This is a genomic window from Pseudomonas sp. A-B-19, assembly GCF_019947515.1.
GTDB lineage: Bacteria > Pseudomonadota > Gammaproteobacteria > Pseudomonadales > Pseudomonadaceae > Aquipseudomonas.
In genome coordinates this window covers 1-56,691 of the sequence record NZ_JAGYGN010000002.1, presented here as the reverse complement: position 1 = coordinate 56,691, position 56,691 = coordinate 1, and the positions used below count along the sequence as shown (strand labels likewise).

The 56,691-nt window shown below is 61.2% G+C and carries 52 protein-coding genes (1 of these 52 only partly in view); 29 read left to right on the top strand and 23 right to left on the bottom strand.

The window, feature by feature from the left end; all coding sequences use genetic code 11:
* The 10 genes from rlmH to KGA81_RS02360 all read left to right on the top strand — a co-directional run.
* A protein-coding gene (rlmH, locus tag KGA81_RS02405; RefSeq protein WP_003185785.1) for a 23S rRNA (pseudouridine(1915)-N(3))-methyltransferase RlmH crosses the window boundary here: on the top strand, window positions 1-180 show its final stretch. The gene continues 288 nt to the left of window position 1, outside the view; 180 of the gene's 468 nt are visible here — the last part of the coding sequence; its start codon lies off the left edge, out of view; the stop codon is at window positions 178-180.
* A 10-nt stretch (window positions 181-190) separates the two neighbouring features.
* Entirely contained in the window at window positions 191-2,086 is a 1,896-nt protein-coding gene (gene mrdA / locus KGA81_RS02400) for a penicillin-binding protein 2 (protein ID WP_223544413.1), read from the top strand.
* A 31-nt stretch (window positions 2,087-2,117) separates the two neighbouring features.
* Entirely contained in the window at window positions 2,118-3,221 is a 1,104-nt protein-coding gene (gene rodA / locus KGA81_RS02395) for a rod shape-determining protein RodA (RefSeq protein ID WP_223544637.1), read from the top strand.
* A 17-nt stretch (window positions 3,222-3,238) separates the two neighbouring features.
* A complete protein-coding gene (gene mltB, locus KGA81_RS02390; protein ID WP_223544412.1) occupies window positions 3,239-4,249 on the top strand; it encodes a lytic murein transglycosylase B in 1,011 nt (336 codons plus the stop codon).
* Window positions 4,249-5,259, top strand: a complete 1,011-nt coding sequence (locus tag KGA81_RS02385; RefSeq protein WP_223544411.1) for a septal ring lytic transglycosylase RlpA family protein — start codon at window positions 4,249-4,251, stop codon at window positions 5,257-5,259. The genes mltB and KGA81_RS02385 overlap by 1 nt, the downstream gene beginning before the upstream one ends.
* Window positions 5,260-5,445: 186 nt before the next feature.
* Window positions 5,446-6,603 (top strand): D-alanyl-D-alanine carboxypeptidase family protein, encoded by a 1,158-nt coding sequence (locus KGA81_RS02380; protein ID WP_007990613.1) that lies wholly within the window; start codon window positions 5,446-5,448, stop codon window positions 6,601-6,603.
* Window positions 6,604-6,690: 87 nt separating this feature from the next.
* A complete protein-coding gene (locus KGA81_RS02375) occupies window positions 6,691-6,966 on the top strand; it encodes a DUF493 domain-containing protein (RefSeq protein ID WP_223544410.1) in 276 nt (91 codons plus the stop codon).
* Window positions 6,966-7,613 (top strand): lipoyl(octanoyl) transferase LipB, encoded by a 648-nt coding sequence (lipB, locus tag KGA81_RS02370; RefSeq protein ID WP_223544409.1) that lies wholly within the window; start codon window positions 6,966-6,968, stop codon window positions 7,611-7,613. Before KGA81_RS02375 ends, lipB begins: the two co-directional genes overlap by 1 nt.
* Before the next feature lie 25 nt (window positions 7,614-7,638).
* A complete protein-coding gene (gene lipA / locus KGA81_RS02365) occupies window positions 7,639-8,637 on the top strand; it encodes a lipoyl synthase (RefSeq protein WP_162276382.1) in 999 nt (332 codons plus the stop codon).
* Window positions 8,638-8,809: 172 nt separating this feature from the next.
* Complete coding sequence (locus KGA81_RS02360; protein ID WP_223544408.1) at window positions 8,810-9,760, top strand: LD-carboxypeptidase; 951 nt, start codon at window positions 8,810-8,812, stop codon at window positions 9,758-9,760.
* A 150-nt stretch (window positions 9,761-9,910) separates the two neighbouring features.
* On the opposite strand, the gene KGA81_RS02355 is transcribed toward KGA81_RS02360, so the two are convergent.
* The 5 genes from KGA81_RS02355 to leuS form a co-directional block, all read right to left on the bottom strand.
* On the bottom strand, window positions 9,911-11,233 hold the full coding sequence (locus KGA81_RS02355) for a lytic murein transglycosylase (RefSeq protein WP_223544407.1): 1,323 nt from the start codon (window positions 11,231-11,233) through the stop codon (window positions 9,911-9,913).
* A 62-nt stretch (window positions 11,234-11,295) separates the two neighbouring features.
* Window positions 11,296-11,460: an alternative ribosome rescue factor ArfA gene (gene arfA / locus KGA81_RS02350; protein ID WP_223544406.1), complete on the bottom strand. Its 165-nt coding sequence runs from the start codon at window positions 11,458-11,460 to the stop codon at window positions 11,296-11,298.
* 186 nt (window positions 11,461-11,646) lie between these two features.
* On the bottom strand, window positions 11,647-12,684 hold the full coding sequence (gene holA / locus KGA81_RS02345) for a DNA polymerase III subunit delta (protein ID WP_223544405.1): 1,038 nt from the start codon (window positions 12,682-12,684) through the stop codon (window positions 11,647-11,649).
* Window positions 12,685-12,723: 39 nt separating this feature from the next.
* Entirely contained in the window at window positions 12,724-13,329 is a 606-nt protein-coding gene (gene lptE, locus KGA81_RS02340; RefSeq protein WP_223544404.1) for an LPS assembly lipoprotein LptE, read from the bottom strand.
* Between the two features lie 87 nt (window positions 13,330-13,416).
* Entirely contained in the window at window positions 13,417-16,023 is a 2,607-nt protein-coding gene (gene leuS / locus KGA81_RS02335; RefSeq protein ID WP_223544403.1) for a leucine--tRNA ligase, read from the bottom strand.
* Window positions 16,024-16,304: 281 nt separating this feature from the next.
* Here leuS and KGA81_RS02330 point away from each other — a divergent pair, with 281 nt between their 5' ends.
* Entirely contained in the window at window positions 16,305-16,625 is a 321-nt protein-coding gene (locus KGA81_RS02330; protein WP_223544402.1) for a hypothetical protein, read from the top strand.
* A 104-nt stretch (window positions 16,626-16,729) separates the two neighbouring features.
* Complete coding sequence (locus KGA81_RS02325; protein ID WP_223544401.1) at window positions 16,730-17,491, top strand: YdcF family protein; 762 nt, start codon at window positions 16,730-16,732, stop codon at window positions 17,489-17,491.
* A 111-nt stretch (window positions 17,492-17,602) separates the two neighbouring features.
* On the opposite strand, the gene lnt is transcribed toward KGA81_RS02325, so the two are convergent.
* The 5 genes from lnt to miaB form a co-directional block, all read right to left on the bottom strand.
* Window positions 17,603-19,126, bottom strand: coding sequence for an apolipoprotein N-acyltransferase (gene lnt / locus KGA81_RS02320; RefSeq protein ID WP_223544400.1), 1,524 nt, complete (start codon window positions 19,124-19,126; stop codon window positions 17,603-17,605).
* Between the two features lie 8 nt (window positions 19,127-19,134).
* A complete protein-coding gene (locus KGA81_RS02315; RefSeq protein WP_108216352.1) occupies window positions 19,135-19,974 on the bottom strand; it encodes an HlyC/CorC family transporter in 840 nt (279 codons plus the stop codon).
* A gap of 5 nt (window positions 19,975-19,979) precedes the next feature.
* A complete protein-coding gene (gene ybeY / locus KGA81_RS02310) occupies window positions 19,980-20,474 on the bottom strand; it encodes an rRNA maturation RNase YbeY (protein WP_223544399.1) in 495 nt (164 codons plus the stop codon).
* Window positions 20,467-21,474 (bottom strand): PhoH family protein, encoded by a 1,008-nt coding sequence (locus KGA81_RS02305; protein WP_223544398.1) that lies wholly within the window; start codon window positions 21,472-21,474, stop codon window positions 20,467-20,469. The genes ybeY and KGA81_RS02305 overlap by 8 nt, the downstream gene beginning before the upstream one ends.
* A 225-nt stretch (window positions 21,475-21,699) precedes the next feature.
* Window positions 21,700-23,028, bottom strand: a complete 1,329-nt coding sequence (gene miaB, locus KGA81_RS02300) for a tRNA (N6-isopentenyl adenosine(37)-C2)-methylthiotransferase MiaB (RefSeq protein ID WP_223544397.1) — start codon at window positions 23,026-23,028, stop codon at window positions 21,700-21,702.
* Window positions 23,029-23,161: 133 nt separating this feature from the next.
* Here miaB and KGA81_RS02295 point away from each other — a divergent pair, with 133 nt between their 5' ends.
* Complete coding sequence (locus tag KGA81_RS02295) at window positions 23,162-23,491, top strand: DUF1820 family protein (protein WP_008052403.1); 330 nt, start codon at window positions 23,162-23,164, stop codon at window positions 23,489-23,491.
* A 193-nt stretch (window positions 23,492-23,684) separates the two neighbouring features.
* Here the strand turns inward: KGA81_RS02295 and KGA81_RS02290 are convergent, their stop codons facing one another.
* From KGA81_RS02290 to KGA81_RS02275, 4 genes are all read right to left on the bottom strand, one after another.
* Window positions 23,685-24,239 (bottom strand): tetratricopeptide repeat protein, encoded by a 555-nt coding sequence (locus KGA81_RS02290; protein ID WP_103396533.1) that lies wholly within the window; start codon window positions 24,237-24,239, stop codon window positions 23,685-23,687.
* A gap of 223 nt (window positions 24,240-24,462) precedes the next feature.
* Window positions 24,463-25,746 carry a glutamate-1-semialdehyde 2,1-aminomutase gene (gene hemL / locus KGA81_RS02285; RefSeq protein WP_223544396.1) on the bottom strand — a complete coding sequence of 428 codons (1,284 nt, stop codon included), beginning with the start codon at window positions 25,744-25,746 and terminating at the stop codon, window positions 24,463-24,465.
* A 22-nt stretch (window positions 25,747-25,768) separates the two neighbouring features.
* On the bottom strand, window positions 25,769-26,401 hold the full coding sequence (thiE, locus tag KGA81_RS02280) for a thiamine phosphate synthase (protein WP_223544395.1): 633 nt from the start codon (window positions 26,399-26,401) through the stop codon (window positions 25,769-25,771).
* Between the two features lie 31 nt (window positions 26,402-26,432).
* Window positions 26,433-27,230: a hydroxymethylpyrimidine/phosphomethylpyrimidine kinase gene (locus KGA81_RS02275; protein ID WP_223544394.1), complete on the bottom strand. Its 798-nt coding sequence runs from the start codon at window positions 27,228-27,230 to the stop codon at window positions 26,433-26,435.
* A gap of 397 nt (window positions 27,231-27,627) precedes the next feature.
* On the opposite strand from KGA81_RS02275, the gene KGA81_RS02270 reads away from it, so the two are divergent.
* The 4 genes from KGA81_RS02270 (at window position 27,628) to KGA81_RS02255 (ending at window position 34,115) form a co-directional block, all read left to right on the top strand.
* Entirely contained in the window at window positions 27,628-30,012 is a 2,385-nt protein-coding gene (locus KGA81_RS02270; protein ID WP_223544393.1) for a hybrid sensor histidine kinase/response regulator, read from the top strand.
* Window positions 30,013-30,086: 74 nt separating this feature from the next.
* Window positions 30,087-31,736, top strand: a complete 1,650-nt coding sequence (locus tag KGA81_RS02265; protein WP_223544392.1) for an acyl-CoA dehydrogenase family protein — start codon at window positions 30,087-30,089, stop codon at window positions 31,734-31,736.
* Window positions 31,737-31,910: 174 nt separating this feature from the next.
* Window positions 31,911-33,410 (top strand): AMP nucleosidase, encoded by a 1,500-nt coding sequence (gene amn, locus KGA81_RS02260; RefSeq protein ID WP_223544391.1) that lies wholly within the window; start codon window positions 31,911-31,913, stop codon window positions 33,408-33,410.
* A 69-nt stretch (window positions 33,411-33,479) separates the two neighbouring features.
* Entirely contained in the window at window positions 33,480-34,115 is a 636-nt protein-coding gene (locus KGA81_RS02255; RefSeq protein ID WP_223544390.1) for a pseudouridine synthase, read from the top strand.
* Here the strand turns inward: KGA81_RS02255 and KGA81_RS02250 are convergent.
* Entirely contained in the window at window positions 34,110-34,319 is a 210-nt protein-coding gene (locus KGA81_RS02250) for a DUF2788 domain-containing protein (RefSeq protein ID WP_003185724.1), read from the bottom strand. The two genes, KGA81_RS02255 and KGA81_RS02250, sit on opposite strands and share 6 nt — an antisense overlap.
* Before the next feature lie 212 nt (window positions 34,320-34,531).
* Window positions 34,532-35,011 carry an Lrp/AsnC family transcriptional regulator gene (locus tag KGA81_RS02245; RefSeq protein WP_007937367.1) on the bottom strand — a complete coding sequence of 160 codons (480 nt, stop codon included), beginning with the start codon at window positions 35,009-35,011 and terminating at the stop codon, window positions 34,532-34,534.
* A gap of 450 nt (window positions 35,012-35,461) precedes the next feature.
* Between KGA81_RS02245 and KGA81_RS02240 the strand changes: the two genes are divergently transcribed.
* Complete coding sequence (locus KGA81_RS02240; RefSeq protein WP_223544389.1) at window positions 35,462-36,499, top strand: DUF6515 family protein; 1,038 nt, start codon at window positions 35,462-35,464, stop codon at window positions 36,497-36,499.
* Here KGA81_RS02240 and KGA81_RS02235 read toward each other — a convergent pair.
* Together KGA81_RS02235 and KGA81_RS02230 are read right to left on the bottom strand one after the other, a co-directional pair.
* Complete coding sequence (locus KGA81_RS02235) at window positions 36,493-37,389, bottom strand: cation diffusion facilitator family transporter (protein ID WP_223544388.1); 897 nt, start codon at window positions 37,387-37,389, stop codon at window positions 36,493-36,495. The genes KGA81_RS02240 and KGA81_RS02235 overlap by 7 nt on opposite strands.
* Window positions 37,390-37,430: 41 nt before the next feature.
* On the bottom strand, window positions 37,431-37,850 hold the full coding sequence (locus tag KGA81_RS02230; RefSeq protein WP_008022979.1) for a hypothetical protein: 420 nt from the start codon (window positions 37,848-37,850) through the stop codon (window positions 37,431-37,433).
* Window positions 37,851-37,950: 100 nt separating this feature from the next.
* On the opposite strand from KGA81_RS02230, the gene hrpB reads away from it, so the two are divergent.
* A complete protein-coding gene (gene hrpB / locus KGA81_RS02225; protein ID WP_223544387.1) occupies window positions 37,951-40,467 on the top strand; it encodes an ATP-dependent helicase HrpB in 2,517 nt (838 codons plus the stop codon).
* A 112-nt stretch (window positions 40,468-40,579) separates the two neighbouring features.
* Here the strand turns inward: hrpB and KGA81_RS02220 are convergent, their stop codons facing one another.
* Window positions 40,580-41,509 carry a LysR family transcriptional regulator gene (locus KGA81_RS02220; RefSeq protein ID WP_223544386.1) on the bottom strand — a complete coding sequence of 310 codons (930 nt, stop codon included), beginning with the start codon at window positions 41,507-41,509 and terminating at the stop codon, window positions 40,580-40,582.
* A gap of 226 nt (window positions 41,510-41,735) precedes the next feature.
* On the opposite strand from KGA81_RS02220, the gene KGA81_RS02215 reads away from it, so the two are divergent.
* The 5 genes from KGA81_RS02215 (at window position 41,736) to KGA81_RS02195 (ending at window position 47,632) form a co-directional block, all read left to right on the top strand.
* The gene (locus tag KGA81_RS02215) at window positions 41,736-43,226 is read left to right on the top strand and encodes an aldehyde dehydrogenase (protein WP_223544385.1); all 1,491 of its coding nucleotides are present in this window, start codon (window positions 41,736-41,738) and stop codon (window positions 43,224-43,226) included.
* A gap of 21 nt (window positions 43,227-43,247) precedes the next feature.
* Window positions 43,248-44,618, top strand: coding sequence for an aspartate aminotransferase family protein (locus KGA81_RS02210; protein ID WP_223544384.1), 1,371 nt, complete (start codon window positions 43,248-43,250; stop codon window positions 44,616-44,618).
* Between the two features lie 394 nt (window positions 44,619-45,012).
* Window positions 45,013-45,999, top strand: a complete 987-nt coding sequence (locus KGA81_RS02205) for an ABC transporter substrate-binding protein (RefSeq protein ID WP_223544383.1) — start codon at window positions 45,013-45,015, stop codon at window positions 45,997-45,999.
* An 8-nt stretch (window positions 46,000-46,007) separates the two neighbouring features.
* Entirely contained in the window at window positions 46,008-46,811 is an 804-nt protein-coding gene (locus tag KGA81_RS02200) for an ABC transporter permease (RefSeq protein ID WP_007990681.1), read from the top strand.
* A complete protein-coding gene (locus tag KGA81_RS02195) occupies window positions 46,799-47,632 on the top strand; it encodes an ABC transporter ATP-binding protein (protein WP_223544382.1) in 834 nt (277 codons plus the stop codon). Before KGA81_RS02200 ends, KGA81_RS02195 begins: the two co-directional genes overlap by 13 nt.
* A gap of 130 nt (window positions 47,633-47,762) precedes the next feature.
* Here the strand turns inward: KGA81_RS02195 and KGA81_RS02190 are convergent, their stop codons facing one another.
* Both KGA81_RS02190 and KGA81_RS02185 read right to left on the bottom strand, forming a co-directional pair.
* The gene (locus KGA81_RS02190; protein ID WP_223544381.1) at window positions 47,763-48,842 is read right to left on the bottom strand and encodes an endonuclease/exonuclease/phosphatase family protein; all 1,080 of its coding nucleotides are present in this window, start codon (window positions 48,840-48,842) and stop codon (window positions 47,763-47,765) included.
* 66 nt (window positions 48,843-48,908) lie between these two features.
* Entirely contained in the window at window positions 48,909-49,583 is a 675-nt protein-coding gene (locus KGA81_RS02185; RefSeq protein WP_223544380.1) for a YciC family protein, read from the bottom strand.
* 178 nt (window positions 49,584-49,761) lie between these two features.
* On the opposite strand from KGA81_RS02185, the gene KGA81_RS02180 reads away from it, so the two are divergent.
* The 3 genes from KGA81_RS02180 to KGA81_RS02170 all read left to right on the top strand — a co-directional run bounded on the left by KGA81_RS02180 (window position 49,762) and on the right by KGA81_RS02170 (window position 51,852).
* Window positions 49,762-50,544, top strand: coding sequence for a DUF2076 domain-containing protein (locus tag KGA81_RS02180; protein ID WP_223544379.1), 783 nt, complete (start codon window positions 49,762-49,764; stop codon window positions 50,542-50,544).
* Window positions 50,545-50,738: 194 nt separating this feature from the next.
* Complete coding sequence (locus KGA81_RS02175) at window positions 50,739-51,218, top strand: NYN domain-containing protein (protein ID WP_007990686.1); 480 nt, start codon at window positions 50,739-50,741, stop codon at window positions 51,216-51,218.
* A 22-nt stretch (window positions 51,219-51,240) separates the two neighbouring features.
* Window positions 51,241-51,852: a PolC-type DNA polymerase III gene (locus KGA81_RS02170; RefSeq protein WP_223544378.1), complete on the top strand. Its 612-nt coding sequence runs from the start codon at window positions 51,241-51,243 to the stop codon at window positions 51,850-51,852.
* A 113-nt stretch (window positions 51,853-51,965) separates the two neighbouring features.
* Here the strand turns inward: KGA81_RS02170 and KGA81_RS02165 are convergent, their stop codons facing one another.
* Window positions 51,966-52,418, bottom strand: a complete 453-nt coding sequence (locus tag KGA81_RS02165; RefSeq protein ID WP_007990688.1) for an Lrp/AsnC family transcriptional regulator — start codon at window positions 52,416-52,418, stop codon at window positions 51,966-51,968.
* 165 nt (window positions 52,419-52,583) lie between these two features.
* Between KGA81_RS02165 and yedA the strand changes: the two genes are divergently transcribed.
* Window positions 52,584-53,516 (top strand): drug/metabolite exporter YedA, encoded by a 933-nt coding sequence (yedA, locus tag KGA81_RS02160; RefSeq protein ID WP_223544377.1) that lies wholly within the window; start codon window positions 52,584-52,586, stop codon window positions 53,514-53,516.
* Window positions 53,517-53,594: 78 nt separating this feature from the next.
* The gene (locus KGA81_RS02155; protein WP_223544376.1) at window positions 53,595-54,935 is read left to right on the top strand and encodes a DEAD/DEAH box helicase; all 1,341 of its coding nucleotides are present in this window, start codon (window positions 53,595-53,597) and stop codon (window positions 54,933-54,935) included.
* Between the two features lie 147 nt (window positions 54,936-55,082).
* Here the strand turns inward: KGA81_RS02155 and KGA81_RS02150 are convergent, their stop codons facing one another.
* The gene (locus tag KGA81_RS02150; RefSeq protein WP_223544375.1) at window positions 55,083-56,324 is read right to left on the bottom strand and encodes a TIGR03862 family flavoprotein; all 1,242 of its coding nucleotides are present in this window, start codon (window positions 56,322-56,324) and stop codon (window positions 55,083-55,085) included.
* Between the last annotated feature and the right edge of the window lie 367 nt (window positions 56,325-56,691).

Genomic DNA, 56,691 nt, shown 5'->3' with positions numbered 1-56,691 from the left:
CGTACGGTCAACTTCATGGTCGGCGGCCCTGAAGGGCTGGCGCCGGAAGTCTGTGCCCGGGCTGACCAGCGCTGGTCGTTGTCGCCGCTGACCTTGCCGCACCCGCTGGTGCGGATCCTGATCGGCGAACAGTTGTACCGTGCCTGGACCGTGCTGTCCGGTCACCCTTACCACAAGTAGCTCTGCCCTCATGTCCCAGCCGATCCGCATCAAGGACCACGAAAAAGACGCCCGTCTGGTGCGTGGCCGCGTCGTGTTCGGGGCCATTGCAGTGGTGACGCTGATTGGCGTGCTGATCGCGCGCCTGTATTTCCTGCAGGTGATCCAGTACGAGTACCACTCGACCCTGTCGGAAAACAACCGTGTCCATGTGCAGCCGATTCCGCCGCCCCGTGGTTTGATTTTCGACCGCAATGGCGTGGTGATCGCCGATAACCGGCCGAGTTTCAGTCTGAGCATGACCCGCGAGCGTTCCGGCGACTGGCAGCAGGTGCTCGACGTGATTGTCGAAGTGCTGCAACTGACGCCCGAGGATCGGGTGATCTTCGAGAAGCGTATGCGTCAGGGCCGCCGGCCGTTCGAGCCGGTGCCGATTCTGTTTGAACTGACCGAAGAGCAGATTGCGCGCATCGCCGTGAACCAGTTCCGCTTGCCGGGTGTGGAAGTGGTCGCGCAATTGGTTCGTCACTACCCGCAGGGTGCGCATTTTGCGCACTCGGTGGGCTACATGGGGCGGATCAACGAGAAAGAGCTGAAGACCCTGGATCCGGTGAGTTACAGCGGCACCCATCAAATTGGCAAAACCGGCATCGAGCGTTTCTACGAGCCTGAATTGCACGGCCAGGTGGGTTACGAGGAAGTCGAGACCAACGCCCGGGGCCGCGTATTGCGCGTGCTCAAGCGTACCGATCCGATTCCCGGCAAGGACATCGTCCTGAGCCTGGACATCAAATTGCAGGAAGCCGCCGAAGCTGCGCTCGGTGGTCGTCGTGGTGCGGTGGTAGCGCTGGACCCGAAAACCGGTGAAGTGCTGGCGATGGTCAGCCAGCCGAGTTTCGACCCGAACCTGTTCGTCACCGGCATCAGCTCCAAGGCCTATTCCGAGCTGCGTGATTCCATCGACCGGCCGTTGTTCAACCGCGTGCTGCGTGGCCTGTACCCGCCAGGCTCGACCATCAAGCCGGCAGTGGCGATTGCCGGCCTGGATTCCGGGGTGGTGACCGCTTCGACCCGAGTGTTCGACCCCGGTTACTACATGCTGCCCAACTACGACCACAAATACCGTAACTGGAACCGTACCGGCGACGGTTTTGTCGACCTCGATACGGCGATCATGCGCTCCAACGACACCTACTTCTATGACCTGGCCCACAAGCTGGGGATCGATCGGTTGTCGTCGTACCTGTCCAAGTTCGGTATCGGTCAGAAGGTTTCCCTGGACATGTTCGAGGAGTCGCCGGGTCTGATGCCGACCCGCGAATGGAAGCGCGCGACCCGCCGCCAGGCATGGTTCCCGGGCGAAACGCTGATTCTGGGGATCGGTCAGGGCTACATGCAATCGACCCCGTTGCAACTGGCCCAGGCCACCGCACTGGTGGCCAACAAAGGCATCTGGAATCGTCCGCACCTGGCCAGGACCATCGAAGGCGAGAAGCCGGTGGACCCTAACCCGATGCCGGACATTATCCTGCGCGACCCGTCGGACTGGACCAAGGTCAACCACGGCATGCAGCAGGTTATGCATGGTGCCCGGGGTACGGCGCGCAAAGCCTCGATCGGCGCGCAATACCGAATCGCCGGCAAGTCGGGTACGGCCCAGGTGGTCGCGATCAAGCAGGGTGAAAAGTACGACCGCTCCAAGGTTCAGGAGCGTCACCGTGACCACGCCTTGTTTGTCGGCTTCGCGCCGGCTGACGACCCGAAAATCGTGGTGTCGGTGATGGTCGAGAACGGCGAGTCCGGCTCAGGCGTCGCCGCGCCCGTGGTGCGTCAAGTCATGGACGCCTGGCTCCTGGACCAGGACGGTCGGTTGAAGCCCGAATACGCCAGCCCTATCAGTGCAGAGGCTACCGCCCGTGATGAATAACTTCGATCGCATGCTCTCAAGCGAAGATGTGATGCGTCGCCGCGCGACGCTACTGCAACGCCTGCACATCGACGGCCCGTTGTTGATCCTGCTGCTGACTCTCGCCGCCGGCAGCCTGTTCGTGCTGTATTCGGCCAGTGGCAAAAGCTGGGATCTGCTGGGCAAGCAAGCCACTTCGTTCGGCATCGGCCTGGTGTCGATGATCGTCATCGCCCAGTTCGAGCCACGCTTCATGGCGCGCTGGGTGCCACTGGGCTACGTGGTCGGGGTAATGCTGTTGCTGGTGGTGGACATCATGGGCCACAACGCCATGGGCGCCACCCGCTGGATCAATATCCCCGGGGTGATCCGCTTCCAGCCCTCGGAATTCATGAAAATCCTGATGCCGGCGACGATCGCCTGGTACTTGTCCAAGCGCACCTTGCCGCCCCAGATCAAGCATGTGGGTGTCAGCCTGATGCTGATCGGCGTGCCGTTTATTCTGATCGTGCGTCAACCGGACCTCGGCACTTCGCTGCTGATCCTGGCCGGCGGCGCTTTCGTGTTGTTCATGGGTGGCTTGCGCTGGCGCTGGATCCTCAGCGTACTGGCCGCCGCCGTGCCCGTGGCGGTTGCCATGTGGTTCTTCATCATGCACGACTACCAGAAGCAGCGAATCCTGACGTTTCTCGACCCGGAGAGCGATCCGCTCGGTACGGGCTGGAACATCATCCAGTCCAAGGCCGCCATCGGTTCCGGCGGTGTGTTCGGCAAGGGCTGGTTGCTGGGCACCCAGTCGCACCTGGACTTCCTGCCGGAAAGCCACACCGACTTCATCATTGCAGTAATGGGTGAAGAGTTCGGCCTGGTGGGGATCTGCGCGCTGTTGCTGATCTACCTGCTGTTGATCGGCCGCGGACTGGTGATTACCGCCCAGGCGCAGACATTGTTCGGCAAGTTGCTCGCGGGCAGCCTGACCATGACGTTTTTTGTTTATGTTTTCGTCAACATCGGTATGGTCAGTGGCCTGTTGCCGGTGGTGGGGGTGCCGTTGCCGTTCATTAGCTACGGAGGAACTTCGCTGGTGACGCTGCTGTCAGCGTTTGGGGTTTTGATGTCGATCCATACCCATCGCAAGTGGATCGCGCAGGTTTGAATAAGGTGAAACTTTCAATGCAAGTAATGCGTGGCTGGGTGACTCGGTATGCGCCATGGGTCGGCCTGGTAAGCATCCTTGGCACCGTGCATGAAGCGTTGGCCGGCGACTACGAAGGCTCACCCCAGGTGGCCGAATTCGTCGGTGAAATGACCCGCGACTATGGTTTCGCCGGTGAACAATTGATGGGCGTGTTCCGCGAAGCCGAGCGCAAGCAGTCGATTCTGGACGCCATCTCGAAACCCGCCGAACGGGTCAAGCAGTGGAGCGAATATCGCCCGATGTTCATCACCGATGCGCGCATAGCCCGGGGTGTGGATTTCTGGCGTCAGCACGAAGCGGTGTTGGCCCGTGCCGAGCAGGAATACGGCGTTCCGGCCCAGGTGATAGTCTCGATCATCGGCGTTGAAACCTTTTTCGGCCGTAATACCGGAAATTTCCGGGTGATCGATGCCTTGTCGACCCTGGGTTTCGACTATCCTCCCCGTGCCGAGTTTTTCCGCAAGGAGTTGCGTGAGTTCCTGCTGCTGGCCCGCGAAGAGCAGGTCGATCCGTTGACGCTCAAAGGCTCTTACGCCGGCGCAATGGGGTTGCCGCAATTCATGCCGAGCAGTTTCCGCGCCTATGCGGTGGATTTCGACGGTGATGGCCATATCAACATCTGGACCAACCCCGACGATGCCATTGGTAGTGTCGCCAGTTACTTCAAGCGTCATGGCTGGGGCGCCGGCGAACCGGTGGTCAGCCGTGCCGATGTCCGTGGCGATCAGGTCGACGAGGGTTTGACCGCAGGAATCGAACCGACGAAAACCGTCGGGGAGTTGCGAGCCTTGGGGTGGTCAAGTCATGATGCGCTGCGCGATGATATGCCGGTTACCGCTTTCCGCCTGGAAGGCGACAATGGCTCCGAGTACTGGATGGGCCTGAAGAATTTTTACGCGATCACGCGTTATAACCGCAGCGTGATGTACGCCATGGCCGTACATCAACTGTCTGAACAGCTGGTCCAAGCACGGGGCGTCAAGTAATGCGGGCATTGCCTATCAATAAACCCCTGAAGTTGATGGCGTTCGCCGCGTTGGCTGTGCTGGTCGCCAGCTGTTCGACCAGCCGCGCGCCGGCTCAGAAGTCCACCGCCGCCGTGCGCTCGACGCCGGGGCTGGACATCAACCGTGCCCACAAGGATGGCGCGCCATGGTGGGATGTCGATGTTTCGCGCATCCCGGACGCCACGCCGACCCTGCATACCGGCCCGTACAAGGCCAGCCCGTACTCAGTACTGGGCAAAACCTATTTTCCGTTGCAAGAATCCAAGACGTACGTGCAGTCGGGTACGGCGTCCTGGTATGGCACCAAGTTCCATGGTCAGAACACCGCCAACGGCGAAGTCTATGATCTGTATGGCATGAGTGCCGCACACAAGACATTGCCACTGCCGAGTTACGTTCGGGTGACCAACCTGGACAACAACAAGAGCGTGATCCTGCGCGTCAACGATCGTGGGCCGTTCTACTCGGACCGGATCATCGACCTGTCATATGCGGCCGCCAAGAAACTCGGTTATGCCGAGACCGGTACCGCGCGGGTCAAGGTCGAGGGCATCGATCCACAACAGTGGTGGGCCGCCAAGGGCCGTCCGGCGCCTTTAATGCTCAACGAGCCGCAAGTCGCGCAGAATAGCGCCCCGGTGATCACCGCGTCGGCAGGCACCGTCGAGCAATGGACGCCGCCGCCGCAGCAACACGCCGCAGCCGTTGTGCCCGTACAACTTGCTGACGCAAAAAAAAACGCTTCTGCACCAGCCTCTGGCCAGTATCTGCAGGTGGGCGCGTTCGCCAACCCGGACGCTGCAGAACTCCTGAGATCGAAGCTCAGCTCGATGGTGAGCGCTCCGGTGTTCATCAGCTCGATCGTGCGCAATCAGCAGACCCTGCATCGGGTTCGCCTGGGCCCGATCGGATCGCCGGGTGAAATCCAGCAGGTGCAGAACAGTGTGCGCCTGGCCAATCTCGGTTCGCCAAGTGTTGTGACTGAGTAAAACGTAGAACTTGATTGACGGTTCATCTGCAGTTTTGGGGGATGAACCGGGTTGTTGGCTCGTCGAAGAACAAAAGCCCGGCAAAGGGTGGCTGGAGTGAGCAACTGAACACGCGATGACTCGTTAGAAAGTCATCTGATTAAATTTTGCCTTCGGGCAGTTTCCATTAGCGATTTCGAGAGACGGATGAACATCACCACCTTTGCCAAACGCCTGTTCCTGTTAGTCCCGCTGCTCCTCTCACCTGCCGCGTTCGCGGTCGAGATGATGCCGTCGCCACCGCAACTGGCTGCCAAGGCCTACGTGCTCATGGATGCCAGCAGCGGCAACGTGCTGGTCGAGAACAATGGTGACCAGCGTCTGCCGCCGGCCAGCCTGACCAAGCTGATGACCGCGTACATCGCGACTCTGGAAATCCGTCGCGGCCAGATCGGCGAAAACGATCCGGTGACCGTCAGCGAGAACGCCTGGCGCACCGGCGGTTCGCGGATGTTCATCAAGGTAGGCTCGCAGGTCACCGTCAGCGACCTGCTGCACGGCATCATCATCCAGTCCGGCAACGACGCCAGCGTCGCGCTGTCCGAGCACATCGCCGGCAGCGAAGACGCCTTCGCCGACCTGATGAACAAGACCGTCGCCGACTTGGGCATGACCAACACCCACTTCATGAACCCGACCGGCCTGCCGAACCCTGAGCACTATTCGTCGGCTCACGACATGGCTGTGCTGGCCCGCGCGATCATCCACGAAGACCCGGCTCACTACGCGATCTACTCGCAGAAAGAGTTCTTCTGGAACGGCATCAAGCAACCGAACCGTAACCTGCTGCTGTGGCGCGACAAGACCGTCGACGGCCTGAAAACCGGCCACACCGACGAAGCCGGCTACTGCATGGTGTCTTCGGCTGTACGTGATGGCATGCGCCTGATCGCCGTGGTGTTCGGCACCAACAGCGAAGTGGCTCGTGCCGCTGAAACCCAGAAGCTGCTGACTTACGGTTTCCGCTTCTTCGAAACCCAGACCTTCTATCAGAAGGGCGCTGAACTGGCCCAGGCGCCGGTCTGGAAGGGTTCCACGAACCAGGTCAAGGCTGGCCTGGCTGAAGACCTGACCATGACTCTGCCCAAAGGCCAGCTGAAAAAGCTCGCTGCCAGCATGACCATGAACCCGCAACTGGTCGCACCAATCGCCAAGGGCGACGTGATCGGTAAAGTCGAAGTGAAGCTGGACGACAAGGTGGTGCACAGCGCTGATCTGATCGCTCTGGACGCTGTCGAGGAAGGTGGTATCTTCCGCCGCATGTGGGATAGCATCCGTCTATTCTTCTACGGCTTGTTCAACTGAATTTAGTGTGCACCTGCATGGCTCCGCGCTGAACTGGCACGCAGCCATGCCCGTCGCCACGGCTTACGCTTACGAGGCCGTTACGCCATGACCGATACCGAAGTAAAGGCGCCAAAGATCGAATTCCCTGCCAATGATTATCCGGTTAAGGTGATCAGCGACACGGGCGTGGGCAACAAGGACAGGATCATCGATATCGTCAAGAAGCATGCGACGATCAACGATGAGCGTGTTGATGAGCGCCAGAGCAGCAACGGCAAATACACCACCATCCAGTTGCACATCGTCGCGACCGACCAGGACCAGCTGTACAACATCAACAGCGAACTGCGGGCCACCGGTTTCGTGCACATGGTGTTGTGATGTCTGGCACGTTGGGCTTTCGCGAGCTCGGTCAGATGGCTTACGAGCCGGTCTGGCATGCCATGCAACGCTTCACCAACGAACGCGGTAGCGATGCCGCCGACGAGATCTGGCTGGTAGAGCATCCACCGGTGTTCACCCAGGGCCAGGCTGGCAAGGCTGAACATCTGCTGCTTCCCGGTGATATTCCGGTGGTGCAGGTCGACCGTGGTGGTCAGGTGACTTACCACGGACCTGGCCAACTGGTGGCTTATCTGCTGCTGGATGTGCGCAAGCTGGGCTTTGGCGTGCGCGATCTGGTCACCCGGATGGAGCATTGCCTGATCGAGCTGCTGGCCAGTTACGGCGTCACCGCCGTGGCCAAGCCCGATGCACCGGGTGTCTACGTCGACGGGGCGAAAATCGCCTCGCTGGGTCTGCGGATCCGCCATGGCTGCTCCTTTCATGGCCTGGCCCTGAACGTGGACATGAACCTGGAACCGTTTCGACGGATTAATCCCTGCGGCTACGCCGGGCTGGCGATGACCCAGCTGAGCGATCACGCAGGATCGATTGAATTTGCCGAGGTAAGTGCCCGGCTGCGCGCGCAGCTCGTCAAACACCTCGACTATGCTGAGCAGACGACCCTGACGGGCGGAATCGACTGATATGACTACTGATGCAGTGCAAACCATGATCCCGACGCTCGATGTCACCGAGCGCCCGGCCCCGCGTCCCAAGGTAGAAGCCGGCGTCAAGCTGCGCGGCGCCGAAAAGGTTGCACGCATCCCGGTGAAGATCATTCCGACTACGGAATTGCCGAAAAAGCCGGACTGGATTCGTGTCCGCATCCCGGTTTCGCCGGAAGTCGACCGCATCAAGGCCCTGCTGCGCAAACACAAGCTGCACAGCGTGTGCGAAGAGGCGTCCTGCCCGAACCTGGGCGAGTGCTTCTCCGGCGGCACTGCGACCTTCATGATCATGGGTGACATCTGCACCCGTCGTTGCCCGTTCTGCGACGTGGGCCACGGGCGTCCGAAGCCGCTGGACGTCAATGAGCCGGAAAGCCTGGCCATCGCCATCGCCGACCTGAAACTCAAGTACGTGGTGATCACCTCGGTGGACCGCGATGACCTGCGTGACGGCGGTGCCCAGCACTTTGCCGACTGCATCCGCGAAATCCGCAAACTGTCGCCGAATGTGCAGCTCGAGACCCTGGTCCCGGACTACCGTGGCCGCATGGACATCGCCCTGGAAATCACCGCTGCCGAGCCACCGGATGTGTTCAACCACAACCTGGAAACCGTGCCGCGCCTGTACAAGGCTGCGCGTCCGGGCTCGGACTATCAGTGGTCGCTGACCCTGCTGCAACGTTTCAAGCAGATGATGCCGCACATTCCGACCAAGTCCGGTTTGATGCTGGGCCTGGGCGAGACCGACGAAGAAGTCATCGAAGTCATGAAGCGCATGCGCGAACACGACATCGACATGCTGACCCTCGGCCAGTACCTGCAACCGTCCCGCAGCCACTTGCCGGTGCAGCGCTTCGTGCACCCGGACACCTTCGCCTGGTTCGCCGAGGAAGGTTACAAGATGGGCTTCAAGAACGTGGCGTCCGGTCCGTTGGTACGCTCTTCGTATCACGCTGACGAGCAGGCCAAGCTGGTCAAGGCCGAGCTGATGTCGTCCTGATTCTGCGCTGTGAAAAGTGCCCGCAAGGTTTAATCGGCCTTGCGGGCTTTTTTTGTCTGTCTGACAGTGATTTCGGCCCTTTCCTGCGAACGACGGGACGATTGATCCCCTTCTGTTTGTCGCCGTTCCTGACTAATGTGTGTTTGACGCTTCTATGCCGGGAGATCCATGGATGACCGCAAGACCTGACCCCACGCTCATGCCTCACACGCCTGTACCGGCGTTGCCGATGCAAGGGTTGATCGCCGTGATCGCGCCTGCCGGCCCCGCAGCGCTGGATACCGACAAGGCCATCGCCTGGATGCGCGCGCGTGGTTACTCGCTGCGGATATTTCCGGGGGTGTTCGAGAAGGATGGCTACCTCGCCGGCAGCGACGATGTACGACTCAATGACCTGCACGCCGCGTTCACCGACCCGCAGGTCGATGCCATCATTTGCCTGCGCGGTGGATACGGCACGCCTCGGTTGCTTGATCGCATCGATTTCCAGTTGCTGCGCCACCACGCCAAGCCATTCATCGGCTACAGCGACATCACCGCGCTGCATTTGGCGATCAGCCGTCATGCGGGTTTTGTGACCTTCCATGGCCCGCTGCTCAACGCCGATCTGCTGGGTGAGCGGCTGCCACCTACCGAATCCTCTTTTTTCAATATGCTCAGTGGGCAATGCAGGGCCGGTAGCGTGCTCAAGCATCCGATTGGCCGCCCATTGACGACGATCGTACCGGGTGTCGCCCATGGGCGCCTGCTCGGTGGCAACCTGTCGATGATTGCCGCGACGATGGGCACGCCCTACCAGATCGATGCCGAGGGCGTCATTCTGTTCATCGAAGATATCAACGAGCCGCTGTATCGCATCGACCGGTTGCTGACACATCTGCGTCTTGCGGGGACCCTGCACAAGCTGCGAGGGGTGCTGGTGGGGGACATCGCGGGAGTCGAGGTGGTCGCGCTGGAGCGCTTGCTCAAGCAGACGTTCGAGCCATTGCTGATACCGGTGCTGTCCGGCTGGCGCAGCGGGCATTGCAACCCGAACCTGACGTTGCCGATGGGTGCGTTAGTGCGGCTGGATGCCGGGAGCAAGGAGTTGGTGTTGGAACAGGATGTAGTGGTCAGGCGCTAGATCCACTCCGCCTGACCGGCCGCCTTCGTCGGATCGCCGCCCGGGGCAAGCCCGCTCCTGCAAAGTTTGAGGTGTACGCAAATGACGTGATCACCTTTGAACCTGTGGGAGCGAGCTTGCTCGCGATGGCGGTATTCGCCATACGACAATCTATCGGTTACGCAACCCTTCCAGCAACTTGTGCGTCGGATACCCGTCCGCCGGCCAGCCAAACGACTGTTGGGCGCTACGGATCGCCTTGCGCGTGTTGGCGCCAATGATCCCGTCGGCGGTGCCGGCATCGTAGTTTTGTGTGCTCAGCAGGTTTTGCAGCTCGATCCGCTCGGTGCGGCTCAGTGGCAGGTCATCCTTTGGCCACGTGCCGCTGATCAGTCCCGCGCCATTGAAGCGTTCGGACAACAGGCTCACCCCCAGGGCGTAGGATGACGAGTTGTTGTACTTGAGGATCGCCCGGAAGTTATCGAGCACCAGGAACGCCGGGCCACGGTAACCGGCCGGCAGCAGCAGGGCCGCGGACAATTGCTCGGAGCCGGCCGGGACCTGGCTACCGTTGGGCAGGGTAATTCCCAGTTGCCGCCATTCGGCGACGCTCTTGCGAGTCGTGCCGTCGGCCAGCACGTAGTCGAACCCGCCTGGCAACTGCACCTCGAAGCCCCACGGCTGGCCTCTCTGCCAGCCTGAGCTTTGCAGGTAATGCGCAGTCGAGGCCAGGGCATCGGCCGAACTGCCCCAGATATCGCGGCGCCCATCACCATCGAAGTCGACGGCATGGGTGTTGTAGGTGGTCGGGATGAACTGGGTCTGGCCCATGGCACCGGCCCAGGATCCGAGCATCTTCTCGGGTTCGATATCGCCTTGCTGCAGGATTTGCAGGGCGGCAATCAATTGTGCGTGGGCGAAACCGGGGCGACGGCCTTCGTAGGCCAGGGTCGCCAGCGAGTTGATCACCGACTTGCTGCCCTGGAACTGGCCAAAGTTGCTTTCCATGCCCCACACGGCCACCAGCGCCTGACGATCAACGCCGTAACGCTGCTCGATGCTTTGCAGGATGTCAGCGTACTGGTTGACCAGCGACTGGCCTTTGCGTACCCGCAGCGGCGACAAGGCGCCATCGAGATATTCCCACACCGGTTTTGCGAATTCCGGCTGGCTGCGATCGGCACGAATCACACTGGGGTCGAAGCTGACATCGGCGAAAGCGCGATCAAACAGATCGGCGCGGATTCCGGCGGCCAAGGCATCCTTGCGGAAACCCGCCTGCCATTCGGCGAAGGTCTGGGTGGGTTGGATGTCGAGGTTGTCACCGCTGGGAACCACAGGCGGAACAATCGCCGGGGCGGTGGCGACAGGGAGGGTCTGAAGCGGCTGGGCGTCGGCTGCGGTGGGTTTTTCCGCACAGGCGACTAGCAAAACGAGGCTGGAGGCAGCGATCAATTGGCGCAAGTGCCAACGACGGGAAAGACAAAAGGGCATGCACGGGTCCAGGGAATACGGATCAGGTGCAGACCTTAACATGTTGAGCGGATGCTTGCCTTTCAGGCCGCCAGAAAGCAAGAAGCCTCCCAGCTGTCAGACTGGAAGGCTTCGCGGCGGTAACTGCCTTTGCCCTTGGCGGGGCGTTCCTGGCGGCTGCGGAACAATGGCTGGGCGATGATGGATTTGGCTTTGTTGGGGCCATGCGTTGATGGCTTTTTGCTCATGGTGATGCCTCGCAAGTGAGTGGTTTTTGCGGGGCAAATCATCGGCCGAAGTGAGGGTTCTGTCTATAGGGGCGATGGATGTGGATTTTGTAGGAAGAAAGATCAAGAGATCGTAGCCTTCGGCAGCTCCTACATAAGATCGCGTTTCAATCCGTAGGAGCTGCCGAAGGCTACGATCTCTTGATCTCACTCGGCAGGCAACGCCAATTTTTGGCCCGCCATCAACAACGTCAACCGGCTCAGACTCATCCACGGCGAACCAGCCGCCTGGCCTTTGATCTGCGCGTCGATACGCTGGGCTTCGAGCAAAAGTTGCGCCCAGCGTTGTGCCGAGTAGCGTTGCAGGGCTTTGCTCATCAGCGGTTTGCGTTTGTCCCAGACTGGCGGTTTAGCCTGGCTGAAGGCCTTGTCCAGTGGTGTACCCTGGCTGTATTGCAGGGAAATATTGGCCAGCAGGCGCAACTCCCGGGCCAGGGCCCAGAGAATCACCGGCGGCTCGACGCCTTCACCGCGCAAGCCTTCGAGCATGCGCAACGCATGGGCCGCTTCACCATTGAGCACCGCATCAGTCAGGCCAAAGACGTCGAAGCGCGCACTGTCGGCCACCGCCGCCTGTACGGTTTCAACGGTGATCTGACCCCCTTCGGCCATCAGCTTGAGCTTTTCGATTTCCTGGGCGGCGGCCAGCAAATTGCCCTCGACCCGCGCCGCGATCAGCTCAACGGCGTCCTGGCTGGCGGAAAGCCCGGCCTGGGACAAACGTTGGCGGATCCAGCTTGGCAACTGGGCGACATCGACTGGCCAGATCTGCACGAACTGGGTCTGCTGTCCTTCGATCAGCGCTTTGCCCCACTTGGTTTTCTGGGCACTGCCATCGAGTTTCGGCAGGCTGATCAGCAGTACGGTGTCGTCAGCCGGACGTGAGCAGTACTCGATCAGCGCTGCGGCACCTTTGTCGCCGGGTTTGCCGGAAGGCAAGCGCAGTTCCAGCAGGCGCTTTTCGGCGAACAGCGACATGCTGGCACCGGCTTGCAGCAGCGTCCCCCAGTCGAAACTGGCGTCGGCGGCAAACACCTGGCGTTCATCGAATCCCTGCTGACGGGCGGCGGCGCGAACAGCGTCGGCCGCCTCCTGGCACAACAACGGGTCATCGCCGCTGATGATGTAGACCGGCGCAAGGGCGCCTTGCAGGTGTTTGGCGAGTTGGGCGGGGGCGAGCTTCATAAGAGAGGGCGAACGGGGTACCTGAACACCCCGTAAGTCTTACTGCTGCGGCAGTTCGACAGGCGACTGACGCGGGGTGTCCGCTTCGGCCTTCTTTGCCGATTCCAGTGCTGCGGCATCAGCCTTGGCCCTGGCTTCGGCAGTCTGCTGCAACTGATCCAGCTGGCCAGGGGTCAGTTGTTGCAGGCGCAGCATCATGCGTTGAACCAGTTCGCGGCGGGCTTCTGTCCGGGCCATTGCGGCTTCCTGGTCGGAGCCCGCCAGGTTGTTGCCGTCGTGCATGTAGATTTTCTGCACTTCAATCTTGTCGCTCACCAGTGGCAGGTCACCGCGACCACGAATGTCATAGTTCAGCACGGTGGTCACCTGGTATTCGCCAGCACGACCGGCACCGGCGTAGCTGAGGATGCGTTGGCTTTCCTGCTCATCGGTCAGCACCAGTTTGTAAGGTGCGCCGTTATAGACCTTGACGCCGCTGCCTTCCAGTACCTGACGCAACTGGGTCACGGTTGGGCCGTAGGCGTTACGGGCGCTCAGGTCGAGTTCCTTGATCGCCAGTTCGTCGGTGCCGGTGCCGCGCAGCTGGAAACCGCAGGCGCTCAGCAAAACCGCGAGGCCCATCACCAGCAGATTGCGTTTGATCATCTTGTTGCTCCCCTTGAAACCATGTGGACCGATCAAGCGGCCCGAAAGGTTTTACTCGGCGCCAGGCTCACCTGGCGCCCGATCCAATTAACTGGCGACGATATTGACCAGTTTCCCGGGCACTACGATCACTTTACGGATGGTCAGACCGTCGACGAAGCGCAGGACGTTGTCGTTGGCGCGGGCGGCGGCTTCGACTTCTTCGCGGCTGGCACTGGCGGGCATTTCGATCTGGCCACGCAGCTTGCCGTTGACCTGGATGACGAGCGTCAGGCTGTCCTGCACCAGTGCGCTGTCGTCCTGCACTGGCCAACTGGCGTCGATCACAGGATCAGCGTGACCCAGTTGATTCCACAGTTCGTGGCTGATGTGCGGCGTGATCGGAGCCAGCAGCAGAGTCACGGTTTCCAGGCCCTCGTGAATCAGTGCGCGATCCTGCTCGGTGCCTTGCGCGGCTTTTTCCAGCACGTTCATCAGCGTCATCACCTGGGCGATGGCGGTGTTGAATTTGTGGTTCTGGCCGACGTCCTGACTGGCCTGCTTGATGGCCAGGTGGATCGAGCGACGAACGGCTTTCTGCTCGTCATTCAGGCTGGCGACGTCCAGTTTGCCCGGCAGGCCCTGGGTGACGTGCGCTTGAGCCAGACGCCAGACACGCTTGAGGAAACGGTGCGAGCCTTCCACGCCGGAGTCAGACCATTCCGCGCTCATGTCAGGTGGCGAGGCGAACATCATGAACAGGCGGCAGGTGTCTGCACCGAACTGGTCGATCATCGACTGTGGGTCGACACCGTTGTTCTTCGATTTGGCCATCTTCTCGGTGCCGCCGATTTCCACCGGCAAGCCGTCAGCTTTCAATTTGGCGCTGATAACCTTGGCCTTGCTGTCACGCTCAAGCTCGACGTCCGCCGGGTTGAACCAGGTGTAAGCGCCATTGGCTTCGCGACGATAGTAAGTCTCGGCGATCACCATGCCCTGGGTCAGCAGGTTCTTGAACGGCTCGTTGGAGCTCACCAGGCCTTCGTCACGCATCAATTTGTGGAAGAAGCGCGCGTAGAGCAGGTGCAGGATCGCGTGTTCGATACCGCCAATGTACTGATCCACCGGCAGCCAGTGGTCGGCTGCGGATTTTTCCACGAGGCCACCTTCAAAGTGCGGCGAGGCGTAGCGGGCGTAGTACCACGACGACTCGACGAAGGTGTCCATGGTGTCGGTTTCACGCTTGGCAGGCTGGCCACATTTGGGGCAACTGCACTCGTAGAACTCAGGCATGCGCGCCAGTGGCGAGCCAGCACCGTCCGGCACCACGTCTTCCGGCAGTACGACCGGCAATTGATCTTCCGGTACCGGCACATCACCGCAGGTGTTGCAGTGGATGATCGGGATCGGGCAGCCCCAGTAGCGTTGACGGCTGATGCCCCAGTCGCGCAGGCGGAACTGGGTGCGCGAGGCGCCCAGTTCTTTCTTGATCAGCGCCACTTCGATGGCGTCGAAGGCACCCGCGAAGTCGAGGCCGTCGAACTCGCCGGAATTGATCAGCGTGCCGTACTCGCCGTAGGCGTCTTGCCATGGCGCCGGGTTGCTGTCACCGGAACTGGTGCGCACGACCGATTTGACCGGCAGGTTGTACTTGTGGGCGAACTCGAAATCGCGCTCGTCGTGAGCCGGGACTGCCATCACCGCGCCATCGCCGTAGTGCATCAGCACATAGTTGGCGACCCAGACCGGCAGTTTTTCACCGGTCAGCGGGTGCTCGACGAACAGGCCGGTCGGCAGGCCTTTTTTCTCCTGGGTGGCGACGTCGGCTTCAGCCACGCTGCCGCCCTTGCATTCAGCAATGAACGCTTGCAGCTCAGGATTGTTCTGTGCGGCGAGGGTGGCCAGGTGGTGTTCGGCGGCCACAGCGACGTAGGTCGCGCCCATGAGAGTATCCGGACGGGTGGTGAAGACTTTCAGCACGCCCACTTCGCCGATGGAGTCGACGTTGTACGGGAACTGTACTTCCATGCCGCGGGATTTGCCGATCCAGTTGCGCTGCATGGTCTTGACCTGTTCAGGCCAGCCCGGCAGGTCGTCGAGGCTCTCCAGCAGCTCATCCGCGTAGGCGGTGATCTTGAAGTAGTACATCGGGATTTCGCGCTTTTCGATCAGCGCGCCGGAACGCCAGCCGCGACCGTCGATCACTTGCTCGTTGGCCAGGACGGTCTGGTCGATCGGGTCCCAGTTCACGGTGCCGCTTTTTTTGTAAATCACGCCTTTTTCGAACAGGCGGGTGAACAGCCATTGTTCCCAGCGGTAGTAATCGGGCTTGCAGGTGGTCACTTCGCGCGACCAGTCCACCGCCAGGCCCAGGCTGCGCAGCTGGGTCTTCATGTAGGCGATGTTTTCGTAGGTCCACTTGGCGGGCGCTACGTTGTTCTTCATCGCGGCGTTTTCCGCCGGCATGCCGAAGGCGTCCCAACCCATGGGTTGCAGAACGTTCTTGCCTTGCATGCGCTGGTAGCGGGAGATCACGTCGCCGATGGTGTAGTTGCGCACGTGCCCCATGTGTAGCTTGCCGCTGGGGTAAGGGAACATCGACAGGCAGTAGTACGTCTCCTTGCCTGGCTGTTCACTGACTTCAAAGGACTTTTGCTCGTCCCAGAACGACTGGGCGGCGGCTTCGATTTCACGGGGCTGATATTGTTCGTGCATGGCTACTTTTGAACTGAATAGGGGTGGCCTAATCCTCTTCAATGCAACGCTGGACGCTGATCTCGCCACATTGGCGTTTTCGAGGCCCAGCCGAGCTGGAAGTGGAGTTACAGGAAGCGCCGTAGCATACATGACCGTGCTCTACCGAGGGAAACCCTGATTGCTGCCGCACGTCCTGCAAAAACCGCTGCGAGGGCCGTTGGTCGCGGCGTTCAGCCGGTTTGTTCATGGAAGCTAAGCTCTAACTGGGGAGTAGGTCTTATCTTCCAATGAGGTGAGGGATGGTTGAGTCTCAGCAAAAAGCTACAAAACCGGAGCTGTACGAAAGGCTGATCGATCGTTTGGCCTTGGCCCTGGATGCGGCAAGGACCGCTGGCCGGTTGCGCGACGAACACCCTCTGGAACTGGAACTGCGTGGTTTGAGCTCCGCAGAGTTTGCACTGGTCAAGGCGTATCTGGATCGCAGTGAGCGTGAAACGCACGGATGCTTGTCAGAGGCGGTAAAGCAACTCGAGGTACCGCGTTCGGCCAAGATTATCTGGCTCAAGGACAAGGTTCCCGGCAGAGACGCGGTAAAGGTCCGGTCTTTCCAGTTCAAATAGGGCACAGAACCTTGCTCCACGCATTTTTGAAATATAGTCCTTACGTAATGATTGTCGCATTACGCCAACCCACTTAGGCTTCGGGCATCTCCGGGAGATGCTCAATGCCTTTTCGTTATTTCGTAAAACAACTTCTTTTGCCACCCGGCATTCTATTGCTGCTGCTTTTGCTTGCCTGGTGGTTGCGCCGGTCCAGGCCAAGGCTTGCCGGTGTGTGCTTTGCGCTGGGTCTGGGGGGCTTTTGGCTGATGAGCCTGCCGGTGGTGGTGCAGTGGAGTGCCGGCCTGCTCGAGCGGGAACCACCGCTGGCCCGCGATGAATGGGCAGGTCTGGGGCAACGCGCGGATGCGATCGTGGTCCTCGGCTCGGGGCGCGAACGCGGTGACGTGGCCTGGGGCGCCGACCAGCCCACGGGTGTCGGCCTGGAGCGCCAGCGCTTTGCCGCGCGGCTGGCCAAGGCTTCCGGCTTGCCGGTACTGACCAGCGGCGGCTTGCATTACGGCACGCCGCCAAGCGAGGCGCAGATGATGGCTGACTCCTTGCGCGACGATTTTGGCGTGAACGTGCGTTGGCAGGAAGGGCGCAGCCGCACGACCTGGGAAAATGCGCAGTTCAGCGCCGAAGTGCTGCTGCCACAGGGCGTCAAGCGTGTGGTGCTCGTTACTCATGCCGGGCATATGCCACGAGCGGTCTGGAGTTTCCGCAAGGCCGGGTTTGAGGTGGTGCCGGCGCCGGTCGGGTTTCTGAGCGGCGACAACGCGCGGCCACTGGGTGGCTGGATGCCGGAATTCAAGGCAATCTGGCAAAACGGGCAATTGATGAACGAGGCGGTGGGGCAGATCGGTTATTCGTTGTTTTACCGATAACCGAACGGTTACCCACGCCCTGTAGGAGCTGGCTTGCCAGCGAAAGCTATGGTCGCCGTGACATCGCTTTCGCTGGCAAGCCAGCTCCTACAGGTTTGATGCAGTGTCAGTTCAGACGGTCTTGGCCATCCGGCTCGCAATCAATGCCCAACCGAACAACAACACGCAGACAATGAGCAATGGCCACGAACGCCATTCCAGGTATGGCGTGAGATTGTGCATTGGCACCACTTCGCCATACAGGGTGCCGCGTTCGAACTGCGGGATCTGATCGGTAATCTGACCAAACGGGTTGATCAGACCGGATACGCCGTTGTTGGTGGCGCGGATCATCCAGCGCCCGGCCTCCAGTGCACGCATCTGCGCCATCTGCAGGTGTTGCAGGGGGCCGATGGAGGTGCCGAACCAGGTGTCGTTGCTGATGGTCAGCAGCAGGTCGCTGCGGGCGGCAAGGCTGGCGGCGAACTCCGGATAAACCACTTCATAGCAGATGAACGGCGCGATCTGATAACCCTTGGCTTGCAGCAGTGGCTGGTCGGCCGGGCCGCGAGCGAAGTCCGACATTGGCAGGTCGAAGAATGCGATCAGCCCACGCAGCATGTCCTGCAAGGGGACATATTCACCAAACGGCACCAGTTTTTGCTTCAGGTAAGTGCCGTCGCCTTCACCGGTAGCGGTGATGCCATTGAAGAAACGCTTTTCGTGGCGTACTTCCATGCGCACCGGGACGCCGGTAATGAACGCCGATTTACGTTCGGCCGCGAAGCTGCCCATCATGTTCAGGTAGCCCTCGGCGGACTCCTTGAGCACCGGGATCGCCGTTTCCGGCCAAATGAGAAGGTCCGCTCGCCTGGAGCTGAAACTCATGTCGCGGTACAACTCCAGTTGCGCGTTGAGCTGCGCCGGGTCCCACTTCATGCTTTGTTCGACGTTGCCCTGAATGGCGGCGACGCTCAGTGGCGGGCCCGACGGGCTGGTCCAGGCATGATGTTTGAGGGCCATACCGACCAGCCATGGCCCGACCAGCAACAATGCACCGGCAGCGATGAAGCCTTTACGGCCTGTGCGAACCAGGCGCAAGCCGTTGTAGATCAGCGCAGCTGTCAGGGCCAGGGTAAAGGAAATCAGCCACATCCCGCCGATGGGAGCAAGCCCGGCCAGCGGGCCATCGAGCTGGCTGTAACCGGAATACAGCCACGGGAAACCGGTCAGGAACCAGCCACGGAAAGCTTCCTGGCCAACCCACAGCGCTGCGAAGGCCAGCGCGTCGGCCAGCGGTGCCTCATTGCGACGCAGCCAGCGCGCCCAAATCCAGGCGGGCAGGGCAAAGAACCAGGCAATCGCCGCTGTGAAGATCAGCATCAGGAAGCCGGCCAGCAGCATCGACGCGCCGCCGAAGTGGTGGATGCTGTAGTAGATCCAGCTGGTGCCGGCACCGAACAGGCCGAAACCGAAACACCAGCCGCGCCCCAGCGCCTGGCGTGGACTCAGTTCGCGCAAGCCGGCATAGAACAGGCCGACGGCGAGCAGCGCCAGTGGCCAGATATCGAACGGCGCCAGGGCCAGGGTGGTGATTGCACCGGCCGCCACGGCCAGCAGGTTACCGGGCCAGCCGGGGCGGGTTGTCCAGCGCATTTCAATCCTTAGCGAGCAATGGGCGTCAGGCGAAGCAAGTGAATCCGACGGCTGTCGGCGTTCAGGATGCGGAAGCGGTACGGGCCGATTTCGGTGATTTCGTTACGTTTTGGCAAATGCCCGAACGCGCTCATCACCAGGCCGCCAACGGTGTCGAACTCATCGTCGGAGAACTCGCTGTCGAAAAAATCGTTGAAGTTCTCGATCGGTGTCAGGGCCTTGATCAGGAAATCACCGCTGGGCAGCGGCTTGATGTAGCTGTCTTCTTCGACGTCGTGTTCGTCTTCGATGTCGCCGACGATTTGCTCCAGCACGTCTTCGATGGTCACCAGGCCTGCCACGCCGCCGTACTCGTCGATGACGATGGCCATGTGGTTGTGATTGGCGCGAAATTCACGCAACAGCACGTTAAGGCGCTTGGATTCCGGCACGAAAGTGGCCGGGCGCAGCAGGTCCTTGATGTTGAAATTGTCGCCGTTCTCCTTGAGGATCAACGGCAACAAGTCCTTGGCCAGCAACACGCCCATCACGTCATCGTGGCTTTCGCCGATCACCGGGTAACGGGAGTGGGCGGAGTCGACCACGGCAGGCAGGAACTCGCGGGGTGTCTGGGTCGCCTTGATGCTGACCATTTGCGAGCGCGGGACCATGATGTCCCGAACCTGCAAGTCAGCCACCTGGATGGCGCCTTCGACGATGGCCAGCGCTTCGCTGTCCAGCAGTTTGTTCTGGTGTGCATCGCGCAGCAGCTCCAGCAGCTCCTGGCGGTTTTTCGGCTCGTGGGCAAAAGCCTGGGTGAGCTTACCCAGCCATGACTTCTGCCCATTGCTCGATCGATCTTCGCTCATAGCGATTACTCTGAATCCTTTGTTGTTTCGGTGGGGGATAAATCGGTTTCGTCGTCCGCGTACGGATCGGGAAAGCCCAGTTCTGCAAGCAACGTTCGTTCCAGTGCTTCCATCTCTTCGGCTTCTTCGTCATCAATATGGTCGTAACCGAGCAGATGCAGGCAGCCGTGAATCACCAAGTGTGCCCAATGGGCCTTGAGCTCCTTGGCTTGCTCGGCGGCTTCGCGCTCGACCACGGCCACGCAGATCACCAGATCGCCCAGCAGCGGGATGTCGAGGAACTCATCCGGCACATCGGCCGGGAATGACAAGACGTTAGTTGCGTAATCCTTTTGCCGCCAGGTGTGGTTCAGCTCGCGGCCTTCGGCTTCGTCGACCAGACGAATGGTCATCTCCGAGTCGGCGGTGCGCTGGCGCAAAGCCAGCTCGCACCACTGGCGGAATTCGGCTTCGCTGGGGGCGGGGGCTTGGGTGGCGATTTGCAGGTCAAGCTCAAGCATCGCGGCGGCTATCCTTGGCGGCTGCATCATCGGCCGCTTTGATTTCGAAGCGCTCATAGGCTTCGACAATCCGTTGCACCAGTGGGTGGCGCACGACGTCCTTGGGCTGGAAATGGGTGAAGCTGATTCCCGGCACTTCCTTGAGCACTTCTATCACGTGGTGCAGGCCGGACTTGGTACCGCGTGGCAGGTCGACCTGGGTGATGTCCCCGGTGATGACGGCTGTGGAGCCGAAGCCGATCCGGGTCAGGAACATCTTCATCTGCTCGACCGTGGTGTTCTGGCTTTCGTCGAGAATGATGAAGCTGTTGTTCAACGTACGGCCACGCATGTAGGCCAGCGGCGCGACTTCGATCACCTGGCGTTCGATCAGCTTGGCGACGTATTCGAAGCCGAGCATTTCGTAGAGCGCGTCGTAGAGCGGGCGCAGGTACGGGTCGATTTTCTGTGCGAGGTCGCCGGGCAGAAAGCCGAGTTTTTCACCCGCTTCGACTGCCGGACGCACCAGCAGGATGCGGCGGATCTGCTCGCGCTCCAGTGCATCCACAGCGCAAGCCACGGCCAGATAGGTCTTGCCGGTACCGGCCGGACCGATGCCGAAGTTGATGTCGTTACCGAGAATTTCCTTCACGTAGCGCACTTGATTCAAACCGCGGGGGCGAATCATGCCTTTCTTGGTGCGCAGGGCCACGGAAGGTTCGGCGGGGGAGTGATTGTCCAGCTGTTCGACGGCCGATTCCTGCAGGAACAGGTGGACCATGTCCGGCGACAGCTCGGTACCCTTGGTTTCCCGGTACAGGCGGCGCAGGAGGTTTTCCGCGGAGGAGGTGTGTTTGGGTTCGCCGATCAGCTCGAACTGGTTTCCGCGATTGCGGATCTCGATGGTCAGGCGCTGTTCGATCAAGCGCAAATGCTCGTCGAATTGCCCGCACAGATTGGCGAAGCGACGAGCTTCAAAAGGCTCGAGGATGAAACGATGTGGTTCTATGGGTGCGTTCAAGGTCGTATTTAGCCGCCCTGGGGCAATTGGGATGAATCAAGGATAGCGCCAGTGGCGTGGGCGCGAAAGCTCTTAAATAATCCAATCCGATATCCGCAGTTGGCGCGGACCTTGTAGGAGCGAGCTTGCTCGCGAAGGGCTTAAGGGCTCCGCGTTCAGTCAGGATGTACGCACCATCGTTGACGAACATCGCGAGCAAGCTCGCTCCTACAAGGGGATGCGGTGTTATTGGACCAGCGAACCCCGCAGAGAATGCGGTTGCGCGGCATCGATGTGCACGTCCGCGAACTGGCCGATCAGGGTCGGATTGTCGCAGCGGAAGTTGACGATCCGGTTATTCTCGGTCCGGCCTTGCAGCTCGCCCGGGTCTTTTTTCGAATAATCGGTTACCAGGATCCGCTGGATCGAACCGACCATTTGTCGGCTGATCTCGAAACCTTGCTGGTTCAAGCGATGTTGCAGGGCATTCAGGCGTTCTTTTTTCAGCTCTTGCGACGTGTCGTCCGCCAGGTCGGCGGCCGGTGTGCCGGGACGCTGGCTGTAGACGAACGAGTAGGAAAAGTCGAAGCCGACGTCGGCAACCAGTTTCATGGTTTGTTCGAAATCTTTCTCGGTCTCGCCCGGGAAACCGACGATGAAGTCTGAGCTGATGCAGATCCCCGGCACGGCGGCGCGCAGTTTGCGCAGTTTGGATTTGTATTCCAGTGCGGTGTGGTTGCGCTTCATCGCGGCGAGGATGCGGTCCGAGCCCGACTGCACTGGCAAGTGCAGGTGCTTGACCAGTTCCGGCACGTCGGCGTGGGCCTGGATCAGGCTGTCGGAGAACTCCAGCGGATGCGACGTGGTGTAACGGATGCGGTCGATGCCGTCGACCGCGGCGACCACGCGGATCAGTTCGGCCAGATCCGCCAGACGCCCGTCATGGGTGAGGCCGCGATAGCCGTTGACGTTCTGCCCCAGCAGCGTCACTTCGCGCACGCCGTTTTCGGCCAGGTGGATGATCTCGGCAATCACGTCGTCGAACGGCCGGCTGACTTCTTCACCGCGGGTGTAGGGCACCACGCAGAACGTGCAGTATTTGCTGCAACCTTCCATCACCGACACGTAAGCGCTCGGGCCGTCGATGCGTGGTTCGGGCAGATGGTCGAATTTTTCGATTTCCGGGAACGAGACGTCCACTTGCGGCAGCTTGCTGATGCGCGCGGCGTCGATCATTTCCGGCAGACGGTGCAGGGTCTGCGGGCCGAAGACCACGTCGACGTACGGCGCGCGATCACGGATGGCTGCGCCTTCCTGGCTGGCCACGCAACCGCCGACGGCGATCACCATGTCCGGGTTGGCCAGTTTCAGCTCGCGCCAGCGGCCGAGCTGGGAGTAGACGCGATCCTGGGCACGTTCGCGGATCGAGCAGGTGTTGAGCAGGATCACGTCGGCGTCTTCAGCGCGGGCGGTGACTTCCAGGGCCTGATGTTCGCCCAGCAGATCGACCATGCGCGAGCTGTCGTACTCGTTCATCTGGCAACCGTGGGTTTCGATGTAAAGCTTCTTGGCCATGGAAAGAGTCATCACCTGATTCAAAGAACCGCGCATTATAGGTGACATGTCCCGTGGTTCCTACCGCTGCGCGTCCGATGGCTATGCTATAGTTCGCGCCCTCATTTTTATCCCCCGATGTGTTTCGCCAGCCATGACCAAACGTGAAGCTCCAATCTACAAGGTGATTTTCCTCAACCAGGGCCAGGTGTTCGAAATGTACGCCAAGCAGATCTATCAAAGTGATCTGTGGGGCTTTCTGGAAGTGGAAGAGTTCGTCTTTGGCGAGCGCACGCAAGTGGTCGTCGATCCGAGCGAAGAAAAACTCAAGGCTCAGTTCGAAGGCGTAGTGCGTAGTTTTGTACCGATGCATTCGATCGTGCGTATCGACGAAGTCGAGCGTATGGGAACACCGAAAATCAGCGAAGCCCGTGGCGCGGTCGGCAATGTCATGCCGTTTCCGATGCCAATGCCTGAGAAGTAAGTAGCAGCGGCTAGAGAGGCTTGTTGTGGCGAGGGAGCTTGTCGGATCGCCGCACCGTCCCGCTCGGCTGCGAAGCAGCCGCCGAAACGCGCGGTGTGTCAGGCAGGGTGCGATTGCAGGGTTTAGGGCCGCTTCGCGCCCCAGCGGGAGCAAGCTCCCTCGCCACAACAAGCCACCTCGAAGCCTGCAGTATTCAGGGAAGAGGTGCGAAAGGCGTACGCCCGTCAGCGCTCTGCAACTCCATCAAATATTTACGGAAAATTTGCCCGAGTACCTGGGTGGCGACTTCGAGTTCTTCGCGGGGCATTTTTTCGGTGACTTCGTCGGCGGTGTCCAGGGCATCTTCGGCGCCGTTGACCGCCGCCATCTTCAGCAGGATGTACGCCTGAACGTTATTGGCCGGCACGCCTTCGCCGTGGAAGAACATGGTGCCGAGCTTGAATTGCGCCTGGGCGTGGCCTTGCAGCGAGGCTTTTTCGAAATAGCTCAGGGCTTGATTGAGGTCGCGCGGCGCGTTTTTGCCTTCGTAGTAGAACTCACCCAACTCGTATTGCGCTTGTGCATCCCCTTCGTCCGACGCTTTCTGGCAGGCGGCGAGCGCCTGTTCCAGGTCTTGCGGCTGGGTATTGAGGGTGCAGCGACCCATCGCTGGGATTAACAACGAGTTGCCGCCTGCTTGTGCGTGCGCGAGCAGGGGCTGAAGAAGCAACAGGCAGCCCAGTGCAAGGGTGCGGCCGGTGCGGTTCATGGGAATCGACTTACCTCTGAAGGGCGCGCGGACCCATCGAGGGATCCAATAAGCGCGCATTATGAAATAAGCAGGGGCAACCTTACAAAGTCTTTACTCGTTTTTCTGCTGCGCGGGAAATATATCACCCGATTTGCGAGGGGTTTTTGCTGAAACTGCAGGCGTGCAGGCGGCGTGTAGGTGAAAGCTGACGCCGGCAATGGCCAACGTCAGCGCCACAGCGTTATTTCAAGGCAGCGAAGGCGCGCTCGGCGGCGTCCAGGGTCAGTTTCAGCTCGGCGTCGCCATGAGCGATCGAAGTGAAACCTGCTTCGAAGGCGCTCGGTGCCAGGTAGACGCCTCCCTCCAGCATCAGATGGAAGAAGCGACCGAACAGGGCCGCATCGCTGGCCATGACGTCATCGAAGGTGACGATGTCGTCGGCGCCACTGAAATACAGGCCGAACATGCCGCCGGCCTGGGTAGTCACGAACGGAATGCCGGCCGCATCGGCGCGTTGTTGCAGGCCGTCGAGCAGGCGAGTGGTGTAGTCGGTCAGCTCGGCATGGAAGCCCGGGCGGCTGATCAGGCGCAGGGTGGTCAGGCCAGCGGCCATCGCCAGGGGGTTACCGGACAGCGTGCCGGCCTGGTAGACCGGGCCCAGCGGAGCGATGCGCTGCATGATTTCACGCTTGCCGCCGAAACAGCCGACTGGCATGCCGCCACCGATGATCTTGCCGAAGGTGGTCAGGTCCGGTGTCACGCCGTAGTACGCCTGGGCACCGCCGAGGGCGACACGGAAGCCGGTCATCACTTCGTCGAAAATCAGCACCACGCCGTGCTTGTCGCACAGGGTCCGCAGGCCTTCGAGGAAACCCGGTGCCGGCGGCACGCAGTTCATATTGCCAGCCACTGGCTCGACGATGATACAGGCCACTTCCTGGCCGACTTCGGCGAGCATGCTTTCAACGGCGTCGATGTCGTTGAACGGCAGGGTCAGGGTGTGTTTGGCGAACGCTGCCGGTACACCGGCCGAGCTCGGTACGCCCTGGGTCAGTGCGCCGGAGCCGGCCTTGACCAACAGGCTGTCGGAGTGACCGTGGTAGCAGCCTTCGAATTTGATGATGCTGTCGCGGCCGGTGAAGCCACGGGCCAGGCGAATGGCACTCATGGTCGCTTCGGTGCCGGAGCTGACCATGCGCACCATTTCCATCGACGGTACCAGCGAGCAGACCAGGTCGGCCATCTGCGTTTCCATCTCGGTCGGGGCGCCGTAGGACAAACCGTGCTCAAGCTGTTTGCGCACGGCGTCCAGCACGTCCGGATGGCTGTGGCCGAGGATCATCGGGCCCCAGGAGCCGACGTAGTCCACATAGCGCTTGTTGTCTTCGTCGGTGACGTAGGCGCCTTCGGCGTGCTTGAAGAACAACGGCGTGCCGCCGACGCTCTTGAACGCGCGAACCGGCGAGTTCACGCCGCCGGGAATGTGTTTTTGGGCATTGGCAAACAGCGTTTCGGAACGAGACATGATCGGGCTCTCAAATCAGATTTTAAGCGACTTTAATAGAAAGCAATTCGTTGAAGGCGCGGGCGCGACGGGTCACCTCGGCCGTGCTCTCGGCGCCAAACAGGCCATGCACCACCGCCAGCAGATCGACGCCGTGGGCCACCAGCGGGGCAGCGTTTTCCAGGGTGATGCCGCCGATCGCGCAGATCGGCAAGTGCAACTGCTTGCGGGCCTGGTCGAGCAATTCGAGGCTGCAGGTCGGCGCGCCGGGCTTGGTGTTCGAATTGAAGAAGCGGCCGAAGGCGACGTAGCTGGCACCCTCTTTGGCAGCCTGTTCGGCCAGTTCGAGCTGCGCGTGGCAGGTTGAACCGATGATCGCCTGACGCCCGAGCAGCGCACGGGCCGGAGTCAGTGGGCCGTCGGTCTGGCCCAGGTGCACGCCCACGTTCAGGCGTGCCGCCAACTCGGCGTCGTCGTTGATGATCAACTGTGTCTTGTAACGTTCGCACAGCTCGCGCAAGGCTTCGGCCTCACGCAGGCGGCGGGCGTCGTCACTGCTCTTGTCACGGTATTGCAGCAAGGTGACGCCGCCTTCCAGCGCCGCCTCCACGTACTTGAGCAACTTGCCGTCCAGCAAATGGCTGTCGGTAATGGCGTACAGGCCACGTAGTTTCATCGGGCAAGCCTCACTGCATTACAAAGAGAAGTTACGAACAGAAATCCAGTGGCAAGCGACGCGGCACGAACTGGCCTTTGCCCAGTTGCTCGGCATCACGCAGGGTGCGCCATGTGTAGTTAAGCGCGGTCTGTACTGCACTGGCGAGGTTTTCGCCCTGGGCCAGACGACCGGCCAGCGCACTGGCCAGGGTGCAGCCGGAACCGTGATAACTGCCCGGCAAGCGCTGGCAGGTAAAGGTTTCGCGCTGGCCGTCGCGGCTGTACAGGCGATTGTGGATTTCGGTTTCGTCGCCATGACCGCCGGTGATCAGCAGGTGTTTGACGAACGGCAGGAGTTTTTCAGCGCACTCATCCGCGGTGCCTTCGGGCAGTTCGGCGAGGATCCGGGCTTCGGGAAGGTTGGGGGTTGCAATGATCGACAGCGGCAGCAGGCGTTCGCGCATGGCGTAGCCGACTTCGTCCTTGCCCAGGCGTCCGCCGCCGCCGGCACGCAGCACCGGGTCGCAGACCACCGGCAAGTGCGGGTGCGCCGAAAGCAGTTCGACTACGGTGTCGACCATTTCCAGGGAACCGAGCATGCCCAGTTTGACCGCGGCGACTTCGGAGTCGTTGAGCACGGCATTGGCCTGGGCCAGTACCCACTCACGGTCCAGGACGCGGAAGTCAGTGACATTGACGGTGTCTTGCACGGTCAGGGCGGTGACGGCCGGAGCCGCATGGCAACCCTGAGCGAGCAGGGCTTCGATATCTGCCTGCAAGCCGGCGCCACCACTTGGGTCGTGGCCGGAGAGACAGAGGACAACGGGGCGAGAGTTGTAGATATTCATGGTGCGCGAGCTTACCACCAAACATTCTTTTTCGGGTGCAGCGACTCTCCACTGTGGCGAGGGAGCTTGCTCCCGCTGGGGCGCGAAGCGGCCCCAAAAAACCTTCACGTTCATTGCGTCGACTGGTTTTACGATTGCTTCGCAGCCGAGCGGGACGGTGCGGCGATCCGACAAGCTCCCTCGCCACAGTTAATTTCTGCCATTGATAATCGTTCGTTAGTGTTGCTGAAACGCCCGTCCTAGAGCCTTTTCAGGAAAAATTTCAATGGTGTTTAATGGCTATCAACGGCTATGCTAGAGTGGATCCAAACCAATAACAGGTAATACCGGTTTTACGTCTGCTCAAAAGGAATGGGGGGCTTCCTGACAGAACCGGACAGGCCACGCTGGGGCTTCAATGCACTATTTGCTGATGTTGCTGTTGTGTTTGCCCCTCCTGGCAAACGCCGTCGAGTTCGACGAGTTCACTCAAAGCCTCCCCTTGGGCCGAACCCTGCAGGTCTACGAGGACGCAGGTGGTCAGGCGACCATCGCCGATATCCGTGCGCAAGCGGCGGCCGGCAACTTCAAGTCGCACCAGAAAGACACGCTCAACGCCGGGTACTCGCGTTCGGTATTCTGGCTGAAGATCGACCTGCATTACCGTCCGGCCAATCCGGCGGCGCAACGGACCTGGCTGCTGGAACTGGCCTATCCGCCCCTCGATCATCTCGATCTCTATTTGCCCGATGCGGCCGGCAACTATCAGTTGGTCAGGCAGACCGGCGATGCCTTGCCGTTCGCCAGCCGCGAGATTCGTCAGAATAACTATTTGTTCGACCTGACGTTCAAACCTGACCAGACCGAAACCGTATTCTTGCGATTGCAAAGCGAAGGTTCGATCCAGGCACCGGTAACCTTGTGGTCGAGCACCGCCTACCTCCAAGAGCAACCTGCGCGCCTCTACGTATTGGGGCTGATCTACGGCGTGCTGCTGGGGATGCTGGTCTACAACCTGTTCATCTACCTCAGCGTGCGCGACACCAGTTACCTCTACTACATCTTCTATATCGCCTCGTTCGGCTTGTATCAGCTGTCGGTAAACGGTGCGGCCGTGCAGTATTTCTGGCCGGACAACCCTTGGTGGGCCAACGCCGCGACGCCGTTTTTCATCGGCTGTGCGGGGTTGTTCGGCAGTCAGTTCGCCCGCAGTTTCCTGCAAATGGCTACCCACAGTCGCTGGCTCGACCGCTTGTTGCTGGCGCTGGTTGCCTTCGGTGCGTTGGTGGTCGGCTTGTCATTGATGAGCAGTTACGCCCTGGCCCTGCGCCTGGCCACAGCGCTGGCGTTGACGTTCACCGTGGTGATTTTTGCCGCCGGGATCTTCGCCTGGCTGCGGGGCCTGCGGGTGGCACGGTATTTCATTATTGCCTGGTCGGCGTTTTTGCTCGGCGGCATCGTCAATACGCTCATGGTGCTGGGCTACCTGCCAAACGTATACCTGACCATGTATTCCAGCCAGATCGGCTCGGCCATCGAAGTGGCGTTGCTGTCCCTGGCGCTGGCCGACCGCATCAACGCCATGCGCGAGCAGCAGGCACAAACCCTGTTCGACGCCAGCCAGAAGCTTGAAGTGCTCAACCAGCAACTGGCTCGCAGCAACAAGCTCAAGGACGAGTTCCTTGCCACCCTGACCCACGAACTGCGCACGCCGATGAACGGTGTGATCGGTTCGCTGGAACTGATGCAGACGGTCGAAATGGACCCGGAGCTCGAGCAGTATCAGCAGACGGCTGCGGGATCGGCGCGGGACATGATGCGCATGGTCAACGGCATCCTCACCCTCACCGAACTGCAGGCCGGCAAACTCAAGGCCTCGGCCGACACCTTCAGCCTGCGCGGCATGGTCGAGGCATTGCGCATGCAGTTCGAGGGCAACGCATCGAGCAAGTCGCTGGACTTCAAGGTCGATGTCGCGCCAGGTGTGCCGGATCGCTTGTACGGCGACAACGTCAAGATCGCGCAGTGCCTGGAATGTCTGCTGGATAATGCCATCAAGTTCACCAGGGTCGGCGGTCTGGCCCTGCGGGTGACCGGCAAGGCCATTGAGCCCGACCGGCTGGCGTTGACCTTTGCGGTAATCGATACGGGCATTGGCTTCACTGATTTGGGGGAGGCCACGATGTATCAACGGTTCTTCCAGCTCGATGGCTCGATGACCCGTGAATACGGTGGCCTGGGGGTTGGCCTGGCGATTTGCCGACAGTTGGTCGAATTGCTGGGAGGGCGCCTGACGCATCGCACCGAGCCAGGACGCGGCAGCCGGTTTCAGCTGGATGTCGAAGTTGGGCTGCCGGCGGCCGTACCTCCGGTGATGCCGTTGATGCCCCGGGATTTTCCGCGTCTGCGCTTGCCTCAGGATTGTGCCGTGCTGTTGGTGGATAACAACGGCATCAGCCAGTTGGTGATGCGCGGCATGTTGCTCAAGCTGGGGTTCCGCGTGCGTACGGCTGATAGCGCCGATGGTGCGCTCGATCTCTTGCAGCGCGAAGTGTTTGACGCGGTGCTGGTCGACTGTCAGTTGCCGCTGCAGGGCGGTGAGTCGGTGTGCTGCCAGATCCGCGCGTTAGCGGGTTATGCGGAGCTGCCGTTGTTCATGATCGCCCTGGGCGGCGAGCGTGAACGCTGCCCGACCGGTGCGTTGATCGATCACTTGAACAAACCGGTGAAATTCGAAGACTTGCAGGCCGCCCTCTACCGCCGCGTGCTCTGCTCGCAACAGGGCGAAAGCGCCGACAGTTAGGCGGATATGACACTTTGATCGGCCGAGGGGCGGTGCTTAACTGAAGTCCCTTGGCCGACCAAAGGAGCCCTGTCATGAACCTGCATCAGTTCGCTGAAACCCACGAAGTCACCAACCAGCCACCGTCACTGGATGGCGCCAATCTGTACCGCATCGACCTGCCGTTGCAGGAGTGGTCGCGGCGGTTCGGGGCCGGTTGGGCCGAGTCGCGGATCGACGCCTACGGCGCACTGGCTGGTGGCCCGTTGATGGAAGCCGGGTTCCTGGCCAATCAGAACAAACCGGTGTTCAACAGCCATGACCGGTTTGGTCATCGTATCGATCTGGTGGAATTTCATCCGGCCTATCACCAATTGATGCGCACGGCAGTTGAGCATGGCTTGACCTCATTGCCTTGGGCTCATCCGCAGTCCGGCGCCCACGTGGCCCGCGCTTCCATGACGTACTTGCACAGCCAGGCCGAAGCCGGCAGTGGCTGCCCGTTGACCATGACCTTCGCCAGCGTTCCGGCCATGCGTCTGCAACCGGACCTGGCGGAAAAGTGGCTGCCGAAAATCCTCGCCACCGAATACGACCCGCGCAATGTCGGCATGGCCCACAAGGCCGGGGTCACCATCGGCATGGCCATGACCGAGAAGCAGGGCGGCACCGATGTGCGGGCCAATACCACCAAGGCGTATCCGGTCGGTGCCAGCGGTCCGGGCCAGGCCTATGAACTGGTGGGGCACAAGTGGTTTTGCTCGGCGCCGATGTGCGACGCGTTCCTCACACTGGCGCAGACCGACAAGGGCCTGACCTGTTTCCTGTTGCCGCGTCACCGCCCGGACGACACACGCAATCAGTTCTACATCCAGCGCCTGAAGAACAAGCTCGGCAACTGCTCCAACGCCTCCAGCGAAGTGGAGTTCCGTGGTGCGCTTGCGTGGATGGTCGGTGAAGAGGGCCGTGGCGTTCCGACGATCATCGAGATGGTCGCGATGACCCGCTTCGATTGCATGGTCGGTTCCAGTTCGCTGATGCGTCAGGCGCTGACCCAGGCCAGCCATCACTGCGCTCACCGTTCGGTTGGCGGAAAACTGCTCAGCGAACAGCCGTTGATGCAGAACGTGCTGGCGGATCTGGCGCTGGAAAGCGAAGCCGCCCTGGCCTTGAGCCTGCGCATGGGGCGGGCACTGGATCATCTGGACGATTCGCAAGAAGCCAGGTTCGCCCGATTGGTGACGGCAGTGGGTAAGTACTGGATCTGCAAGCGGGCGCCGGCCATGATCAACGAAGCCGCCGAATGCATGGGCGGCGCGGGTTATGTCGAAGACAGCATCCTGCCGCGGCTTTACCGCGAGGCACCGGTGAATTCGACGTGGGAAGGCTCCGGCAACGTGCAATGTCTCGACGTGCTGCGTGCCCTGTCGAAAGAGCCGGGGGTGCTCGACGCGCTGTTCAGTGAGTTGGGCGATGGCCATGGCGACAAGCGCCTGGCTGCGCACATCCATCAATTGCAGGCGGCCTTCAAGGACACCGGCGACATCCAGTACCGCGCCCGCCAACTGACTGAAGACATCGCCTTGGGGTTGCAGGCCAAGCTGTTGCTGGAGGCCGGGAATGCGGTGGTCAGCGATGCCTTCATCGCCAGTCGCCTGGAGGGTGGCGGTCGAGTGTACGGCGTGTTACCACGCGGCCTGGACGTGCAAGCCATTGTCGCCCGCTCGACTCCACAAGGCTTCTGATCACGACTGCCCCAGCACCGCAAACCCCTGTGGGAGCGAGCTTGCTCGCGATGACGGATTAACATTCAACAGTGATGTTGACTGATACGCCGCTATCGCGAGCAAGCTCGCTCCCACAGTTGTTCTCTGTACACAGTCAATGCACTGTTCCCGTGAGGCGACGATGCAGGCAAGATGAAGGTCTGCAAGTCAGAACACAGGATGCTGATCGTGACCGAAGCTTTTATTGTCGTTCAAACCGCCGAGCAAGCCGTGGATCGGCTTGCACTCTTGCACAATCGTGCAACCACCGCGCTGAGTCAGGCGCTCAAGCGTTACCTCAAGGACCGCGTCGAGCCCGATGCCGAACAGCGCTCGATGTTCCGCTATCCCGAATTGCGCCTGACCTACCATTGCCAGGGCGAAGTCCCGCAGACCACCCGCGCCTACGCCAAGGTCCAGTTGCCGGGCACTTACAGCGTCACGGTCACCCATCCGTCGGCATTTCGTAAGTACCTGCTGGAACAGCTGGTTCCGCTGATGCACGACTTCACCGTGACCGTGGAAGTCGGTGTCAGCGAGCAGAACATCCCGTATCCATATGTGGTCGAGCAGGGCGATGAGCTGGGGGGCTCCGGCGTCACCGCTGCCGTGCTGGCGCGGGTGTTCCCGAGTACCGACCTGTCGGCCGCGACCGATGGCATTGCCGACGGTTTGTACGATTGGGAAAACACCGATCCGCTGCCCCTGGCCCTGTTCGATGCCGCGCGGGTGGATTTCTCCCTGCGCCGACTGGTGCATTACACCGGCAGCGACTGGCGGCATGTGCAGCCGTGGATTCTGCTGACCAACTATCACCGCTACGTCGACCAGTTCATCGTCCATGGCCTGGAGCAACTGCGCAATGACCCGCGTTTCGTGCGCATGGTGCTGCCGGGAAATGTGATCATCGAGAAGGGCATGGATCACGGCGAAGCCTCGGCGATTGCCGCCGGCGTGGTCTGGCACCGCTACCAGATGCCGGCCTACCACCTGATCGCCAGTGACGGCCACGGCGTGACCCTGGTGAACATCGGCGTCGGCCCGTCCAACGCCAAGAACATCACCGACCACCTGGCCGTGCTGCGCCCGCATTGCTGGCTGATGATCGGTCACTGCGGCGGTTTGCGTCAGTCGCAGACCATTGGCGACTACGTGCTGGCCCACGCTTACATGCGTCGCGACGGCATTCTCGACCGGGTGGTGCCGCCGAACATTCCGATTCCGGCGTTGGCCGAAGTGCAGCTGGCGCTTCAGCAGGCGGCGGCCAACATTACCGGCGAGAAGGGCGACGAACTGAAGAAGCGTCTGCGCACCGGTACCGTGCTGACCTACGACGACCGTAACTGGGAGTTGCGCTGGGCGCAGGAACGGCCGCTGATCAACCTGTCCCGCGCCGTGGCAGTGGACATGGAAAGCGGCACCATCGCAGCGCAAGGTTATCGCTTGCGGGTGCCGTATGGCACGTTGCTGTGCGTCTCGGACAAGCCGCTGCACAGCGAAATCAAGCTGCCGGGCTCGGCCAACGCCTTCTATGAGCGCGCGGTCAGCCAGCATCTGAAGATCGGTATCGAGGCGGTGGATCTGTTGCGCACCGAGCTCAACTCGCTGCACTCGCGCAAACTGCGCAGCTTCGACGAGCCGCCGTTCCGCTGATTCGCGATGGCCATTTAGCGGTTGGGGCACTAGCATTGTCAGCCCTGATCGCTAGATGCTCTCTCCGCCATGTCCCGTCCTCAACGCCCCGTTTCCCGCCGCCCTGGCGCGAAACCCTCTCCTGCAGCCCCGCGACGTGTCGCCAAGGCACCGCCGGCCGAGCCAAAGCTGATCCTGTTCAACAAACCCTTCGATGTGCTGACGCAATTCAGCGACGGCGAAGGGCGCGCGACCCTCAAGGATTACATCGATGTACCGGGAATCTATCCGGCGGGACGGCTGGATCGCGACAGCGAAGGCTTGTTGCTGCTGACCAACGACGGTCAGCTTCAGGCGCGGATCGCCGACCCGAAACACAAGCTGGCCAAGACCTATTGGGTGCAGGTCGAGGGCGAACCGAGCGCCGAACAGTTGCAGCGTTTGCGTGACGGCGTCGAATTGAATGACGGCATGACCTTGCCCGCCGAGGCGCGGCAACTGGACGAACCCGAGCTGTGGCCGCGCAATCCGCCGGTGCGCTTTCGCAAAAGCGTACCGACCAGCTGGCTGGAGTTGGTGATTCGCGAAGGGCGCAACCGCCAGGTGCGGCGCATGACTGCGGCGGTGGGGTTGCCGACGTTGCGCCTGGTACGGGTCAGAATCGGTGACTGGACGATCGAAGGGCTCGATCAGGGACAGTGGAAGGAAGTACCGGCGCGCTTATAAGGCGCCGGATTCGATCAGGCCGATCACCACGCTCTTGATGACGAACGCCGCCACGCCCAGGCCCAGCACGAAGAACAGAATGAACGAGCCGAAGCGCCCGGCCTTGGACTTCTTCGCCAGATCCCAGACGATGAAACCCATGAAAATGATCAGGATGCTGACCAGTCCGGTCATCATCCACTCTTCGAAAACGGCAGGATCCATCGAACATCTCCAGCGCGGGCGTGGCTAAAAGGGCGCGGGGAGTATACGCCTGCGCGGGTTCGTGCTGTATTGACCTGCGTCGGTGTGTCGCAGTCATTCGTCGCCTGTGCCGGCCTCTTCGCTGGCAAGCCAGCTCCTACAGGATGGGGAGGCCGCCATTTTGTGGTCGACACAACACCTGTGTAGGAGCTGGCTTGCCAGCGAAGGCGGCCTCAGCTACGCAAATGAGTCAACGGCAGCTCAGTGCTGTTCAAAACCTGATTCAGCACAAAGCTCGAACGCACACTGGTCACCCCTTCAATCCGGGTCAGATGCCCCAGCAGCAGTTTCTGGTAGTGGTCCATGTCCGGCACCACGACCTTGAGTTGATAGTCAGCATCCATTCCGGTCACCAGGCTGCATTCGAGCACTTGGGGCAGGGTGCGGATGGCCGCTTCGAAGTTTTCGAAACGCTCCGGCGTGTGACGGTCCATGCCGATCAGTACATAGGCCGTCAGGCTCAGGCCGAGCATTTTACGGTCGAGCAGGGCAACCTGGCGGGAGATGTAGCCGTCGTCTTCCAGTTGCTTGACCCGCCGTGAGCACGGCGAAGGCGACAGACCGATGCGCTCGGCCAGCTCCTGGTTGGAGATGCGTGCGTCGCGCTGCAATTCCGCCAGAATACTCAGGTCGTAACGGTCGAGCTTGCTCATCAAACGGTCCTTTCTCGTAACTATTGCGGAGGATTATGTATCCGAGGTTAAAAATTGCGCAAGTGATGTTTAATTCGGCAATCTTCGCAATCCTCTGCCGGCGCTCCCGGCCTATTCTTATCACCAGAATCACTGCTCGGACAAACAGTCCAGTGCGGCTCGCCCAATCAGGCCCGCCGCGGTCGCCACCCCCACCGGGGATGTGCCGGCCCCCGAGCTACACACTGTCCAGAAGACGGCGTGAGGTGAGCCGGCGCCACAAGCGTCGAGCCAGGACGAAGTTCTCCAAGGGGAGGCCGACGGGTCTCCCCTTTTTCTTGCGTGGAATTTGCCGCCGTGAATCAAAGAGCGGCCCTCAATAAATAAGTTGCGTGACAGATAACCTGTAGCAGAACCGGCCCGTGCTTTCCCAGTCTTATGTACAGGCCCTAACCCGCTATGAGGAAAAGCATGAAAACGCGCATCTGGCGTTTGGCCGGCGTTGGTTTGCTGTGTGTCAGTGTCGCCGCGCAAACGATGGCCGATGAGCCACAAAACCATGACCGTGATGGCGGGCAACACGGCCAGGGCGGGCATCGGGGTGAAAATCAGGGCCATGGTGGCAACAACCCGCCACGCCCGCAAAACAGCCAGCCGCAGAACGAACCCCGTGCGCAGAACAACGACAACCGCCAGTACGAGCACAACGGCCAGAATCAACTTCAGAACAATGGCCAGTGGCAGAGCCATCCAGCGCCGGATTTCAACAGCCGGGTTCGCTCGCCGCCACCTCCACCGCAGTTACCGGCCACTGACATGCCGATCCAGCCCCGTCCCGACACCGTACGCCAGACCCAGCCGCCGCAGCGCGGTGACTACCAGGACTCGCCGCATCGCAATAATTACAACCAGCGCTGGAATGGCTACACAGTCGCACCGTCCTATGACAATCACATGCAGGGGCGCTCGAGTGGATACGCTAACAGCTGGGGAGCAGGCCCCAGGTATCGCCCAGGCCAGATGATCGACCGCTTCCCCGAACGCCACTTCCGCGTGCCTTACCGTGGCATGGATTACTACTATTCCGGCGGTTACTGGTATCGCCCGCTCGGCCCGCGCTATGAAGTGGTGAAGCCACCGCGCGGGATTCGCATCAAATACCTGCCCGATTACGCCCAGCAAGTGTTTATAGGCGGGGCACTGCTGTTCCTTGCGGCCGGTTCGTATTACGCCTATGAGGAAAGCACTCAGGACTACGTCGTGGTCGAGCCGCCAGTTGACCAACCACCGGCCGGCAGCAATGGTTATGACGTGGAGGCGTATCCGGCCAACGGCCAGTCGACGGAGCAGGTCGGCCGGGATGGCTACGAGTGTTATCAATACGCGGTGCAGCAGAGTGGTTTCGATCCACGAACCGCCACCTACCAGCCAGCCCCAGCGGTGGTGCAAGACTACCGACAGGCCCAGGGCAACTGCCTGAGCAGTCGCGGTTATCAGGTGAATTACTGAGCCCGGGCGGCCTTCATCACTTCCCGCGGATCGGCGTGCACCAGCACTTCGGCGCGCGGGTAGGCGTTGTGAATGGCCGCGGCAGCCTGATCGCTGATGCCGTGGGCGACTGACAGCGTCAGTTCCCCCGGCAACTCCAGATGCAACTGCACAAACCACTGGTTGCCGGAGATTCGCGTGCGCAGGTCATGAGCACCCAATACGCCGGGCACGCTGCACGCCAGTTCCAGCATGTGCTGGCTGACATCCGGCGGCAATTCTTCGTCCATCAACACCGCAAAACTTTCCCGGGCGATCTGCACCGCGCTCCAAAAGATATAAGCGGCGATACCCAGGCCAAACCAGGCGTCGACCTGATCCCAGCCAAACCCGGCCAGTACCAGCGCTAGCAGAATGCTGCCGTTGAGCAACAGGTCCGAACGGTAATGCAGCGAGTCGGCACGCACGGCGTTGGAGCCGGTAGCCTTGACCACCCGATGTTGCAACATCAGCAAGGCCAGGGTCAGGGCGAGCGAGAACACAATCACACCGATGCTGATCCACGGCGCGCCGATCGGTTCCGGATGTTTCAGCCGGTCAAAGGCCTGAAACGCAATCAGTACCGCACTGCCGCCAATGAACAGCGCCTGGGCCATGCCCGCCAATGATTCGGCCTTGCCGTGCCCGTAGCGATGATCATTGTCGGCGGGGCGCAGGGCGTAATGCACTGCCAGCAGGTTGAGCAATGAGGTGACGCCGTCGAGTGCCGAGTCGGTGAGCCCGGCGAGCATGCTCACCGAGCCGCTCAGCCACCAGGCGATGGCTTTGGCGACGATCAGGGTGCACGCCACCGCCACCGAGGCACGGGTCGCCAGCCGCAGCAGGCGGGCGTGTTCGGAGCTGGAGGTCATAGTGGCCATCGTTACTTGAAGAGTCCTTTTGCGTGCAGGAATTACGCGGCGGGTTGCAGGCCGAACATCGCCAGTTGTTGGGCGCTGCCTTTGCTCTGGATCAGGCGTGGATCGTCCAGCGGGAAGCTGCGGCCCAGTTCGCTTTCCAGAATAGTCTGCAACTTGCGGTTATCGACCTTGCCGTCGGGGCCAATGGCGTCCTTGAGTTTTTGCGGGTCGACCTGGGCGGTCTTGCCCGGCTCGAAGTAAATCGCGCCGGTGGCGAAGTCCACGGCAAACGCGATCAGGCCGGGGATGATGTAGAACAGCAGGCCAACGGCGTCGAGCGCGGCGATGGCCGGGTCGATCTTGCCTTCGATCTGGCCACGGCGATCGGGGTAGAAGATCGATCCGCAAGCTGTCACTTGAGTCAGCAAGGTTGCGACCAGAACACCGCCAATCAGGCGAAAGGGAGCACGCATATGAAATCTCCTGAGTAGAACGCCAATAACGTTACTGGTTAGAGCCCAGACTACGCTAAACAGTTCGCCGTTATACTCGCCGCTCTGTTTTGGAGCCAGCATGATTTCTTTGCCGATCGATGAAGTTTTACCCGCCCTGCGTGAAGCCCTTGCTACACGCCACGAAGCCGTGCTCGAAGCACCGCCCGGCGCCGGTAAGACCACCCGCGTACCTTTGGCCCTGCTCAACGAGCCGTGGCTGGCCGGGCAGACCATCCTGATGCTCGAACCCCGCCGGTTGGCCGCACGCGCAGCGGCGGAACGGCTGGCCAGTGAGCTGGGGGAGAAGGTCGGCGAAACCGTGGGTTATCGCATTCGGCTCGACAGCAAGGTCGGCCCTGACACCCGCATCGAAGTGGTCACCGAAGGCATCCTCACCCGGCGTTTGCAGGATGATCCGGCGCTGGAAGGCGTGGGCCTGCTGATCTTCGATGAGTTTCACGAACGCAGCCTCGACGCTGATCTGGCGCTGGCCCTGAGCCTCAACGGCCGCGAGCTGTTTCGTGACGATCACCCGCTGAAAATCCTCTTGATGTCGGCTACGCTCGAAGGCGAACGCTTGGCCGGGTTGCTCGGCGACGCGCCGATCCTGCGCAGCGAAGGGCGCATGTACCCGGTGGCGATGCGCTGGGGTCGACCGTTCCAGGCCGGTGAATTCATCGAGCCGCGTCTGGTGCAGACCGTCCTTGAAGCCCTGAACGACGAAACCGGCAGCGTGCTGGTGTTCCTGCCGGGGCAAGCGGAAATCCGCCGCGTGCATCAGCAACTGGCGGATGCGCTGGGCGATAACCCACAGGTTCTGTTGTGCCCGTTGCACGGTGAACTGGACCTCGCCGCGCAGCGGGCAGCCATCGATCCGGCACCGGCGGGCCAACGCAAAGTGGTGCTGGCCACCAACATCGCCGAAACCAGTTTGACCATCAACGGCGTGCGCGTGGTGATCGATGCCGGGCTGGCGCGGGTGCCGCGTTTTGATCCCGGCAGCGGCATGACTCGTCTCGACACGCAACGGATTTCCAAAGCCAGTGCCACTCAGCGCGCGGGCCGGGCCGGGCGACTGGAGCCGGGCGTGTGTTATCGCTTGTGGTCCCAGGACCAGCACGAACAACTGGCGGCCTATGGCAGTGCGGAAATCCTTTCGGCGGACCTCGCCGGGCTGGCCTTGCAACTGGGACGTTGGGGTGTGACACCGGGGCAACTGGTGTGGCTCGACGTGCCGCCGGCCGCCGCTTATGCACAGGCTCAGGATCTGCTCGAACGTCTGGGGGCTCTGGAGGGGGAAGCACTGACCCGTCACGGTCAGGCCATGGCCGAACTTCCAGCGCATCCGCGCATCGCCCATTTGCTGTTGCGCGGCCAGGCGCTGGGACTGGCGGACATGGCCTGCGATGTTGCGGCACTGCTCGGCGAGCGCGATATCTTGCGCGGCGGCGGGGCGGACTTGCACAGCCGACTGGTGCTGTTGTCGGGTGAAGAGCGCGCTGCACGCGGTGCTCAGGGGGGCGTGCAGCGCGCACGGCAACTGGCGCGGCAGTATCGAGGTTATCTGCGTGGCAAGGCGTCGGAGCCGGTCAGCGATCCGGATCACCCGCGCTGGCTCGGTGCATTGCTGGCGCTGGCCTATCCCGACCGCGTCGCCCAACAACGGCGCGCCGGTGGTGCGGAATATCGCTTGGCCAACGGACGTGCCGCACTGTTCGCCGAGGCCGACAGCCTGATGAAGCAACCGTGGCTGGTGATCGCCGATCTGGGCAGTCGCCAGGGCCAGCGTGAGGAGCGGATTTACCTGGCGACGGACTTCGATCCGGCGCTCTTCGATTCGGTGCTGGCCGAGCAGGTGCGCTGCGTCGATCAACTGGATTGGGATGAGCGTGAAGGCGTGCTGCGGGCCGAGCGTCAGCGCAAGGTTGGCGAATTGATCCTCAGCCGCGAGCCACTGACGGGACTCGACGAAACCGCCCGCAGCCAGGCGCTGGTGAACCTGGTGCGGCGCAAAGGCCTGGAGCTGTTGCCGTGGACCCCGGAGCTGCGTCAGTGGCAGGCGCGGGTCGCGTTGTTGCGGCAACTGGACCTCGCCGGCAAGGGCGAGAGCGAGTGGCCGGATGTCAGCGACGCGGCGTTGCTCAAGAGTCTGGAGCACTGGCTGATGCCGTATCTGGGCAAGGTTTCGCGGCTCAGCCACTTCGCCAATCTGGACCTGTCGAGCATCGTCCACAACCTGCTGCCGTGGCCGCTGCCGCAGCGGCTGGACGAGCTGGCGCCGCATCATTTGAGCGTGCCGTCGGGCTCGTCGATTCGCCTGGACTACAGCGAACAGCCGCCGATTCTGGCGGTGCGTTTACAGGAGTTGTTTGGCCTGGCGGAAACCCCGCGCATCGCCGGGGGCCGACAGGTGGTGAAACTGCATCTGTTGTCCCCGGCGCGGCGGCCGGTGCAGGTGACCCAGGACCTGGCGAACTTCTGGCGTAGCACGTATGCGGAGGTGAAGAAGGATTTGAAGGGACGTTATCCGAAACATTACTGGCCGGATGATCCGCTGGTGGCCGAAGCCACCGCGCGGATCAAACCGCGTAAATAAATCAAACGCCGATAGGACGCTGCTCACATACTCTGTAGGAGCCGGCTTGCCGGCGAAGAGGCCGTTGAGGCTTGTTTCGGCCTTGATGACGCCTTCGCTGGCAAGCCAGCTCCTACAGTTGGGTGCGTGAGCTTTCGGATTTTGCGGTGAGTTGTTCACGGCAGTAGTCGGCAAACAACTGCGCCGGTTTGGTCAGTTGCCCGCGCTTGAGCCATGCCGCCACCAGCCCGGATCCGGTGACGTCTTCGGCAATGTTCACGCACACCACTTTCTGCCCGTCGTAGGTGCACTCCGAATGCGGCTTGGTCACCAGGATCGAAAAACCGAACCCCTGGCCAACCATGCCGCGCACCATCTCGATGGATGGCGAGCTGAAGGCGATGCGTGGGGTCAGGCCCAGCTCATCGAACAGACTGACGAAGTAGGTCCGGCTCGGCTGCACATCCAGAAGAATCATCGGCTCCAGGCACAGATCCCGCAGCGACACCTGTGCCTGCTGGGCAAAGCGGTGATCCGCCGGCAGCAATGCGTAAGGTCGTTGCGCCGGCATTAGCGGTTCGGTTTCGATGGTGCCGTCCAGGTCATGCTCGTAAAGGATCGCCAGATCGAAGGCGCCAGAGGTCAGGCCTTGCACAAGTTCTTGTTGTTCGCCGTCGCGGATGCGGATTTCCACTCCTGGGTACAACGCCGAAAAGCCGGCGATCAACTGCGGCAGGTACAGCGGTGCGACGGTTTCGAAACAACCAATATCGATCTGCCCGGACACCACATCGTTGTCGGCCAGGGCGTTCTGTTCGAACTCCCTGGCCATGCGCAGCAGTTCCTGGGCCTTGCGATAGAAGCGCGCACCGCTGGGGGTCAATGACACGCCCTGGGCGTGATGGCGGATCAGCAATTGCACGCCGAAGCTGTCTTCCAGCCCTTTGATGGCCGTGGAGATCGAAGGCTGGGCGATGTACAGCTTGCGCGAGGCCTCGGCGACGCTGCCGCATTCGACGGTGGTGATGAAGTATTTCAGTTGACGCAGATTGTAGGCAGCCACAGCAAACCTCGGGGGAGAACGGATCAGGCATCCGGGCAATTTGCGCGCCACCCCTATCCGCTCGGGCAGCGATTTGTTGTGGTTGAACAATAACCACATGCTGCGCCAGAAGGGAGATTGGCTACGTAGTTTTTTCTTGGCCTGCGAACACATTTTTACTGGTTTTCCACCGCTTGGGCCTGAGCGATTATCCAATACACAAGAATGTCCTCTGGAGCATCTGAACGTGTTCGAGCTTGAGTATTGGCAACGCAAGGCCGCTTCCCTGCGGTTTCCCGACCAGGCCGTGATCGGCGGCCAGCGCCGCGCGGCGCAGTCGGGGCAGACTTTCGCCGCGATCAACCCTGCTACCGGGCAATGCCTGGCCAACGTTGCCGCCTGCGGCGAAGAAGACGTGAATGCGGCGGTGCGTAATGCGCGGCAGGTCTTCGAGGCAGGCACCTGGGCGGCGCGCTCGCCGGCCGAACGCAAGCAAGTGCTGTTGCGCCTGGCTGACTTGATCCTCGAAAACCGTGAGGAGCTGGCACTGCTCGATTCGCTGAACATGGGCAAACCCGTCGCCGATGCCTACAACATCGACGTGCCGGGTGCCGCTGGAGTGTTCCGCTGGTACGCCGAAAGCCTCGACAAACTGTACGACCAGGTCGCGCCGAGTGCGCAGAACGTGCTGGCAACCATCACCCGCGAAGCCCTTGGCGTGGTGGCTGCCGTGGTGCCGTGGAATTTCCCCCTGGACATGGCCGCGTGGAAGCTCGCCCCGGCCCTGGCTGCCGGTAACTCGGTGATCCTCAAACCGGCCGAGCAGTCGCCGTTTTCTGCCCTGCGCCTGGCTGAGCTGGCGCTGGAGGCCGGGATTCCGGCGGGCGTACTCAACGTGCTGCCGGGCCTCGGCGAGCAGACCGGCAAGGCCCTGGGCCTGCACCCGGACGTCGATTGCCTGGTGTTCACCGGCTCCACCGAAGTCGGCAAATATTTCATGCAGTACTCGGCCCAGTCGAACCTCAAGCAGGTGTGGCTGGAGTGCGGCGGCAAGAGTGCGAACCTGGTGTTCGCCGATTGCCAGGACCTGGATCTGGCGGCCGAGAAAGCCGCATTCGGCATCTTCTTCAATCAGGGTGAAGTGTGCTCGGCCAACTCGCGGTTGCTGGTGCAACACTCGATCCATGACGAGTTCGTCGAACGCCTGAAGGCCCAGGCCGAGCGCTGGTTGCCGGGGGATCCGCTGGACCCGTCGAGCGCCGCCGGGGCCATCGTCGACAGCCGTCAGACCGCGCGCATCATGAAGTTCATCCAGCAGGCCGAGCAGCAAGGCGCGACCAGGGTTTGTGGCGCTCGACAGTCGATCTTCAACGGCTCGGACAACTTCATCCAGCCGACGATTTTTACCGGCGTGACGCCGGACATGCCGTTGTTTCGCGATGAAGTGTTCGGCCCGGTACTGGCCGTCACGGCGTTCGACGACGAGGCCCACGCCTTGCAACTGGCCAACGACAGCGTCTACGGTCTGGCGGCTTCGCTGTGGACCGACGACCTCAATCGCGCCCATCGTGTGGCGCGACAATTGCGAGCCGGTACGGTGTCGGTCAACAGCGTCGATGCGCTGGACGTGACCGTGCCTTTTGGCGGTGGCAAGCAGTCCGGTTTCGGTCGCGACCTGTCCCTGCATTCGTTCGATAAATACACACAGTTGAAGACCACCTGGTTTCAATTGCGCTGATAACAAAACGGAGAACTGGCGATGACCACACCACGTGACACCCGCGACTACCAGGCCGCCGACGCTGCGCACCACATCCATGCGTTCGTCGATCAGAAAGCCCTCAACGACGAGGGGCCACGGGTGATGGTCCGTGGCGAGCGCCTGCACCTGTGGGACAACGATGGCCGGCGTTACCTCGACGGCATGTCCGGGCTGTGGTGCACCAACCTCGGTTACGGGCGCAAGGACCTGGCCGCCGCGGCGAGCCGGCAGCTGGAACAGCTGCCGTACTACAACATGTTTTTCCACACCACCCACCCGCAGGTGATCGAGCTGTCCGAGCTGCTGTTCAGCCTGCTACCGGCTCACTACAGCCATGCGATCTACACCAACTCCGGCTCCGAAGCCAACGAGGTGTTGATCCGCACGGTGCGGCGTTACTGGCAGGTACTCGGCAAGCCCGAGAAGAAAATCATGATCGGCCGCTGGAACGGTTACCACGGTTCGACCCTGGCCGCGACGGCGCTGGGCGGCATGAAGTTCATGCACGAAATGGGCGGCATGATTCCGGACATCGAGCACATCGACGAGCCGTATTTCTTCGCCCACGAAGGCAACCTGACGCCGGCCGAATTCGGTCTGCGCGCGGCACAGCAACTAGAAACGAAGATTCTCGAACTGGGTGCGGACAAGGTCGCGGGTTTCATCGCCGAACCGTTCCAGGGTGCCGGCGGCATGATCTTCCCGCCGGAAAGCTACTGGCCGGAAATCCAGCGCATCTGCCGCAAGTACGACGTGCTGTTGTGCGCTGATGAAGTGATCGGTGGTTTCGGTCGTACCGGCGAATGGTTCGCCCACGAGTACTTCGGATTCGAGCCGGACACCCTGTCCATCGCCAAGGGCCTGACCTCGGGCTACATCCCCATGGGCGGCTTGATCCTGTCGAAGAAGATGGCCTCAGTGCTGGTGGAGCAGGGCGGCGTGTTTGCCCACGGCCTGACCTATTCCGGGCACCCGGTGGCGGCGGCGGTGGCGATTGCCAACCTCAAGGCGCTGCGTGATGAAGGCGTGGTGACGCGGGTCAAGGATGACATCGGCCCCTACCTGCAACAGTGCCTGCGCGAAGTGTTCGGCAAGCACCCGCTGGTGGGCGATATCCAGGGCACCGGCATGGTCGCGGCACTGCAACTGGCCGAAGACAAATCCACACGCAAGCGCTTTGCCAACGAAAACGATATTGCCTGGCGCTGCCGTACGATTGGTTTTGAAGAGGGCGTGATCATTCGCTCGACCCTTGGCCGGATGATCATGGCGCCGGCGTTGATTGCCAGTCGTGAAGAGATTGATGAGCTGATCAGCAAGACCCTGAAAGCGATGGATCGCACGGCGCAGGAATACGGCCGGCTCTGATCTTGCTGGAAGGTCCTGCGGACCTTATCGCGGGCAAGCCCGCTCCTACAGAATTTGTGTCGGTCGCACGTTTCGGGCACGACACATAACCTGTGGGAGCGGGCTTGCCCGCGAATGCTATGGCCCATTCAACACATTTCGATCGTCTTGCACCCACCTAGAGCAATCCCGTAAATAGCGCCTTTTGGCGGTGCGCGCTAACGAGTTTTTTCATCGTTCGCATCCACATATTTCCTCATTTTCCTAATCCCGCCCTTGGGCCAACATCGATCTCCCCAGCCAGCCCAATGCTGCACGCCGAAGGGTCCGTCAGAGACCACAGGCCGCAGCTGCATGAGGACCGCTGGCCGTACTGCCCATGACAAAACTAAATCAACAGCTTTGGGAGTGCTCCATGATCAAGTCCTTGCTTACCCGCGTTGCCCAGCCACTGGCGGTCAGCGCCATCGCCGCGACGGTCGCTACCAGCGCCCAGGCCGGCACCCTGTCCATCGGTCATACCACCTGGGTCGGCTACGGCACCCTGTACCTGGCCCAGGACCTTGGCTACTTCAAGGAAAACGGTTTGACTGTCGAGTTGCCGGTGGTCGAAGAAGCGGCGATGTACATGGCCGCACAAGCTTCCGGCGAGTTGTCGGGCTCGGCGTCGACCATCGACGAGGTGCTCAAGTACCGTCCGCAATTTTGTTTCAAGGCTGTTGCAGCACTGGACGACAGCCATGGTGGTGACGGCGTGCTGGTAGGCAAGGACGTCAAGAGCCTGCAGGAGCTCAAGGGCAAGGCCGTTGCGGTCAACGAAGGTTCGACCTCGCAGTTCTGGCTGTCGTATCTGCTGAAAAAACACGGCATGAGCATGAGCGACATCACCGTGCAGAACATGACGGCCGACGACGCCGCCACCGCGTTCATCGCCGGTCGCGTACCCGCCGCCGTGACCTGGGAACCGCACCTTTCGATGGTTCGCGACAAGCAGCAGGGCAAGGTGCTGATCGATAGCAGCAGCACGCCGGGGGTGATCGTCGACGTGGTCGCACTGAACTGCAGCGTCATCGAAAAGCAGCCGCAAGACGTCAAGGCACTGGTGGCCGGTTTGTATAAAGCCGTGCAGTACACCAAGGATCATCCGCAGGAAGCCTACAAGATCATGGCCAAGGGCGTTGGCGGTTACCTGGCCGATCCGAAAGAGCTGGAAGCCGCCGCCCAGGGTGTGCGCTTCTACGATCAGGCCATGAGCGAAAAACTTCTGGGCGCACCGGGCAAGCCGGGTGACAGCGCACCGCTGATCAAACTGGCCAACGAGACCGCCAGCGAGTTGCAAGGCAAGCCCTACAACGTCAGCAATGACGACCTGATCGACAACCGTTTCGTCACCCCGCTCTAGGAGGCTGCATGTTCAAGCGCAATTCATGGCTGAGCCGCTGCATCACGCCCAAGACCGGTTTGCCGGTCTCGGTGATCTGGAGCGCGAGCGGGTTGGCCTGGGTGCTGTTGGTCGGCCTGTGGGCCGGCTTGTCCTACGGTGGCGTGGTGCCGGGCATGTTTTTGCCGACGCCGGGTGCGGTGGTCGAGGCCGCCGTGCGCCTCGGTCGCGACGGCACTCTTGGCCAGCATGTGTGGGCCAGCGTCGAAGTGGTGATGGTCGGCTTCATCGTGTCGTCCCTGGTGGCAGTGCCGCTGGGACTGTTGATGGGCAGCTTCCGCATCGTCCAGGCCTTCCTTGAGCCGCTGGTGAATTTCATTCGTTATCTGCCGGTGACCTCGTTCGTGCCGCTGTTCATCCTGTGGATCGGCATCGGTCTGGAGCAGCGGGTGTCGGTGATCATTTTCGGCGTGTTCTTCCAGCAATTGGTGATGATCGCGGACGTGTCCAAAGGCATCTCCAAGGACCTGATCAATGCCTCCTATACCCTGGGTTCCAATCGTCGTGACGCGGTGCTGCACGTGATCGCCCCGGCGTCCCTGCCGGGCGTGCTCGACACCTTGCGGGTGACCATGGGTTGGGCCTGGACTTACCTGGTGGTGGCTGAACTGGTCGCCGCTTCCAGTGGCCTGGGTTACCTGAGCCTCAAGGCCATGCGTGGCTTTCAGGTGGACGTGATTTTCCTCGCCATCGCGATCATTGGCCTGCTGGGCCTGGTCACCGATCAACTGTTCCGTTTCCTACGCCTGAGGATCACCGCATGGGCTCAGTAACCGCCGCCACTCATCGTTTTGTCGCCCCTCAGACTGCTCCGGTGAACGCGCCACGGCTGCAGGTGGACAAGGTCAGCCTGCGCTACAAGAAGCCCGACGGCGGTACGTTCACCGCGTTGGAGGAAGTGTCGTTCGAGGTGCCGGACCAGCAATTTGCGGTACTGGTGGGGCCTTCGGGCTGCGGCAAGTCGAGCCTCCTGTACCTCACCGCCGGCCTGGCCGAACCGACCTCAGGCGAAATTTACGTCGGCGGCCAGCAGGTGGAAGGCCCCGGTGCGGATCGCGGCATGGTGTTCCAGAGCTACACGCTGTTCCCGTGGCTGACGGTGCGGCAGAACGTCGAGTTCGGCCTCAAGCGGCGCGGCATGCCGGCGGCGCAACGCAAGGACATCGTCGATTACTACGTCAATGAGGTGGGCCTGAGCGGCTTTGCCGACAACTACGCCAAGCAGTTGTCTGGCGGGATGATGCAGCGCGTGGCGATTGCCCGGGCGCTGGCCAATGACCCGCAGATCCTGCTGATGGACGAGCCCTTCGGTGCCCTCGACAGCCAGACGCGCCTGCAAATGCAGCAGTTGTTGCTGCGGGTGTGGGGCAATAGCAAGAAGACGGTGTTGTTCGTGACCCACGACATCGACGAGGCGATCCTGCTGGGCGATCGGGTGTATGTGATGGGCGCCAGGCCGGGGCGGATCAAGCAGATTCTGGACGTGCCGATCGAGCGTCCGCGCAACCTGGACATGGTCATGGAGCGCTCGTTCATCGAGATGAAACGCGAGATCTTCGGGCTGCTGCATGATGATCTGGAGGCGGTGCATTAAACCCCAAACACACATCCCCTGTAGGAGCTGGCTTGCCAGCGAAAGCGGTGTAACACACGACATTGATGCTGGATGTGCTGGCCTCTTCGCTGGCAAGCCAGCTCCTACAAGGTTTTGTGTTGATTCGAAACTACGGCGCAGCCGGCAACAGGAACCGGGCAATCACCGGCAGGTGATCGGAGATGCGCAACGTATCGTCCTGCCGCACCATCGCCTCGACCCTTTTGATCCGCGGACTGTAGAACAGGTAGTCGACGGTCCGGTCCGGGCCGTTCAGCCCGGGATCGTTCGGGTAATGGGTCAGCCAGCGTTCGCGGTCGATACCACTGGCTTCGTTGTTGGTCGGGATCATCGGATACTTGTCCCACAGGAGGTGCAACGGACTGTCGGCGGAGTAGGGCGTGCGTTGCACATCGGACAGGCGCCGATACTGGCCCAGCGGCAACAGGTTGAAATCCCCGCCGATCAGCCACGGCGTGCCACGGCTTTCGAATTTATCGAGAGTCCTGGCCACGGCGCTCACCTGGTTTTGCAAGGTATTGTCGGCTTGGGTCGCACGCTCCAGATGGGTATTGAGCACCGCCAACTGCCCGCCATCACTCAACGGCAAGTAGCTCACCAGCAAAGCGTCTTTGGGTTTGAACTGGCGGCTGACCGGATTGCCCGAGGTGATGGGTAGTTGCAGGCGTTCGGCATGTTCGATCCGGTAACGGCTCAGCGTCGCCAGTTGCCGGCCAACACTGCCGAAGATGTGCGGGTTCGGTACGAAGTCGGCCTTCCAGTCGAACGCGCTGGTGCCACAGGGATACAAGTCGGCGAGCCGTTCTTGCAACAGTTTGAACTGGTGCTGGTAATCGCTGGCCTTGGCGCCGTCGTCCAGTTCCTGCAACAGCACGATGTCCGGCTGTTCGTCGCGAATCACCCGTGCCACTTCGTCGAGGCTGAAAGCCATGTCTTCGAGTGTGGGACGTTCGTCGGTGCCGGCGGCCAGGTCATTCCAGAATACGTAACGCTTGCCGGCCAGGTACTGGACGTTCCAGGTCATCACCTTCAGCGCCTGCCCGGGGACCAGGGAAGGGGCCTGGGCACTGCAACTGACGGACAATACTTCTTTGGCGTCGGGGCGCCAGGTCAGGCTGTAGATCATCACGGTGATCAGGCCGATCACGATCAGCAGGCCCAGCAGGGTGTAGCGCAGTAGACGGGTCATGGCTCGGCTTATTAGCGTTGCAGGATTGCTCCCGAGCATACCCGAGAGCGATGGTCGCGCCCAAGGTCAGAGCGAGTTGTCATTTCTCTCAGGCAACGGGTTGATCAGCATGAACAACCGGAACAGCACCACGCTGGTAAACAGCTGAAGGAAACTGTGGGCACTGTCGATCAATAGTGAGACCACCGGGTTCTGAGGTTCCGGGTACGCCGCCAGCGTCACGCCCTTGAGCAGCCACAACGGTCCCATCACACACAGAATGCACAGCAGGATGCGCAGGAAGTGACCGCTGGTCAGGCGCAGGCTTTCCTTCATGGCCGCCAGCGGCGCCAGGCCGCGCAACACCAGCAGGTATTCGCCAAACGCCAGGGTCACCATCAGGTAGATGCCCGGCAGGAAATACAGCGACAGGCCCAGCAGAATCAATACTGTATTGAGCGCCGTCAGCAGGGCGAAGCGCGGCCACAGGCTCGCCGCCGTCGTCAGCAGTTCTCGGTTGCGCGGCGACTCGCCCCGGCTGCGGGCGTCGAGAAACAGAATCAGCGCGGCGGTGTACAGCGGGTACACCAGCAGGCCGACGATCACGCTGATGCCTGGGAAACTGTCCGGCTCAGTGGAGTGGTCGACCACTTGTTGCAGCAGCGCCTCAAGTATCACCAGCGGCAGGCACAGCTGCACGATCTGGCCCAGATTGCGCTTGAAGAAATACAGGGAGTCACGCAGCACATCTAACGGATTCATCAGTGGGGATCGCAGGTTGGAAGCAGTGGCTCACTTTAACCGATCAAGCGCCGGGGGACGCAAACGTAAACGTTCGGTAAAGGACATTGAAACATCTTGTTTCAGCCTCCATTAAGGTTGAGCACCTTATCCTCATTGGATAAAGGCAACGATTTTCCCGGCAATCTACGAGGTCGCCATGAACAGCGAAGAACAAACCCTGATCGATGGACTGTTTTCCCGGCTGCAACAGGCCGAAACGGACTCAGCCCCGCGCGACGCCCAGGCCGAGGCGCGGATCAAGGAACACCTGACGCGCCAGCCGGCGGCAGGTTATTTCATGACCCAGGCGATTCTGGTGCAAGAGGCAGCGATCAAGAGTCTCGACGAGCAGAACAAACAACTGACCCAGCAAGTCCAGCAACTGCAGGCCGAACTGCAACAGGCCAAGGCACAGGCAACCCCGGCTCCCGCTCCGGGTAGCGGTGGCTTTTTGTCGAGCATCTTTGGCGGCGGCTCTCGTGAGCCACAGCCCGCGCCAACCCAGAGTGCACCGCCATCGAGCGGTGGCTGGCGTGAACCGGGACGCTCGTCGTTCGGTGCGCAACCGCCACAGCAGAACTTCGGCGCGCCGCCGCAAAACTTTCCACAACAGGGCTATGCCCCCCAGCAACAGGCTCCGGCAGCGGCCGGCAGCAGTTTCCTCGGTGGCGCGCTGAAAACCGCCGCCGGCGTGGCGGGTGGCGTGATGCTGGCACAAGGCATCAGCAGCCTGTTCCATCACAATCAGCAACCGGAAGTCGTCGAAGTCATCAAGGAAGAACCGGCCCAGGTCAACGGCCAGGGCAACAATGGCTGGGGCGATGACCAGCGCATGGCCGGTAACGATTCCTGGAGCAACGATCAGGGCGGACTCAGCGACGCCGATTACAGCGATGACAACTCATCGTTCTTCGGTGGCGACGACGATTCCTTCGTCTGACCTGTGGCGAGGGAGCTTGCTCCCGCTGGACTGCGCAGCAGGCCCCTTGGATTTTAAAGTAAAGGGGCTGCTTCGCACCCCAGCGGGAGCGAGCTCCCTCGCCACATAGCCGATTATTCGCGGAACAATCCTTCGGGCTGGCATACTGGGCGACTTTTCGGGCCTGGTGCCTGATTCAGCCTTGAGGAAAGCCGGTGAAAAAAATCGCAGTGTTCGCCGATGTCCAGAACCTCTACTACACCGTGCGTCAGGCCTATGGTTGCCACTTCAACTACGCCGCACTGTGGGCTGACATCAGCAAACAGGGCGAGATCGTCGAAGCCTACGCCTACGCCATCGACCGTGGCGACAGCAAACAGCAGCAGTTCCAGCAGATCCTGCGCAACCTCGGCTTCACCGTGAAGCTCAAGCCGTACATCCAGCGCAGCGATGGTTCGGCCAAGGGCGACTGGGACGTGGGCATTACCCTCGACATCATGGATGCCGCCGACCATGTCGATGAAATCGTCCTGGCCTCCGGCGACGGTGATTTCGACATGCTGCTCGAACGCATCATCAGCAAACACGGGGTACAGGCGGTGGCCTACGGCGTGCCGGGCCTGACCGCCAACTCGCTGATCCGCGCCGCCAGCCGTTATGTGCCGATCGAAGGCGCGTTGCTGCTCAAGAATTGATTTTTACGGAGTTGAACCAGGTTTGGAACGCATAGCAGTCATCGACTTTGAAACCACCGGGATCTCCCCGAGCAGCAGCTGCCGGGCCACGGAAATCGCCGTGGTGATCCTTGAACAGGGGCGCATCGTCGAGCGTTACCAAAGCCTGATGAACGCCGGCGTGCGCGTCCCGGCCTTCATCGAGCAACTCACCGGCATCAGCAACGCCATGCTGCGCACCGCACCGTCGGCGGAGCAGGTGATGAACGAAGTGAATGAATTCGTCGGCACCACGCCACTGCTGGCGCACAACGCCGCATTCGACCAGAAGTTCTGGGACTTCGAACTGGGGCGGATCAAACGCACTCGCTTGCAGAACTTTGCCTGCTCGCTGCTGCTGGCCCGCCGGCTGATGCCCGCCGCGCCGAACCACAAACTCGGCACCCTCACCACGTTCGCCAACCTGCCCCACACCGGCAAGGCCCACCGGGCCATGGCCGATGCCGAGATGGCGGCCAACCTGACCACGCACCTGGCCGAGGAGCTTCGGCACAAGCATGGCTTGCGCGAGCTGTCTCATGACTTGCTGTGCAAGTTGCAGAAGGTCCCGGCGGCGAAAGTGGGCGAACACCTAAAGCGCTATCGCGGGTTCTGAATTCACCACACATCCCCTGTAGGAGCCGGCTTGCCGGCGAAGGCGTCGGATCGGCCTACAGCAGTTTCGACTGATGCACCGTCTTCGCTGGCAAGCCAGCTCCTACATGTCATTTATTTGCCGTTGCCTTCGATGTGTCCCAGCGGCACCCGTTTCTCGATGGCACTCGACAGCACAATCGACGTCTTGCTGAACCCGAACGTGGCAATCCGGTTGATCAGTTCTTCCAGCTCCGGCATCGAGCCCACCGCCGCTTGCATGATCACGCACGGGTCACCCGTCACCCGATGGCATTCGGTCAGTTGCGGGATTTTGATCAGGTCGTCGTAGGCTTTCTGGTTTCCATGCTGATTCAGGCGCAGTTCGATCACGCACTGGATCGGCAGGCCGAGCTTGGCCATGTCGACCTTTGCCTGATAGCCGGTGATCACGCCGCTGGCTTCGAGCTTGGCCACGCGCTCGGCCACGGCCGGGGCGGACAGGTTGACCTTGCGCGCCAGGTCGGCATAGGACGCGCGACCGTTTTCCAGCAGGGCGCTGAGCAGCATGCGGTCGTACTTATCCATCGGGGTGACTCCTGAAAATGGCCGACTTTCGAAAGCACGGTTTATCGCAAAAAACTCCGTGTTTTGAAAAGTGTACCGGTGCGATAAACAGGTTTTGTAACTTATTTTCCGTCGTTGGCCTTTCTAGAATAGCCGTTCACTTGTCTTGCCTGCGAGCTGCTCCCCATGCCTGGCCTCCGTCGTTTTCCCTTACCGTTGATCGCTGCCTTTTTCGCGTTGTACGTGATTTGGGGCTCGACCTACCTGGTGATCCGCATCGGCGTGGAGTCTTGGCCGCCGTTGCTGCTTGCGGGCATCCGCTTCGTGATCGCCGGAACCTTGATGTACGCCTTTCTGCGCTGGCGCGGGGCGCCGGCACCGACCTGGGCACAATGGAAGGCCGCGGGGATGATCGGCGTCTTGCTGCTGGCGTGCGGTAACGGTGCGGTCAGCGTGGCCGAGCATACGGGCGTGGCTTCCGGGGTGGCGGCTTTGGCAGTGGCGACGGTGCCGCTGTTTACCTTGCTGTGCGGATATTTCTGGGGCGCGCGTAATACCCGTCTCGAATGGGCCGGGATTGTGCTCGGCTTGATCGGCATCGCCATGCTCAACCTCGGTTCCAACCTGCAGTCGAGCCCGCTGGGTGCGGCCCTGCTGATTTTCGCGGCGGCGACCTGGGCCTTCGGCTCGGTGTGGAGCAAGCACCTGCCATTGCCTCAGGGCGCAATGGCCAGTGCCGTGGAAATGCTGGTGGGCGGCGTGGTGCTGCTGATTGCCAGCGCAGTCAGCGGTGAACACCTGGAAAAGGTGCCGCCGCTCGAAGGTTGGGCCGCGTTGGCGTATCTGACAGTGTTCGGTTCGATCATCGCTTTCAACGCCTACATGTACCTGTTGAAACACGTGCGCCCGGCGGCGGCCACCAGTTATGCCTACGTCAACCCGGCGGTGGCGGTGTTGCTGGGGATCGTGTTCGTTGGCGAGACTATCGGTATCGAGGAAACCCTGGCGATGGCAGTGATCATCAGCGCCGTGGTGCTGATCGGTTTGCCGCAGTGGCGTCGCACGCCAGCGCGGCCAGTGGTGCCGACGGCAGTGCCGACAGAATCCCGTGTGAATTAGGGTAAACTGCGCGCCATTGCATCTTGTTTTGCACACTTGTTTTGAACAACCCGCGCTGAATTTTCCTACGGTACTCCCATGACTTTCGCCACCCTTGGCCTGATCGAACCCTTGCTGCGCTCCCTCGAGAAGCTCGGCTACCAGACTCCAACGCCGGTTCAGGCGCAAGCCATTCCGGCGGTGCTGGCCGGTCGTGACCTGATGGCCGCCGCCCAGACCGGCACGGGCAAGACCGCCGGTTTCGCCCTGCCGCTATTGCAACTGCTGGCCATGGAAGGGCCGAAAGTCACCGCCAACTCGGCCCGCGCGCTGATCCTGGTGCCCACCCGCGAGCTGGCCGAACAGGTTCACGAAGCCGTGCGCCAGTACGCCGAAAACCTGCCGCTACGTACTTACGCGGTGTACGGCGGGGTCAGCATCAACCCGCAGATGATGAAGCTGCGCAGCGGCGTTGACCTGCTGGTGGCGACCCCGGGCCGCTTGCTCGACCTGTTCCGCCAGAACGCGCTGAAGTTCAACCAGCTGCAGACTCTGGTACTGGACGAAGCCGACCGCATGCTCGACCTGGGCTTTTCCGAGGAACTGGCGAACATTTACCGTGCTCTTCCGAAGAAACGTCAGACGCTGTTGTTCTCCGCGACCTTCTCCGATGACATTCGCCTGCTGGCCGGGCAGATGCTCAACGACCCGCTGACAGTCGAAGTCAGTCCGCGCAACGTTGCGGCCAATACCGTCAAGCAATGGATCGTGACGGTGGACAAGAAGCGCAAGCCTGAACTGTTCGTGCACCTGATGCGCAAGGGCAAGTGGAAGCAAGTACTGGTGTTCGCCAAGACCCGTAACGGCGTGGACGCGCTGGTGGAAAAACTCCAGGGTCTGGGCATCAATGCCGACGGTATCCACGGCGACAAACCCCAGGCGACCCGCCAGCGTGCGCTCGACCGCTTCAAGGCGAGTGAGGTGCAGATCCTGGTCGCTACCGACGTGGCGGCTCGGGGCCTGGACATCGAAGACCTGCCGATGGTGGTCAACTTCGATTTGCCGATTGTCGCTGAGGACTACATCCACCGTATCGGTCGTACCGGCCGCGCGGGCTCGACGGGCGAGGCGATTTCCCTGGTGTGTGCCGATGAAGTGAATCTGCTGTCGGCCATCGAGATGCTGACCCGTCAGACCTTGAAGCGTCAGAACGAGCCGGACTTCGAGCCAGAGCACCGCGTGCCGGACACCGATGCCAGCGGCCAGGTTGTCAAGAAACCGAAAAAACCGAAAAAGCCCAAGGCTTCCGGTGGTGGCGGTGGTAAACGCAATCTGGGTCGGTGGGTTGATAGCGGAGAGGTTGCGCCGGCGGAACCGTCGATCAAGCCTGTGCGCAAGGTACCGGTGTTCAATACTGGGCCGCGTAAGCGCAAGCCTTAAGATTCGCAGCGTTAATTAAACCGCCATCGTCGGAACGCCGCCCGGAGCAAGCTCGCTCCCACAATGGATCAGTGTCGTTCACAAATTCTGTGTTCACAGAAGATCAATGTGGGAGCGAGCTTGCTCGCGATGGGTACGACTCGATCTTCAAGCCTCGCGCCGCAACCACTCCACCATCCCCAACCCCGCCGCCCGCCCGCTGGCGAAGCACGCGGTCAGCAGATAGCCGCCGGTCGGCGCTTCCCAATCGAGCATTTCCCCGGCGCAAAACACGCCAGGCATTTGCTTGAGCATCAATCGCTCATCCATCGCCTCGAACAACACACCGCCAGCACTGCTGATGGCCTCGTCCAGTGGACGGGTTTTCACCAGGGTCAATGGCAATGCCTTGATCGCGTTGGCCAGCAAGGCCATGTCGGCAAAGCAGTCGGCGCTGGTCAGTTCACGCAATAGCGCCGCTTTTACCCCGTCGATACCCAACTGACTGTGCAGGTGCTTGGCCATGGAGCGCGATCCCCGGGGCTTGTTCAACGCTGCCGCAACTTTATCCACAGGCCGGCCCGGCAACAGGTCCAGATGAATGGTTGCCGAACCGTTTCGGTTGATCGCCTCGCGGATCGGTGCCGACAGGGCATAGATCAAACTGCCTTCGATCCCGGTGGCGGTAATCACGCATTCGCCGAGCCGTGGCACGTCGTCGTTAAGGCCGATGGCGATGTTTTTCAGCGGCGCGCCGGCGAATTTGCTGACCATCAAGTTGCTCCAGGTGTGCACCTCGAAGCCGCAATTACTGGGTTGCAACGGTGCTACTCCTACGCCGTGTTGCTCCAGTGGCAGCATCCATGCGCCGTCCGAGCCCAGGCGCGACCAACTGCCGCCGCCGAGGGCGAGCAGGGTGGCGTCGGCTTGAACGGTTTTTTCGCCTTCCGGGCTGTCGATGCGCAAACCGCCGTGCTCGTTCCAGCCGAGCCAGCGGTGGCGGGTGTGGATAACTACGCCGCTGTCGCGCAGGCGCTTGAGCCAGGCGCGCAGCAGCGGTGCGGCCTTCATGTCGGTGGGGAATACCCGGCCGGAGCTGCCGACGAAGGTTTCGATGCCCAGATCGTGAATCCACTGGCACAACGCTTCGGCGCCGAAGCCGCGCAGCAGCGGGGCGATCTGCGGGGCGCGTTCGGCGTAGCGCGAGAGAAACGCCGGGTAGGCTTCAGAGTGCGTGATGTTCATGCCGCCGACGCCGGCCAGCAGGAATTTTCGTCCCACCGAAGGCATGCCGTCGTACAGGTCGACCTTGATCCCGGCCTGGCTCAACACTTCGGCCGCCATCAGTCCGGCGGGGCCGCCGCCGATGATCGCGACGTGAGGGGGAAGGGCTGGCGAGGATTGGGTCATGGGATGCGCTGCGGTATGACGGAATAGGCCGGGCATTCTATCAGCCCCGTCCCCTGTGGGAGCGAGCTTGCTCGCGATAGCGGTGTGTCAGATACATATGTGCTGAGTGTGCCGACGCCATCGCGGGCAAGCCCGCTCCCAGTGTGCCCGGCATGGGCCAAAACCAGTCACCTGAAAAGTGGTGACCAGAATGAGTGACGAGAACTGTAGTGAAACGCAAGGGGGAAGCCGCGAGGCCAGCCTGAAAGAAGCGTGTAGCAAAGGCGCGACCGCAGGAACACGAACAAGCAGCGAGGCCGGATGCGGGCGATGAGTGTGCTGGGAGCCACGAAATCCAACCGTCACCGAAAGACGCATCAGGTAGAGC

Excerpts from the sequence above, each read along its gene's own strand:
- lipA (WP_162276382.1), top strand. The coding sequence starts at position 7,639 with ATGATCCCGACGCTCGATGTCACCGAGCGCCCGGCCCCGCGTCCCAAG.
- KGA81_RS02290 (WP_103396533.1), bottom strand. The coding sequence starts at position 24,239 with ATGAACCGCACCGGCCGCACCCTTGCACTGGGCTGCCTGTTGCTTCTT.
- rodA (WP_223544637.1), top strand. The coding sequence starts at position 2,118 with ATGCGTCGCCGCGCGACGCTACTGCAACGCCTGCACATCGACGGCCCG.
- KGA81_RS02255 (WP_223544390.1), top strand. The coding sequence starts at position 33,480 with ATGTCCCGTCCTCAACGCCCCGTTTCCCGCCGCCCTGGCGCGAAACCC.
- KGA81_RS02270 (WP_223544393.1), top strand. The coding sequence starts at position 27,628 with ATGCACTATTTGCTGATGTTGCTGTTGTGTTTGCCCCTCCTGGCAAAC.
- KGA81_RS02155 (WP_223544376.1), top strand. The coding sequence starts at position 53,595 with ATGACTTTCGCCACCCTTGGCCTGATCGAACCCTTGCTGCGCTCCCTC.
- hrpB (WP_223544387.1), top strand. The coding sequence starts at position 37,951 with ATGATTTCTTTGCCGATCGATGAAGTTTTACCCGCCCTGCGTGAAGCC.
- KGA81_RS02240 (WP_223544389.1), top strand. The coding sequence starts at position 35,462 with ATGAAAACGCGCATCTGGCGTTTGGCCGGCGTTGGTTTGCTGTGTGTC.
- KGA81_RS02275 (WP_223544394.1), bottom strand. The coding sequence starts at position 27,230 with ATGAATATCTACAACTCTCGCCCCGTTGTCCTCTGTCTCTCCGGCCAC.
- KGA81_RS02385 (WP_223544411.1), top strand. The coding sequence starts at position 4,249 with ATGCGGGCATTGCCTATCAATAAACCCCTGAAGTTGATGGCGTTCGCC.
- KGA81_RS02235 (WP_223544388.1), bottom strand. The coding sequence starts at position 37,389 with ATGACCTCCAGCTCCGAACACGCCCGCCTGCTGCGGCTGGCGACCCGT.
- KGA81_RS02380 (WP_007990613.1), top strand. The coding sequence starts at position 5,446 with ATGAACATCACCACCTTTGCCAAACGCCTGTTCCTGTTAGTCCCGCTG.
- KGA81_RS02205 (WP_223544383.1), top strand. The coding sequence starts at position 45,013 with ATGATCAAGTCCTTGCTTACCCGCGTTGCCCAGCCACTGGCGGTCAGC.
- KGA81_RS02190 (WP_223544381.1), bottom strand. The coding sequence starts at position 48,842 with ATGACCCGTCTACTGCGCTACACCCTGCTGGGCCTGCTGATCGTGATC.
- KGA81_RS02265 (WP_223544392.1), top strand. The coding sequence starts at position 30,087 with ATGAACCTGCATCAGTTCGCTGAAACCCACGAAGTCACCAACCAGCCA.
- lptE (WP_223544404.1), bottom strand. The coding sequence starts at position 13,329 with ATGATCAAACGCAATCTGCTGGTGATGGGCCTCGCGGTTTTGCTGAGC.
- yedA (WP_223544377.1), top strand. The coding sequence starts at position 52,584 with ATGCCTGGCCTCCGTCGTTTTCCCTTACCGTTGATCGCTGCCTTTTTC.
- KGA81_RS02165 (WP_007990688.1), bottom strand. The coding sequence starts at position 52,418 with ATGGATAAGTACGACCGCATGCTGCTCAGCGCCCTGCTGGAAAACGGT.
- KGA81_RS02325 (WP_223544401.1), top strand. The coding sequence starts at position 16,730 with ATGCCTTTTCGTTATTTCGTAAAACAACTTCTTTTGCCACCCGGCATT.
- KGA81_RS02375 (WP_223544410.1), top strand. The coding sequence starts at position 6,691 with ATGACCGATACCGAAGTAAAGGCGCCAAAGATCGAATTCCCTGCCAAT.
- KGA81_RS02195 (WP_223544382.1), top strand. The coding sequence starts at position 46,799 with ATGGGCTCAGTAACCGCCGCCACTCATCGTTTTGTCGCCCCTCAGACT.
- lipB (WP_223544409.1), top strand. The coding sequence starts at position 6,966 with ATGTCTGGCACGTTGGGCTTTCGCGAGCTCGGTCAGATGGCTTACGAG.
- KGA81_RS02150 (WP_223544375.1), bottom strand. The coding sequence starts at position 56,324 with ATGACCCAATCCTCGCCAGCCCTTCCCCCTCACGTCGCGATCATCGGC.
- amn (WP_223544391.1), top strand. The coding sequence starts at position 31,911 with ATGAAGGTCTGCAAGTCAGAACACAGGATGCTGATCGTGACCGAAGCT.
- KGA81_RS02230 (WP_008022979.1), bottom strand. The coding sequence starts at position 37,850 with ATGCGTGCTCCCTTTCGCCTGATTGGCGGTGTTCTGGTCGCAACCTTG.
- KGA81_RS02210 (WP_223544384.1), top strand. The coding sequence starts at position 43,248 with ATGACCACACCACGTGACACCCGCGACTACCAGGCCGCCGACGCTGCG.
- mltB (WP_223544412.1), top strand. The coding sequence starts at position 3,239 with ATGCAAGTAATGCGTGGCTGGGTGACTCGGTATGCGCCATGGGTCGGC.
- ybeY (WP_223544399.1), bottom strand. The coding sequence starts at position 20,474 with ATGCTTGAGCTTGACCTGCAAATCGCCACCCAAGCCCCCGCCCCCAGC.
- KGA81_RS02245 (WP_007937367.1), bottom strand. The coding sequence starts at position 35,011 with ATGAGCAAGCTCGACCGTTACGACCTGAGTATTCTGGCGGAATTGCAG.
- KGA81_RS02355 (WP_223544407.1), bottom strand. The coding sequence starts at position 11,233 with ATGCCCTTTTGTCTTTCCCGTCGTTGGCACTTGCGCCAATTGATCGCT.
- KGA81_RS02360 (WP_223544408.1), top strand. The coding sequence starts at position 8,810 with ATGACCGCAAGACCTGACCCCACGCTCATGCCTCACACGCCTGTACCG.
- KGA81_RS02180 (WP_223544379.1), top strand. The coding sequence starts at position 49,762 with ATGAACAGCGAAGAACAAACCCTGATCGATGGACTGTTTTCCCGGCTG.
- hemL (WP_223544396.1), bottom strand. The coding sequence starts at position 25,746 with ATGTCTCGTTCCGAAACGCTGTTTGCCAATGCCCAAAAACACATTCCC.
- miaB (WP_223544397.1), bottom strand. The coding sequence starts at position 23,028 with ATGGCCAAGAAGCTTTACATCGAAACCCACGGTTGCCAGATGAACGAG.
- KGA81_RS02200 (WP_007990681.1), top strand. The coding sequence starts at position 46,008 with ATGTTCAAGCGCAATTCATGGCTGAGCCGCTGCATCACGCCCAAGACC.
- mrdA (WP_223544413.1), top strand. The coding sequence starts at position 191 with ATGTCCCAGCCGATCCGCATCAAGGACCACGAAAAAGACGCCCGTCTG.
- KGA81_RS02185 (WP_223544380.1), bottom strand. The coding sequence starts at position 49,583 with ATGAATCCGTTAGATGTGCTGCGTGACTCCCTGTATTTCTTCAAGCGC.
- KGA81_RS02250 (WP_003185724.1), bottom strand. The coding sequence starts at position 34,319 with ATGGATCCTGCCGTTTTCGAAGAGTGGATGATGACCGGACTGGTCAGC.
- KGA81_RS02295 (WP_008052403.1), top strand. The coding sequence starts at position 23,162 with ATGACCAAACGTGAAGCTCCAATCTACAAGGTGATTTTCCTCAACCAG.
- KGA81_RS02330 (WP_223544402.1), top strand. The coding sequence starts at position 16,305 with ATGGTTGAGTCTCAGCAAAAAGCTACAAAACCGGAGCTGTACGAAAGG.
- thiE (WP_223544395.1), bottom strand. The coding sequence starts at position 26,401 with ATGAAACTACGTGGCCTGTACGCCATTACCGACAGCCATTTGCTGGAC.
- arfA (WP_223544406.1), bottom strand. The coding sequence starts at position 11,460 with ATGAGCAAAAAGCCATCAACGCATGGCCCCAACAAAGCCAAATCCATC.
- leuS (WP_223544403.1), bottom strand. The coding sequence starts at position 16,023 with ATGCACGAACAATATCAGCCCCGTGAAATCGAAGCCGCCGCCCAGTCG.
- lnt (WP_223544400.1), bottom strand. The coding sequence starts at position 19,126 with ATGCGCTGGACAACCCGCCCCGGCTGGCCCGGTAACCTGCTGGCCGTG.
- KGA81_RS02315 (WP_108216352.1), bottom strand. The coding sequence starts at position 19,974 with ATGAGCGAAGATCGATCGAGCAATGGGCAGAAGTCATGGCTGGGTAAG.
- holA (WP_223544405.1), bottom strand. The coding sequence starts at position 12,684 with ATGAAGCTCGCCCCCGCCCAACTCGCCAAACACCTGCAAGGCGCCCTT.